General features: G+C 31.8%; 57 protein-coding genes (1 of these 57 only partly in view). 42 read left to right on the top strand and 15 right to left on the bottom strand.

The window, feature by feature from the left end; all coding sequences use genetic code 11:
- From GBO31_RS09825 to GBO31_RS09775, 11 genes are all read left to right on the top strand, one after another.
- On the top strand, nucleotides 1-2,292 hold the 3' portion of the coding sequence (locus GBO31_RS09825) for a polysaccharide lyase 6 family protein (RefSeq protein WP_219008162.1). 123 nt of this gene lie to the left of the window's left edge; 2,292 of the gene's 2,415 nt are visible here — the last part of the coding sequence; its start codon lies beyond the left edge, outside the window; its stop codon occupies nucleotides 2,290-2,292.
- Between the two features lie 18 nt (nucleotides 2,293-2,310).
- The gene (locus GBO31_RS09820; protein WP_219008161.1) at nucleotides 2,311-3,858 is read left to right on the top strand and encodes a hypothetical protein; all 1,548 of its coding nucleotides are present in this window, start codon (nucleotides 2,311-2,313) and stop codon (nucleotides 3,856-3,858) included.
- Nucleotides 3,859-3,895: 37 nt separating this feature from the next.
- On the top strand, nucleotides 3,896-6,169 hold the full coding sequence (locus tag GBO31_RS09815; protein ID WP_219008160.1) for a heparinase II/III domain-containing protein: 2,274 nt from the start codon (nucleotides 3,896-3,898) through the stop codon (nucleotides 6,167-6,169).
- 2 nt (nucleotides 6,170-6,171) lie between these two features.
- Nucleotides 6,172-6,540: a cupin domain-containing protein gene (locus GBO31_RS09810; protein WP_219008159.1), complete on the top strand. Its 369-nt coding sequence runs from the start codon at nucleotides 6,172-6,174 to the stop codon at nucleotides 6,538-6,540.
- Between the two features lie 4 nt (nucleotides 6,541-6,544).
- Complete coding sequence (locus tag GBO31_RS09805) at nucleotides 6,545-7,855, top strand: MFS transporter (protein ID WP_219008158.1); 1,311 nt, start codon at nucleotides 6,545-6,547, stop codon at nucleotides 7,853-7,855.
- A 45-nt stretch (nucleotides 7,856-7,900) separates the two neighbouring features.
- Nucleotides 7,901-8,662: an SDR family NAD(P)-dependent oxidoreductase gene (locus tag GBO31_RS09800; RefSeq protein ID WP_219008157.1), complete on the top strand. Its 762-nt coding sequence runs from the start codon at nucleotides 7,901-7,903 to the stop codon at nucleotides 8,660-8,662.
- A 20-nt stretch (nucleotides 8,663-8,682) separates the two neighbouring features.
- Complete coding sequence (locus tag GBO31_RS09795; RefSeq protein ID WP_219008156.1) at nucleotides 8,683-9,687, top strand: sugar kinase; 1,005 nt, start codon at nucleotides 8,683-8,685, stop codon at nucleotides 9,685-9,687.
- 1 nt (nucleotide 9,688) lies between these two features.
- Nucleotides 9,689-10,369: a bifunctional 4-hydroxy-2-oxoglutarate aldolase/2-dehydro-3-deoxy-phosphogluconate aldolase gene (locus GBO31_RS09790; protein ID WP_219008155.1), complete on the top strand. Its 681-nt coding sequence runs from the start codon at nucleotides 9,689-9,691 to the stop codon at nucleotides 10,367-10,369.
- Nucleotides 10,370-10,544: 175 nt separating this feature from the next.
- Nucleotides 10,545-11,738, top strand: a complete 1,194-nt coding sequence (locus GBO31_RS09785) for a T9SS type A sorting domain-containing protein (protein ID WP_219008154.1) — start codon at nucleotides 10,545-10,547, stop codon at nucleotides 11,736-11,738.
- Between the two features lie 109 nt (nucleotides 11,739-11,847).
- Nucleotides 11,848-12,969, top strand: a complete 1,122-nt coding sequence (locus GBO31_RS09780; protein WP_219008153.1) for a T9SS type A sorting domain-containing protein — start codon at nucleotides 11,848-11,850, stop codon at nucleotides 12,967-12,969.
- Between the two features lie 14 nt (nucleotides 12,970-12,983).
- Nucleotides 12,984-13,805: a polysaccharide lyase gene (locus tag GBO31_RS09775; protein ID WP_219008152.1), complete on the top strand. Its 822-nt coding sequence runs from the start codon at nucleotides 12,984-12,986 to the stop codon at nucleotides 13,803-13,805.
- 24 nt (nucleotides 13,806-13,829) lie between these two features.
- Here the strand turns inward: GBO31_RS09775 and GBO31_RS09770 are convergent, their stop codons facing one another.
- Nucleotides 13,830-14,684: a DUF5777 family beta-barrel protein gene (locus GBO31_RS09770; RefSeq protein ID WP_219008151.1), complete on the bottom strand. Its 855-nt coding sequence runs from the start codon at nucleotides 14,682-14,684 to the stop codon at nucleotides 13,830-13,832.
- Between the two features lie 37 nt (nucleotides 14,685-14,721).
- Nucleotides 14,722-15,105: an OB-fold protein gene (locus tag GBO31_RS09765; protein WP_219008150.1), complete on the bottom strand. Its 384-nt coding sequence runs from the start codon at nucleotides 15,103-15,105 to the stop codon at nucleotides 14,722-14,724.
- 126 nt (nucleotides 15,106-15,231) lie between these two features.
- Here GBO31_RS09765 and GBO31_RS09760 point away from each other — a divergent pair, with 126 nt between their 5' ends.
- The 13 genes from GBO31_RS09760 (at nucleotide 15,232) to GBO31_RS09700 (ending at nucleotide 29,993) form a co-directional block, all read left to right on the top strand.
- On the top strand, nucleotides 15,232-15,600 hold the full coding sequence (locus GBO31_RS09760) for a hypothetical protein (RefSeq protein WP_219008149.1): 369 nt from the start codon (nucleotides 15,232-15,234) through the stop codon (nucleotides 15,598-15,600).
- A gap of 105 nt (nucleotides 15,601-15,705) precedes the next feature.
- Nucleotides 15,706-16,242, top strand: a complete 537-nt coding sequence (locus tag GBO31_RS09755; protein ID WP_219008148.1) for a YceI family protein — start codon at nucleotides 15,706-15,708, stop codon at nucleotides 16,240-16,242.
- A gap of 107 nt (nucleotides 16,243-16,349) precedes the next feature.
- On the top strand, nucleotides 16,350-17,249 hold the full coding sequence (locus tag GBO31_RS09750) for a nucleotidyltransferase domain-containing protein (RefSeq protein WP_219008147.1): 900 nt from the start codon (nucleotides 16,350-16,352) through the stop codon (nucleotides 17,247-17,249).
- Complete coding sequence (locus tag GBO31_RS09745) at nucleotides 17,242-18,705, top strand: B12-binding domain-containing radical SAM protein (RefSeq protein WP_219008146.1); 1,464 nt, start codon at nucleotides 17,242-17,244, stop codon at nucleotides 18,703-18,705. The genes GBO31_RS09750 and GBO31_RS09745 overlap by 8 nt, the downstream gene beginning before the upstream one ends.
- A complete protein-coding gene (locus GBO31_RS09740; protein WP_219008145.1) occupies nucleotides 18,698-19,489 on the top strand; it encodes a class I SAM-dependent methyltransferase in 792 nt (263 codons plus the stop codon). The genes GBO31_RS09745 and GBO31_RS09740 overlap by 8 nt, the downstream gene beginning before the upstream one ends.
- On the top strand, nucleotides 19,486-20,862 hold the full coding sequence (locus tag GBO31_RS09735) for a B12-binding domain-containing radical SAM protein (RefSeq protein ID WP_219008144.1): 1,377 nt from the start codon (nucleotides 19,486-19,488) through the stop codon (nucleotides 20,860-20,862). The genes GBO31_RS09740 and GBO31_RS09735 overlap by 4 nt, the downstream gene beginning before the upstream one ends.
- Nucleotides 20,863-20,868: 6 nt before the next feature.
- Nucleotides 20,869-22,395, top strand: a complete 1,527-nt coding sequence (locus GBO31_RS09730; RefSeq protein ID WP_219008143.1) for a hypothetical protein — start codon at nucleotides 20,869-20,871, stop codon at nucleotides 22,393-22,395.
- The gene (locus GBO31_RS09725) at nucleotides 22,376-23,512 is read left to right on the top strand and encodes a hypothetical protein (protein WP_219008142.1); all 1,137 of its coding nucleotides are present in this window, start codon (nucleotides 22,376-22,378) and stop codon (nucleotides 23,510-23,512) included. Before GBO31_RS09730 ends, GBO31_RS09725 begins: the two co-directional genes overlap by 20 nt.
- A 51-nt stretch (nucleotides 23,513-23,563) precedes the next feature.
- Nucleotides 23,564-25,156: a glycosyltransferase family 87 protein gene (locus GBO31_RS09720; RefSeq protein ID WP_219008141.1), complete on the top strand. Its 1,593-nt coding sequence runs from the start codon at nucleotides 23,564-23,566 to the stop codon at nucleotides 25,154-25,156.
- 89 nt (nucleotides 25,157-25,245) lie between these two features.
- On the top strand, nucleotides 25,246-26,847 hold the full coding sequence (locus GBO31_RS09715) for an ATP-binding cassette domain-containing protein (RefSeq protein WP_219008140.1): 1,602 nt from the start codon (nucleotides 25,246-25,248) through the stop codon (nucleotides 26,845-26,847).
- On the top strand, nucleotides 26,837-27,730 hold the full coding sequence (locus tag GBO31_RS09710; protein ID WP_219008139.1) for a glycosyltransferase: 894 nt from the start codon (nucleotides 26,837-26,839) through the stop codon (nucleotides 27,728-27,730). Before GBO31_RS09715 ends, GBO31_RS09710 begins: the two co-directional genes overlap by 11 nt.
- Nucleotides 27,731-27,792: 62 nt before the next feature.
- The gene (locus tag GBO31_RS09705) at nucleotides 27,793-29,316 is read left to right on the top strand and encodes a B12-binding domain-containing radical SAM protein (RefSeq protein ID WP_219008138.1); all 1,524 of its coding nucleotides are present in this window, start codon (nucleotides 27,793-27,795) and stop codon (nucleotides 29,314-29,316) included.
- Nucleotides 29,316-29,993, top strand: a complete 678-nt coding sequence (locus GBO31_RS09700; RefSeq protein WP_343211299.1) for a methyltransferase — start codon at nucleotides 29,316-29,318, stop codon at nucleotides 29,991-29,993. The genes GBO31_RS09705 and GBO31_RS09700 overlap by 1 nt, the downstream gene beginning before the upstream one ends.
- Before the next feature lie 14 nt (nucleotides 29,994-30,007).
- Here the strand turns inward: GBO31_RS09700 and GBO31_RS09695 are convergent, their stop codons facing one another.
- From GBO31_RS09695 to rpmH, 3 genes are all read right to left on the bottom strand, one after another.
- A complete protein-coding gene (locus tag GBO31_RS09695; RefSeq protein ID WP_219008137.1) occupies nucleotides 30,008-30,523 on the bottom strand; it encodes a YybH family protein in 516 nt (171 codons plus the stop codon).
- 107 nt (nucleotides 30,524-30,630) lie between these two features.
- A complete protein-coding gene (carB, locus tag GBO31_RS09690) occupies nucleotides 30,631-33,483 on the bottom strand; it encodes a carbamoyl-phosphate synthase large subunit (RefSeq protein ID WP_219008136.1) in 2,853 nt (950 codons plus the stop codon).
- A 109-nt stretch (nucleotides 33,484-33,592) separates the two neighbouring features.
- On the bottom strand, nucleotides 33,593-33,751 hold the full coding sequence (rpmH, locus tag GBO31_RS09685; RefSeq protein ID WP_081414554.1) for a 50S ribosomal protein L34: 159 nt from the start codon (nucleotides 33,749-33,751) through the stop codon (nucleotides 33,593-33,595).
- Nucleotides 33,752-33,922: 171 nt separating this feature from the next.
- Between rpmH and GBO31_RS09680 the strand changes: the two genes are divergently transcribed.
- From GBO31_RS09680 to GBO31_RS09670, 3 genes are all read left to right on the top strand, one after another.
- On the top strand, nucleotides 33,923-34,438 hold the full coding sequence (locus GBO31_RS09680) for a DUF2892 domain-containing protein (RefSeq protein WP_219008135.1): 516 nt from the start codon (nucleotides 33,923-33,925) through the stop codon (nucleotides 34,436-34,438).
- A 149-nt stretch (nucleotides 34,439-34,587) separates the two neighbouring features.
- On the top strand, nucleotides 34,588-35,424 hold the full coding sequence (locus tag GBO31_RS09675; protein WP_219008134.1) for a TlpA family protein disulfide reductase: 837 nt from the start codon (nucleotides 34,588-34,590) through the stop codon (nucleotides 35,422-35,424).
- 227 nt (nucleotides 35,425-35,651) lie between these two features.
- Nucleotides 35,652-36,794: a glycerophosphodiester phosphodiesterase gene (locus GBO31_RS09670; protein WP_219008133.1), complete on the top strand. Its 1,143-nt coding sequence runs from the start codon at nucleotides 35,652-35,654 to the stop codon at nucleotides 36,792-36,794.
- A 119-nt stretch (nucleotides 36,795-36,913) separates the two neighbouring features.
- On the opposite strand, the gene GBO31_RS09665 is transcribed toward GBO31_RS09670, so the two are convergent.
- From GBO31_RS09665 to GBO31_RS09655, 3 genes are all read right to left on the bottom strand, one after another.
- Nucleotides 36,914-37,282 carry a sulfite exporter TauE/SafE family protein gene (locus GBO31_RS09665; protein WP_219008132.1) on the bottom strand — a complete coding sequence of 123 codons (369 nt, stop codon included), beginning with the start codon at nucleotides 37,280-37,282 and terminating at the stop codon, nucleotides 36,914-36,916.
- Between the two features lie 69 nt (nucleotides 37,283-37,351).
- Complete coding sequence (locus GBO31_RS09660; RefSeq protein WP_219008131.1) at nucleotides 37,352-38,299, bottom strand: lytic transglycosylase domain-containing protein; 948 nt, start codon at nucleotides 38,297-38,299, stop codon at nucleotides 37,352-37,354.
- 72 nt (nucleotides 38,300-38,371) lie between these two features.
- Nucleotides 38,372-39,031 carry an alpha/beta hydrolase gene (locus tag GBO31_RS09655; RefSeq protein ID WP_219008130.1) on the bottom strand — a complete coding sequence of 220 codons (660 nt, stop codon included), beginning with the start codon at nucleotides 39,029-39,031 and terminating at the stop codon, nucleotides 38,372-38,374.
- A 277-nt stretch (nucleotides 39,032-39,308) separates the two neighbouring features.
- Between GBO31_RS09655 and GBO31_RS09650 the strand changes: the two genes are divergently transcribed.
- The gene (locus tag GBO31_RS09650) at nucleotides 39,309-39,611 is read left to right on the top strand and encodes a GNAT family N-acetyltransferase (protein ID WP_219008129.1); all 303 of its coding nucleotides are present in this window, start codon (nucleotides 39,309-39,311) and stop codon (nucleotides 39,609-39,611) included.
- A 73-nt stretch (nucleotides 39,612-39,684) separates the two neighbouring features.
- Here GBO31_RS09650 and mtaB read toward each other — a convergent pair whose 3' ends face one another.
- Complete coding sequence (gene mtaB / locus GBO31_RS09645; RefSeq protein ID WP_429725728.1) at nucleotides 39,685-41,001, bottom strand: tRNA (N(6)-L-threonylcarbamoyladenosine(37)-C(2))-methylthiotransferase MtaB; 1,317 nt, start codon at nucleotides 40,999-41,001, stop codon at nucleotides 39,685-39,687.
- 138 nt (nucleotides 41,002-41,139) lie between these two features.
- Between mtaB and GBO31_RS09640 the strand changes: the two genes are divergently transcribed.
- A complete protein-coding gene (locus GBO31_RS09640) occupies nucleotides 41,140-42,765 on the top strand; it encodes an ABC transporter substrate-binding protein (protein WP_219008127.1) in 1,626 nt (541 codons plus the stop codon).
- 119 nt (nucleotides 42,766-42,884) lie between these two features.
- Here the strand turns inward: GBO31_RS09640 and GBO31_RS09635 are convergent, their stop codons facing one another.
- Nucleotides 42,885-43,172 (bottom strand): type II toxin-antitoxin system RelE/ParE family toxin, encoded by a 288-nt coding sequence (locus GBO31_RS09635; RefSeq protein ID WP_219008126.1) that lies wholly within the window; start codon nucleotides 43,170-43,172, stop codon nucleotides 42,885-42,887.
- Nucleotides 43,165-43,404, bottom strand: coding sequence for a ribbon-helix-helix domain-containing protein (locus tag GBO31_RS09630; protein ID WP_219008125.1), 240 nt, complete (start codon nucleotides 43,402-43,404; stop codon nucleotides 43,165-43,167). Before GBO31_RS09630 ends, GBO31_RS09635 begins: the two co-directional genes overlap by 8 nt.
- Nucleotides 43,405-43,611: 207 nt before the next feature.
- Between GBO31_RS09630 and GBO31_RS09625 the strand changes: the two genes are divergently transcribed.
- A complete protein-coding gene (locus tag GBO31_RS09625; RefSeq protein ID WP_219008124.1) occupies nucleotides 43,612-44,019 on the top strand; it encodes a carboxypeptidase-like regulatory domain-containing protein in 408 nt (135 codons plus the stop codon).
- A gap of 297 nt (nucleotides 44,020-44,316) precedes the next feature.
- Nucleotides 44,317-45,384: a hypothetical protein gene (locus GBO31_RS09620; RefSeq protein WP_219008123.1), complete on the top strand. Its 1,068-nt coding sequence runs from the start codon at nucleotides 44,317-44,319 to the stop codon at nucleotides 45,382-45,384.
- A gap of 78 nt (nucleotides 45,385-45,462) precedes the next feature.
- On the opposite strand, the gene GBO31_RS09615 is transcribed toward GBO31_RS09620, so the two are convergent.
- The 3 genes from GBO31_RS09615 to GBO31_RS09605 form a co-directional block, all read right to left on the bottom strand.
- Nucleotides 45,463-46,641: a GlmU family protein gene (locus GBO31_RS09615; RefSeq protein WP_219008122.1), complete on the bottom strand. Its 1,179-nt coding sequence runs from the start codon at nucleotides 46,639-46,641 to the stop codon at nucleotides 45,463-45,465.
- Nucleotides 46,642-46,992: 351 nt separating this feature from the next.
- A complete protein-coding gene (locus tag GBO31_RS09610) occupies nucleotides 46,993-47,244 on the bottom strand; it encodes a type B 50S ribosomal protein L31 (RefSeq protein ID WP_219008121.1) in 252 nt (83 codons plus the stop codon).
- Between the two features lie 104 nt (nucleotides 47,245-47,348).
- Nucleotides 47,349-47,828 carry a hypothetical protein gene (locus tag GBO31_RS09605; protein ID WP_219008120.1) on the bottom strand — a complete coding sequence of 160 codons (480 nt, stop codon included), beginning with the start codon at nucleotides 47,826-47,828 and terminating at the stop codon, nucleotides 47,349-47,351.
- 233 nt (nucleotides 47,829-48,061) lie between these two features.
- On the opposite strand from GBO31_RS09605, the gene GBO31_RS09600 reads away from it, so the two are divergent.
- Nucleotides 48,062-48,592, top strand: coding sequence for a DUF4199 domain-containing protein (locus tag GBO31_RS09600; protein ID WP_219008119.1), 531 nt, complete (start codon nucleotides 48,062-48,064; stop codon nucleotides 48,590-48,592).
- A gap of 9 nt (nucleotides 48,593-48,601) precedes the next feature.
- Here the strand turns inward: GBO31_RS09600 and GBO31_RS09595 are convergent, their stop codons facing one another.
- Nucleotides 48,602-50,296 carry a helix-turn-helix domain-containing protein gene (locus GBO31_RS09595; RefSeq protein ID WP_219008118.1) on the bottom strand — a complete coding sequence of 565 codons (1,695 nt, stop codon included), beginning with the start codon at nucleotides 50,294-50,296 and terminating at the stop codon, nucleotides 48,602-48,604.
- A 345-nt stretch (nucleotides 50,297-50,641) separates the two neighbouring features.
- Here GBO31_RS09595 and GBO31_RS09590 point away from each other — a divergent pair, with 345 nt between their 5' ends.
- The 10 genes from GBO31_RS09590 (at nucleotide 50,642) to GBO31_RS09545 (ending at nucleotide 57,577) form a co-directional block, all read left to right on the top strand.
- The gene (locus GBO31_RS09590) at nucleotides 50,642-51,211 is read left to right on the top strand and encodes an RNA polymerase sigma factor (protein WP_219008117.1); all 570 of its coding nucleotides are present in this window, start codon (nucleotides 50,642-50,644) and stop codon (nucleotides 51,209-51,211) included.
- 64 nt (nucleotides 51,212-51,275) lie between these two features.
- Nucleotides 51,276-51,797 (top strand): DUF4199 domain-containing protein, encoded by a 522-nt coding sequence (locus GBO31_RS09585; RefSeq protein ID WP_219008116.1) that lies wholly within the window; start codon nucleotides 51,276-51,278, stop codon nucleotides 51,795-51,797.
- 10 nt (nucleotides 51,798-51,807) lie between these two features.
- Nucleotides 51,808-52,338: a DUF4199 domain-containing protein gene (locus GBO31_RS09580; protein ID WP_219008115.1), complete on the top strand. Its 531-nt coding sequence runs from the start codon at nucleotides 51,808-51,810 to the stop codon at nucleotides 52,336-52,338.
- 58 nt (nucleotides 52,339-52,396) lie between these two features.
- On the top strand, nucleotides 52,397-53,077 hold the full coding sequence (locus tag GBO31_RS09575) for a DUF4199 domain-containing protein (RefSeq protein ID WP_219008114.1): 681 nt from the start codon (nucleotides 52,397-52,399) through the stop codon (nucleotides 53,075-53,077).
- A 36-nt stretch (nucleotides 53,078-53,113) separates the two neighbouring features.
- On the top strand, nucleotides 53,114-53,836 hold the full coding sequence (locus GBO31_RS09570; RefSeq protein WP_219008113.1) for a DUF4199 domain-containing protein: 723 nt from the start codon (nucleotides 53,114-53,116) through the stop codon (nucleotides 53,834-53,836).
- A gap of 58 nt (nucleotides 53,837-53,894) precedes the next feature.
- Nucleotides 53,895-54,575 carry a DUF4199 family protein gene (locus GBO31_RS09565; RefSeq protein ID WP_219008112.1) on the top strand — a complete coding sequence of 227 codons (681 nt, stop codon included), beginning with the start codon at nucleotides 53,895-53,897 and terminating at the stop codon, nucleotides 54,573-54,575.
- A 36-nt stretch (nucleotides 54,576-54,611) separates the two neighbouring features.
- Nucleotides 54,612-55,331, top strand: a complete 720-nt coding sequence (locus tag GBO31_RS09560) for a DUF4199 domain-containing protein (protein ID WP_219008111.1) — start codon at nucleotides 54,612-54,614, stop codon at nucleotides 55,329-55,331.
- Between the two features lie 144 nt (nucleotides 55,332-55,475).
- A complete protein-coding gene (locus GBO31_RS09555) occupies nucleotides 55,476-56,003 on the top strand; it encodes a DUF4199 domain-containing protein (RefSeq protein WP_219008110.1) in 528 nt (175 codons plus the stop codon).
- 56 nt (nucleotides 56,004-56,059) lie between these two features.
- Entirely contained in the window at nucleotides 56,060-56,629 is a 570-nt protein-coding gene (locus tag GBO31_RS09550; RefSeq protein WP_219008109.1) for a DUF4199 domain-containing protein, read from the top strand.
- Nucleotides 56,630-57,577: a glycosyltransferase family 2 protein gene (locus GBO31_RS09545; RefSeq protein WP_219008108.1), complete on the top strand. Its 948-nt coding sequence runs from the start codon at nucleotides 56,630-56,632 to the stop codon at nucleotides 57,575-57,577.
- The last annotated feature ends 94 nt before the right edge of the window (nucleotides 57,578-57,671 follow it).

Below are 57,671 nucleotides of genomic sequence, written 5' to 3'. Positions count from 1 at the left end.
TCCGTACAAGCTGGAGACCGAATTATTCTCAAAAATGGAGAGTGGAAAGATGTAAAATTGGTAGTAAAAGGCATAGGAACATCTCAAAATCCAATAACAATCCAAGCGGAAGAATCTGGCAAAGTTGTTATAACTGGTGATTCAAGTTTAAAAATAGCTGGAGAATATATAACCATTAAAGGCTTATGGTTTAAAAATGGATATTCATCAGGTAAATCAGTAATTTCTTTCAGAATAAATTCAAAAGAATTTGCGAACCACTCTAGGTTAACTGATTGTGCAATTACATATTTTAATCCCAAATCCAAGTCTACCGATTACAAATGGATAAGCGTTTGGGGTAAAAACAATAGAGTTGATCACAATTATTTTGCAGGTAAAACTCATTCAGGCACTACCCTAGTTGTTTGGCTAAAAGGTGAAAAACATATAGATAATAATCACAGAATCGATCATAATTATTTTGGAGAAAGGCCTCCACTAGGTTTTAATGGTGGTGAAACTATCAGAATTGGAACCAGTAAAAACTCACTTTTATCATCGAGAACGATTGTAGAAGATAATGTCTTCGAAAAGTGCAATGGAGAGGTAGAAATTATATCCAATAAATCTTGTGATAATGTATATAGAAATAATCTCTTTTTAGAAAGTGAAGGAGTACTAACACTAAGACATGGAAATAGATGCTTGATCGAAAGCAATGTTTTTATTGGAAATCAAAAACCACATACAGGAGGAATCAGGGTTATCAATGCCGGTCATATGATCAGAAATAACCTAATGATGAATCTAACCGGTGATGGCTTCAGAGGTCCTATTGTAGTGATGAATGGAGTACCTAATAGTCCAGCAAATCGTTATCATCAAGTTAAAGATGTTAACATCCAAAATAATACAATCATAAATTGTTCTCCAATTCAATTTTGTGCAGGTAAAGATGAAGAAAGATCATTAGCTCCAGAAAATACGGTGTTTGCGAATAATATAATTTTCAATACGAACGATGGAAAAGTTGCTTCTGTTTATGATACCTTGGATGGATTTAAATTTTATGGAAATATTTTAGATACTAAAAGCAATTTCGATAAAAAGGGCTTTACTAAAGCAACTGTGAATTGGGATACTTTAGATGACATTCTTTATATTCCAAAAGCGGAAAACGAAGCACTTATAAAGAATTCCAAAATTGAAGGTAAACCAACTAGATTGGATATTACTGGCACTAAAAGAACAACATTTGTTGCTGGTGCATTTAATCTTGGGAATAAAAAATATCCCAAAGCACTTCTATTAAAAAGTGGAACTTCATGGAACTCTAAAGTAACTCCTCCAAAAACGGAAGTCATTGCAGAAGTTATTGAAGTAGAACCTGGTATTGGAACATTACGTAAAGCTCTAAAAAAAACACCTGACGGAAGTATCCTGAAGTTAAAATCAGGAACATATACTCTGGAAAAAGGTATAAAAATTACCAATAGTGTTAGCATACAAGGAAATACTGAAGGAACAAAACCTGTGCTAAAAATAAAAGAAGGATTAGAAAAACAACCGACCTATTTCTTTAGAGTTGAAGGTGGAAAAACTTTGAGACTGAATCATCTCGATATAAATGCCACCTCAACTCCCCCCATAAAATATGCGGTAGTATCACCTAGCAAAGGAATCTCTGAAACCTATTCTGTTTTCATCAACAACTGTTATTTAAAAGGTTTTAAAAACAAAAATGGTGGTAGTGTATTTAAAGGATACAAGGGAACTTTTGCAGATACTTTAAGTATCATCAATTCTAGAATTGAAAACGCCTATAGAGGAATTAACCTTTCTGAAGAGAAAGATAATTTAGGAAGATACAGTGCACAAGTTGTGATTATCGACAATACAATCTTTAAAGATATAGATCAATGGGCAATTAATTATTTCCGTGGAGGTAATGATGAATCTACCTTAGGAGGAAAACTTGTAGTTGATAATTCGATATTCAGTAATGTTGGAAATAGAGAAAAAGGMACTGTTTTAAGAACTAAAGGAATTGTAACGGTAAACATTAAAAATTCTGTATTTGAAAAAAGCTATAAAGTTATAAATCCAGTAAACTTAAAAGGAAATAAAAATACAATTACGAACTGTGTCATTTTTGACTGCGGTACGGTAAAAGCGACTAAAGGAGCATCTGCAAAAGATGTATTCTATAAAAATCCAAAATGGGATGATAAAGAAAACTTCATTCCAGGTAAAAAGTCTCCATTAAACAGAGAACACGCTATTGGATTAAAATGGGAAATAAAAAAATAAAATTAACACCATAGAATTATGAAAAATTATGAAGCATCTTTTAAGAGAATTTTAGCAGGTCTGCTAGTTTTCTGTTTAATGTTGATATTTGTAATATCCTCGTCTTGCGATGCGGATGTAGAAGTAGATCAAACTGTGGAGGAAATTGAATCTGCTACTCCAATAATTACAAGCTTTTCTCCATCAAATGTTGAAATCCTTCAGGATGTATTAGTAGATGGTGAATTTCTACAGTTTGTTGATCGTGCAACTATTGGAGGAATTCCTACTGAGATCAAAAGTAAAATAAGTGATACTCAAATCTTATTAAGAGTAGATCCAGCAGTAGTATCAGGACCTATTGTATTGATTAATGATGTAAGTAGACAAGGAGCAGAGAATTTAGAATTTACTGCTACATCTACAGAAGATGTTAGTGTATCCTATCCAGTACCATCTGTAACGAGTGATATTCCAGATGAAGCTACCGCAAACGATCTCTTGATTATTGAAGGAGCTAATCTTGGCGTGGTGTCTAGTGTAACTTTCGGTGATGTGCCAGGTGTAATATCATTTCAAGAAACAGGTGTGATCGTAGTTACAGTTCCAAATCCAGGAACTTTAGACCCAGTAGCTATAAATTTAAACTATAACAGCAATACTGGTGAAGTAGCTCAAGAGTTAAGCTCTTCTTTTTTAGTAAATATTCCAACACCAGAACCAGATAATGTACCTAGAATAATGACTCGTGATAATATGGTAACCATTACTGGGGCAAATATCAATTTTACCACATCAGTAACAGTAGATGGTATTGAAGCTACAATTACTACTTCTCCTACAGATTTAACTTTTATGGTACCATCTGGAGTTGTAACAGGTATTGCAGAGGTAATCATTACAGATACAGAAATGCGTCAAACAGTATTTAATATTCCATATATCAATGGACCTTACTATGAGTATTATGATTTTGATACCAAAGCATTAGAAACCGTACGAGATAACAAGAATGATCCTACTCAAGTAGTTTTATCATTAGGTGAAGAGGCTTCCGAACAACCTATGTTTAACGGAATGACAGAACCTTTTGGAAGCAGGTATTTACATTTAGATTATCCTACGGCCACTACAAGTACGTTGGCGTCTATCTATGGATATGATTTCAGCGATGCTTTCGGAACCGAAGAAATGGGAGAAGAATCAGCAGCTTTAGTAGATCCTGATGGTAGATTTGGAGGGAATCCGGTATTACACTTTTGGTTAAGAATAAATGGTGCCAATTGTAGAACGAAAATATATTTAGGAACTTCAAGTGCACAACGAAGAGAGTCTAATGGAGAATTATTAGATACCGGTGGAGAATGGGTACTCGTAGCGGTTCGACTAAATGGATTTATGGATAGTGCAGCTGATTTTTCTCGATTCCATTTCCGTCTTACTGCAGGTAGTTCTTCAGATAATATACCAAGATCGGCAGATTACGACTGGATCATTGTTACTGATAGAGTTCTAACAGAATTCGGAGCGGTCGATTACTCTGCATCATCTGTTACCGATGAAACTTTTTGGAAAGATCAAGGATAAAAAAACAACATAAATAACAAACATCATAATTGCTTAAATGATCCTACCACCTTCACATATAATACGGTTAAGGTTAGACATCCTTTGTCTAACCCTAACCCTATGTATTCTAAGCTTTAGCTGTAAAGAAAAAGCAATAACAGATACAAAGGATGAAGTAAAGACAGAAGTAACAAGTCAAAACCCTACGCTTTCTTTATCAATTTCTGAAGCCAGTGAAATAAAAAAATTATTAAACACAAATGAAGTTTTAAAAGCTTCATTTGAAGAACAAAAAACAAAAGCAGACAAGGCAATAGCTAATGGAATAGAAGTTCCTATCCCTCAGGATCCTGGCGGTGGATATTCTCATGAAAAACATAAAAGAAATTATGGAGAAATGTACGCAGCAGGAATTGCTTATATGATTACCGGTGATGTTAAGTATTCTGAGTTTGTAACCAACATGCTCCTTGCTTATGCAACGCTATACCCAACACTACCTCTTCATCCAAAAAGAAAAGAAAATCATCCTGCAGGAAAGCTGTTTTGGCAAGGGTTAAATGAAAGTGTTTGGTTGGTAAATTCCATACAAGCTTACAGTATGGTGAATAGTAGCATTTCAGCAGAAAACAAAAAAATCATAGAAGATAATGTCTTCAAAAAAGTTGTGGAATTTATAAGCGTAGATTCTAAAAAAACTTTTAATAAAATTCATAATCATGGAACCTGGGCAGTAGCGGGCGTAGGTATGACGGGATATGTTCTCAAAGATCAGGATATGGTAGACCGTGCTTTATACGGTAGTAATAAGGATAAGAAAACCGGTTTTCTTAAACAAATAGACATGCTTTTTTCTCCGGAAGGGTATTATTCTGAAGGACCTTATTATCAGCGATATGCTATGATGCCTTTTATGCTTTTCGGGCAAGCTATCCAACGTAACCAACCTGATCTTAAAATCTTCGAATACCGAGATCAATTATTAGGCAAAGCGGTAACCACAGTATTGCAACTTACTGACGAAAATGGAGCTTTTTTCCCTTTTAACGATGCGTTAAAAGAAAAAAACTATTTAACCAGTGAATTGATATTCGCCAGCAATATTGCTTTCGCCTATTATAAAGATAGTTCGCTACTACCCATTACCTATGAACATCACAAAGTAAGTATATCTGGAGCAGGACTTTCTGTTGCGAAAGCACTTCAGAATTTCGATGCTAAAGAATATGAAAAAAAGCCATTACTAATTACAGATGGTAAGGATGGAAATGATGGCGGATTAGCTTTACTAAGAATGCCTAATCTCCAAAATAATGAAAAGCTTACATCAGTATTTAAATTTGCATCTCAAGGAATGGGACATGGACATTTTGATCGACTTTCTTTATTTCTTTATGATGGGAAGCAAGAAATTCTTCAAGATTATGGCGCGGCAAGATTTTTAAATGTGGAATCCAAACAAGGAGGTCGATATTTACCTGAAAATAAAACTTGGGCAAAACAAACTATAGCTCACAATACAGTTACAGTAGATGAAACATCACAATTTAATGCCAATGTAAAAGCATCTAGTAAAATAAGTCCTCAATTATTATTTTCTAATCTTAGAGATGAGAAAATACAAATTGTTAGTGCCAAAGAAGAAAATGCCTATGAAGATGTTGCTATGCAAAGAACCATTGCTTTAATAAAAGGTAATAATTCAGAACAACCACCTTTCGTATTAGATGTATATCGAATTGCTTCTGATAAAAAACATCAGTACGACCTCAACTTCATGTATCAAGGCCATTTAATGGAAACCAATTTTGGGTATACAAAAGAAAGTATACTATCTCCACTTGGTACAAAAAATGGATATCAGCATTTATGGAAACTTGCTGAAGGTAAAAGTGATACTAATCTAGCTACCTTCACTTGGCTTAACAAGAACCGCTTTTACTCTATCTCAAGCCTTATTTCTAAAGATAGCAAAATGGTGTTTTCACTGTTAGGAGCAAATGATCCTGAATTCAATCTTAGAAATGATGCTTCGTATATGTTAAGAGAAAATGATAAAAAAGATCATGTATTTGTAAACGTGGTTGAACCTCATGGAAACTTCGATCCCAAACTGGAATCCGTCCAAAATCCACATTCGAGTGTAAAACATATTCAACTACTATTTTCAGATGAATTTTATACTGTAGTAAAAGTGATGTTCGCTAATGGCGAAAACTATACACTAACAATCGTCAATCAAGAGCACGATCCACACAAAAAACATACAATAACCATTGATGATCAGGAATTTCAATGGACAGGAAATTATAATCTAAAAACCAACTAAAAATGAGCTATTCAAAAATAAAAAGCGAAGTATTTTTTGTAACAAAAGACAAACCCTGGGAGCAAGCTGCAGAAGGCATTACCCGTCAAATGATAGGATATGATGTAAATATCATGATGGTAAAAGTAGCTTTTGAAAAGGGAGCAATTGGATATATCCATGATCATTTTCATTCACAAACCACCTATGTAGAATCAGGAAGTTTTGAGGTTACTATTGGAGATGAGAAAAAGATCTTAAATGCAGGAGATGGATTTTTTATTCCTCCTAATGTATCACACGGAGCCGTTTGCCTGGAAGCAGGAGTACTGATAGATGTTTTCAGTCCAATACGTGAAGACTTTTTAGAAATTGATTTCAAAAAGAAATAATTAAATGAAAAAGATTAAAGGATTACGTTGGTGGGTAATAGGACTGATTGCATTAGCTACCGTAATTAATTATATAGATAGGCAATCACTTAGTGTATTATGGCCAGATATCGCCGAAGAACTATATCCAGATAAATCCACAGATGAACGAAAAGATATTTATGGATGGATCTCTTCAATTTTCCTATTTTCATATGCCTTTGGTCAAGCTATTTTTGGAAAGATTTTTGACAAAGTAGGGACACGATTAGGTTTTGCACTTTCTATAGGTTTTTGGTCTTTAGCCACTGCTTTACATGCATTTGCAAAAGGTTTTCTTAGCTTTTCAATTTTCAGATCTATTCTCGGTGTTGCAGAAGCCGGAAATTGGCCTGGCGCAGCCAAAGGAAACGCAGAATGGTTTCCTGCTAAGGAGCGTGCTTTTGCACAAGGAATCTTTAACTCAGGAGCTGCCATTGGAGGTATCATATCCATTCCTGTTATTGCTTTTATGACTATTAATTTTAGTTGGCAAATGATATTCGTAATCATTGGACTTATGGGATTATTATGGTTAATTCCATGGATGTTAATTATGAAAGCGCCTCCAGGAAAACACCCATGGTTAACAGAAAAAGAGAGAAATTATATCCTTGAAAAATCTAAATCTACTACTGAAGACCAAGCAGAAAAGGAAAATCAACTAGATGAATATAACCCGGAAACTGGTAAAATGCTTTCTCATAAAGAAAGTTGGGGAGTCATTTTTGCTTCAGCGGCGATCGATCCAATTTGGTGGTTATTCGTATTCTGGATTCCAATTTATCTATCAGAAGTTTATGGAATGGATGTTAAAGCAGTTGGTATTTATGGATGGGTACCTTATGTAGGAGCTATGATTGGTGCCTGGTTTGGAGGTCTTCTAGCGCAAAACCGTATTAAATCAGGTTGGAATATTAATAAAACTAGAAAGTTTGTTATCACTTTAGGGTGTATTATTATGCTCCCTTGCTTCTACCTCTTAACTGATCCTGGAAGTCCTGTAAATGCAGTAATTATAATGGCTGTAATTCTTTTTGGTTTCCAAACAGCGATCGGTAACATACAAACATTACCTAGCGATTTATTCGGTAAAAAGACCGTTGGAACCCTAGCTGGTTTATCAGGAATGTCGGCAAAGTTTGCTGGAGTAGGTCTTACTGCATTAGTATCTACACTAACGGCAGGAGGAAATTACACACCTGCTTTTATAGTTGGAGCAGTTTTGACACTCATTGTATTAGGCAGTGTTTGGGGGTTATGCCCAAAAATCCAACCTCTAAGAGCTAAAAATTAAAAAAATCAGAATTAAAAATTAATCAACATTAATAAAATTTAAAAAATGAGTTTAAAAGAAAAAGTTGCTGTAGTAACAGGCGCAACTGGTGGAATAGGTTTTGCAGTTGCAGAAAGACTAGGTAAGGATGGATATACCGTGATTTTAAATGGTATTGAAGATGAAAAAGGAGCTGAAAGAGTTAAAGAACTTACAGCACAAGGAATTACCGCAGAATATTATGGATTTGATGTGACTAATGAAGAAGCTGTTACATCAAATATCACAGCAATCGGTGAGAAATATGGCAAAATAGACGTACTAGTAAATAACGCTGGTGGATTAGGTGGTAGATCTAGATTTGAAGAAATGACAACAGAGTTTTATAGGTTTGTAATGGCACTAAATCTTGATTCTACTTTTTTTGCATCAAGAGCTGCCATCCCATTTCTTAAAAAAGCAGAAGGATCTTCAATCATCAATTATACATCCAATGCTGGATGGACTGCTGGAGGACCAGGAGCAGGAATCTATGGAACTTCTAAAGCTGCGGTTCACGCCATTACAAGAGGATTGGCAAAAGATTTAGCTGAGTATGGAATTAGAGTTAATGCCGTATCTCCTGGTACAATTGACACTGATTTCCATAAACAAATTAAATCTACTAAACCTGAAGTTTTTAAATCTTGGGCAAACAATATCATGCTAGGAAGGTTAGGACAGCCAGAAGATGTAGCTTCAGTTGTTTCTTTCTTAGCAAGTGATAGTGCTGGATTTATAACTGCTGAGACTATTCAAATTGGAGGTGGACAAGCACTAGGTATTTAATAATAATAGAAAAATATAAAATGAAAAAAGTAGTAACCTTTGGAGAGATTTTAATGCGTATAGCTCCTTTAGGGAACAAAAAATTAAAGCAATCCAATCAATTAGAATACTACTTTGGTGGAACTGAAGCTAATGTCGCTATTTCTTTAGCACAATTAGGAAGTATTACCCAACATATTACCGCAGTATCCAACGATTTTGTTGGTGATGCAACAAAGAGCTACTTGCAGAAACTGGGAGTAGATACTGGTTTGATTATTGACTCGTGTCATCCTCTAGGAATTTATTTTCTGGAGGTTGGTGCGGTCATGAGATCAAGTACCATTGCTTACAACCGTTCTAATTCTGCTTTTTGTCATATTGAACCTAATACTATCAATTGGGAACAAGCATTTGAAAACTGTAACTGGTTTCATTGGACAGGTATTACTCCTGCCCTATCCTTAAATGCATTTACCGCATTAAAACAGGGAATAGAAATTGCTCATAGCAAGGGAATTACTATATCCGCAGATCCTGCATATCGAAGTGGTTTATGGAATTACGGTCATGACGCAAAAGATACTTTAAATCAATTAGTATCGCTATCCAATATTTTTATTGGAGGACCAAATGAGATTAATGAATTATTAGATACTGATTTCTCTTTTGAAAATGATGATTTTATTGAAGCTAGTAAACTTCTCATTCAAAATTATCCAAACATCAAAGGTGTATTCGATAAAACAAGAGTTTCGGTAAATGCAAGTTGGCATAAAATTAAGGCGCGGATGTGGAATGGTACAGAGTTTTATGAAACTAATGAATTAGAAATTACTCATGTTATTGATAGAATTGGAACAGGTGATGCTTATGCCGCAGGATTAATTCACGGACTTCTATACTATGACAATAAAAAAGCTTTACAGTTTGCTAATGCAGCTTGTGCTTTAAAACATACAATTGAAGGAGATGCAAATTTGGTCACTGAAGCTGAAGTTTTACACATAATTGAAGGAAATTTATCAGGACGTATAAAAAGATAATATGGCAATTTATACAAGAATCGAAGTAGCGCAAGAAATGAAAAATACGGGCATAGTGCCTCTATTTTATCATAAAAATATTGAGATCGTAAAAAAAGTAATTAAAGCATGTTATGATGGAGGTGCCCGAGTTTTTGAATTTACAAACAGAGGCGATCATGCTCAGGATATTTTTGCAGAAGTTTCAAAATGGATAGAAGAAGAACTTTCTGGAATGATTTTAGGAGTTGGATCTATTGTTGATCCTGGTACTGCTTCATTATTTATACAAAAAGGAGCAAACTTTATCGTTTCACCAATTTTAAATCCTGAAATAGCAAAAGTCTGTAATAGAAGAAAAATTGCCTGGTTACCAGGTTGCGCAACACTTACTGAAATAAACTATGCAGAAGAATTAGGAGCTGAAATTGTTAAAATATTCCCAGCAGCTCAAATTGGAGGTGCTGATTTTGTAAAGAGTATTAAAGCACCATGTCCTTGGACAAGTATTATGCCTAGTGGTGGAGTAACTCCAGAAAAGCAAAATTTAACAGACTGGTTCAATGCAGGAGTGCATTGCGTAGGCATGGGATCTAAACTAATTGTAAAAGACAAGGATGGAAATCTTGATTACACAAAAATCACTGAGCTTACCAAAAACTCTATAAACATCGTGGAGAGCTTAAGAAATAACAACCACTAACCACTATTTTGATATTGTAATAAAAACATCTTATCAAATATCAAATTATCACAAAAACAAATAAATAAAATAATTTTTCACAAAAATTGTCTTAAATAAAAATATTCTATATATTTGGTTAACCAATTTGGTTGACCAAATAAAATGTCTCACCAATTATATAAATGAAATAATTATGAAAAATTCATTACTTATCTGTATGATGCTAACCTTTACCCTTGGATTTTCTCAAATTCCATCAGGCTCTGGCATATACATCAATAAACTTATCTTAAGTCCAAATGGTCCAGATCTAACCAATGAATATATTGAACTTAGAGGTACACCAAATGCTGTAATACCAACTGATCTATATCTTATTAATGTAGAAGGTGATGGTGAAGCATCTAGAGATGACTATGGAGAAGTTGGTGAAGTTATTCAATTAGGAGATGGTACAAGAACTTTTGGTTCCAATGGTTTTTTATCAATTGTCGCTAATTATACGGATGAAAATACAAGTGTGGTTACTACCAATCCATACTCAAGCGTAATTGCAGCAGGAACTACAATTGTAACTATCGAACTTGTAGGAAATGACGTTACGGGATCATCTAGCAGCAATGTTTCTTCTTTCGCACCGGATATTGGTTACGATGGAAATTTTGAAGACTGGAGTGCTACTTATATGCTAATCCAAGCTCCAAGTGATCCAAGCGGTATCGATATCGATGCCAACAATGATGGTATCATAGATGCAACAGGTGACCATACTATGTGGACACGTTATGATTCAGTGAGTTTCTTAGATGAAGACGATTTAATTGATTCTGGTGATAATGGTGAATTCGGATATGGTCAAATTATCGTTGTTAGAGATTTAGCTGAAAACTCTGCTAGTATCTTTACGGATACTGGAGCTACAGTACTAGAAAACACAGGTAGTAATGTACATTTTTGGGGTAGACAAGGATCATCTACAGGTTTTGCAGCATCTGATTGGATAGCAGCTTCTTTTGACGGAACAGGACCTAATTGGGAATTCTCTGGTAACACAGCTCGCGTATCGCCAGCTGAATTTGCTGGCTATATTATCCCTAGTGAAATATATGGAGCTTTAAATCCAACAGCTGCAACATTATCGGTAACAGAACAAGAATTAACGAATGATATCTCTTTTTATCCAAATCCTACAAACAACATTATTAACATAAATTCTAAAAACGATATTGTTCAGTCGTTAGAAGTTATTGATGTAACAGGGAAAATTTTATTAGATAAAAAAGAAAATTTAGACGTCGTAGACTTAACACAATTTACTACGGGATTATACTATCTGAATATCTATGGAGATGGTGCCAAAATCACTAAGGCAATTGTGAAAAAGTAACATACGATCATCAAAGTTTGATTTTAATTTGAGTTTATTACTTTTTGATATCCTTGCATATTCTTGCAAGGATATCTTATTAAAAGCCATAATTTAAACATTGTAACTTATGCACCGCTTAGCTATTTTTTTTGTTCTAATTATATGTTTTAATACAGCAGCTCAAGTAACATTAGATGCTAATGGGCCAGGAAACACTTATGAACTTATTAATAGCGTTTTTGCTCCCACAAGCGGAAACGTTATAGAGGCTCCTGGAGTTACCGGTAGTACATGCGATAATCATTCCACATATAATGGTACAGATGGGAATCGTCATATCGACGAAATATTTGATGCGGACTTAGGTATTAATGTTTTTAGATTTATTCTTCATGTAGATGAAGATATTGATCGAGACAAATGCAACACAACAGATAGACAACGTAATGAAATAAAAACATATGCTCCTTCTCCAGATAATCTAAAAGGAGTATTGGGAGAAACCGTGCAGTACAAATGGAAATTCAAAATAGACGCAAATTTTCAACCATCTGGAAGTTTTACGCATTTTCATCAATTAAAATCTGTTGGTGCAGATTCAGCAGAAGAGAGTCAACCGTTAATTACTTTAACTGCCAGAAAAGGAAGTGAAGATAGATTAGAATTAAGATATGCTCCTACTACCTCACAATCTACGCTTACCACAATAAATCTTTCATTATTAAAAGGAAATTGGGTTGAAGTTGTTGAAACTGTAACATATGGCGAAATTGGAAATGCGATGTATCATATCATTATGACCAACGTAAATACTGGCACCGAAATATTAAATTATGCTTCATCCAACCTAAGAATGTGGAAAACAAACGCAGATTTTATAAGACCAAAATGGGGAATTTATAGAAGTTTAAATTCACCTTCTGATTTAAGAGATGAAGAAGTGCTATACGCCAACTTCTCTGTAACTGAAAACCCCACTTTATCAACACCTTCTATATCAGGAATAAAACTATTTGATGTATTTCCGAATCCTGTAAATGCATCCCTGAACATTAATTTTTTAGAAAACATAGAAGATTATGAAGTACTAATTATTGATGAATCAGGCAAAGTAATCCAAAAAGTACGTACGTTAAAAGCAGATAACAAATTAGCTACAGCTAATCTTTCTAACGGATTGTATTTTATCAAATTAGTCAATAAACAGACGAATTCCTTTTCAATAAAAAAAATTGTTAAAATGAATTAACAAAATAGAATTCTATGAAACTGTTGATACTATTATTTTCCTTTTTGATATCTAGCTTTTCTTATACACAAGTCTCTCTTAGCGCAGATGGTCCGGGAAATACATACGAGCTCATTACCTCTAAGCTTGCACCTGGTTATAATCCTATTGAGGCACCAGGGCAAAAGAAAGGTGATTGTGATAACCATTCTAGTTTTCCTGATACTCATATAAGCGAAGTTTTTAGTCAAGAATTACAAAAACATGTATTCAAGTTTGTTATTCATGTCAAAGAAGATAATGATCGTTGTAAAAAATTTGATAGACAACGTAATGAAATTAAAAGCTACAAATCCTCACCTGATAATCTTAAAGGTGTATTAGGAGAAACTGTAGAATATAAATGGAAATTTAAATTGGATAAGAATTTTCAACCTTCTAAAAAATTCACGCATCTACATCAGTTAAAAGCCGTTGGTGGCCTTGACAAGGATATGCCACTTGTAACACTTACTGCTCGAAAAGCAAGTTTAGATCGTTTAGAGTTAAGGTATTCTTCTGGTTTAGATCAAAATACACTAACAACTGTAGCATTGGATAAATTTAGAGGTCACTGGGTAGATGTTACAGAAACTGTTACCTATGAAGAAAAAGGAAAAGCCAAATTTTCTATAGTAATTAAAAACTTAAAAACCGGCGCTAAAATACTAGAGTATACCAGTAATACTTTAAGAATGTGGAAAACAAACGCAGATTTCATTAGACCTAAATGGGGAATCTACAGAAGTCTTAAGCATTCACATGATCTTAGAGACGAAGAACTACTATTCGCTGATTTTGTAATCACAGAAATCTAAATCATCAATTACGCTTTTCAATAATTAAAGATCAAAAACTCTACTTAAGTTAAATCCAAAAAAGAAATCTCCATCACCCCAATCTCCAGAAGCCTGCCCCAAAAAACCATTTTCAAACATTGGTTGTGCATTAGTGAAATGCAGTTGAAATACATGACCTCCAGTTTCTATATCCACACCTATTGATAACGGATTTTTAAATGCTGAAGTGCTACTTCTGTTTACATGATATCCATAATCTACATTTAAACTAAATCGTTTTGTTAATTTATATCGACCTCCAATACCCATAATAAACTGAGAATTATCTTGATCATCAAATCTTACAAAATTTTCATGAAGATAAGAAGGTGCTAATTCTAATGATAATCTTTTTCCAAATTTTCTAGCTACTAAAACCTGTGAAACATATGATAATCGATTATTAAACTCAAGTTTAGGTAATTGATCCTTTTCTAATCCGGTATTTATGGTCAACAAATTATATCCAACTATTGTAACCGGAAAACCATTTTTCTTTTGTCGAAACAATCTATATTTTATATGACCTCCATATGTTTTTTGAAATGAACTACGGGCAATTCCAATATTTACAGCATCTGATATACCGTAAATAAATTTAAGTTGAGTAACCGCTTGATCTAATCCAAAAAAGTCATCAATTCCATTCTCTACACTACCAAAACGATGCGCTACTATAAAAAACAAGTTTCGTTTATTGACTAATTTGGTAGATTCAAAATTAACAATTTTTAGTCCCTTAAATGTTGAAGTAACATTATTATCTTCCTGAACATCCGATTCTAGTTCATTCAAAAGATCATCTTGTGCTATTAATAGATAAGGAAATATGAGTAAAATTAAAATGAGTTTTTTCATTAAAATGATTTTTAAGATAAGAATACGTAGTTTTTTACTATTTAATTATGGATGCTTGATCCAATTTTACAACTTCTAAGAGTTCATCATAACCAATACATCTACCTTTTATAGCGTATTCAGAATTTAGATCAGCATCAGAAATGTTATGATTTACATCAAAAGTGCAATAGGCTGCATCTGCTAGCATTAAAGAATTAGCTTCAATCTCTGTAAGTTTTCCTTTAACAATAATGGTTTTATTTAAATATTTTTTTGAGGCCAGATCGGCATCTTCCGAAAATTCTTTAACCAAACTAGTAGCTTCTATATTAAATGCAGCTTCCTCTTCCTGGATATTTCTATGAGATTGGTAGATATATTTGTATCCTACAACTCCTCCAATGATTAAAATGACGATAACTATTATGAGCTTTTTCATTTCCAATTCTCGAGTTTAAGTTGTTTTAAAAGTATGAAAATTATCCACCTAATGAAACTTATTTTTGCATATGAATGAAATTTGATCTAATTTCTACCGTCTAAAGTCAAACGTAAAAAGTCATATATGAAAATACATTTTCTTAAACTCTTCGCTATTGGTACACTATTTTTCCTTGTAAGTTGTGAAAATGATAGTGAAGATGATTTGGTAGATGTAACGCCTCCAGTTACTTTAGTTACTTATGATGCCAATGTAAAATCCATTATTGATAGTAATTGTATTGCCTGTCATAATGATCCTCCTGTTAATTTTGCTCCAATGCCATTATTAACTTTTGCTCAAGTAAAAGAAGCTGTGGATAACAGAGGATTATTAGATAGAGTATCTTCTGAAGATATTAGTTTTCTAATGCCAGCAGGAGGCCCTAGATTACCTCAAACTACTATTGATGTTATTTTACAATGGAATACAGATGGTTTGTTAGAGGAATAAAGGTGAATTCATACTACTGATATGAAAAGTTAGAGAGCCCAGTAGCCCATACCTTTTCTATTTTATAATTAATTTATTACTAATCAATTACTAAAATTTATACGTATGAAAAAGATATTATTTCTTTTACTTTTTTTAATTTCCGGTATTGTTTTTTCTCAAGGGAAATACATAACTAAAAAAGGTACTATCAGTTTCGAAGCTTCCGTTCCCTCTTTTGAAGAAGTAAAAGCAAAAAATTCCACAGTAACTGCAATTTTAAATACTGATAATGGTGAAATTGCTGCATTAGCCTTGATAAAAGGTTTTAGATTCAAAAATGCCCTGATGGAAGAGCATTTTAATGAAAATTACATTGAATCTGATGACTACCCCAAAGCAACTTTTAAAGGTGTCTTAGTAAACTTTGATAAAGATAATATTCAAAAAGAATATACTATAAAAGGCACACTTTCATTACATGGAAAATCAAAAGAAATCCAAACAAAAGGTGAACTAACCCAAGAAGGTAATACTATTTCTATTTCGTCAACATTTATTACAAAACCTGAAGATTTCGACATCAAAATCCCAAGCATTGTTAGTAAAAAAATTGCAGATGATATCTCGGTATCACTGAATTTCATTTTAACAAAGAAATAGTTAATATTTTCTTATTTATTTACAAAACAAAAACTCTCCCCTATATTTATCTTTTTATTTTAACACAAAATCTTTACATTTAAAAAAGGCTAATTCTAATATTCCTAATGAACTCACTTAAAACGCTGTTATACTTTTCTATTTTCAAGTATCCCCTTTCAGCAAAGGAAGTTTACCGTTTTTCGGCGGCAACGGATCAAAATGAAATAAATAATGAGTTAGCTTATTTAGAGCAAAAAGGGGTTGTTTCTACCGATAATAACTTTTACTTTTTGGAAGACAATCTATCTTCGGTTTCAAGAAGAATTGAAGGAAATAAGATGGCCAATTCAGTAATGGACAAGGCAATTCGCAAAGGAGTTTTTATTTCTAAATTCCCTTATGTAAAAGCAGTTGGAATTTCAGGTGCCTTATCCAAAAATTATCATCATAAAGATGGAGATGTTGATTATTTTGTAATTACCGAATCAGGAAGACTTTGGGTCGCCAGAACTTTATTAATGCTTTACAAAAAGGTATTTTTACTGAATTCTAGAAAGTTTTTCTGTATCAATTATTTCGTATCGGATGATTCTTTAGAAATATCCGAAAAAAATATTTTTACAGCTACTGAGCTTTTGACTCTAATTCCGATTACTGGTAATTTTACTGATTTCTATAATCAAAATCAATGGGCTTCTAATTTTCTTCCTAATTTGGAAGTTAACAAAACATCAATGGCATCATTAAAGAAAAAGCCTATAATTTCCAGGTTTATAGAATCTATATTGCAAACAAAAATTGGAAGCTTTTTAGAGTCTTTATTCCTAAAACTTACTTTAAGAAAATGGAATAGTAAATTTCAAACTTTGAGCAAAGAAGATTTTCAAGTAGCTATGAAATCTACTAATGGAGTGTCGAAACATCATCCACAAAACTTTCAAAAACAAGTAATTGATAAACTGAATAAAAAATATCAGGAATTTAGATTAAAACATAATATAGAATTAGAAAAAGAACATGCTTGATATTTTATTTTCACATTCTTATTATTATCCATTAGATCAAAAACAATGGAATAACCAAACTCCTTATCCTCCATTAGGAACCATCTATGCTGCTTCTTTAATGAGAGAAAATGGTTTTTCTGTAGATCTTTTTGACACCAATTTAAGAGATAACCMTTATGAAATAGAAAAGGAAATTATTGCTAAAAAACCAAAATTTCTAGTATTATACGATGATGGTTTTAACTATTTGACCAAAATGTGCTTAACCACAATGCGTGAGGCTGCTTTTGAAATGATGAGAATAGGAAAAGCTCACAACTGCATCATTATTGTTAATAGTTCTGATGCTACCGATCATTACCTAAAATATTTATATAATGGTGCAGATTATATTATTCAAGGAGAAGGTGAAATTACTTTATTAGAACTTATTAAGACGCTAAAAGAAGGAGAGCCCGTTGAAAAAATTAAGGGGCTGGTTTTTTCGAAAGACGAAGAAACGATCACTAATCCGAAAAGAGAAGTGCTTAAAAATTTAGACGATCTCCCCTTGCCTGCCTGGGATTTAGTGGATATTGATTCGTACAAAAACATTTGGACAAATAGTGGTAAAGAATTTACATTAAATCTTGCTACTACCAGAGGATGCCCTTTTAAATGTAATTGGTGTGCAAAACCAATTTATGGTAATAGATATAACAATCATTCTCCAGAATACGTAGTTAAACACATACAGTTATTACAAGAAAAATACCAGGTGTATCGTTTCTGGATGTGTGATGATATTTTTGGACTTACTCCTGGATGGGTGCAAAATTTTAATAAAGAACTTAAGGAAACTAATACTAAACTCAGTTATTACATTCAAAGTAGAGTAGATTTATTACTAAAGGAAGATACCATAGAAGCATTATCAGAATCAGGTTTAGAAGAGGTTTGGGTAGGCGCAGAAAGTGGATCTCAGTCGATTCTAGATGCTATGGACAAAGGCACCAAAGTTGAAGAAATATATACAGCGACAACGCTATTGAAAGAAAAAAATATCCGAGTAGCATTTTTTATACAGTTTGGATATCTAGGAGAAACTAAAAAAGACATTTCTGAAACTATAAAGATGATAAAAGAGCTTATTCCTGATGATTTAGGGATTTCTGTTTCCTACCCACTTCCGGGAACTAAATTTTATGAGAAGGTTAAGGATGATCTAAGGTTTAAAGCTAATTGGACAGATTCTGATGATTTAGCTATGATGTTTAAAGGAACCTATAATTCTAAGTATTATAAAAAGCTACATCGTTATGTACATAAAGAATATAGAAAAAGTCAAGGATTACAATTTTTAAAAAAGATCATGAAAAGTCCCGGCAATATCTCTTCGACTGCGATTAAAAGAGTGGCTTACCTTTTATATTATTTCCCAAGTGCTTTTATGGATGCACAAGTTTTAAAAAGAATGGAGCATTTAAATGAATGAAAGTTTTGACATATCCGCAGCTTCCTACGACGATGTTTTTACAAACAGTCATATTGGCAAATTCCAAAGAAAGCGAGTGCATGATTTTTTGACTTCAGTATTTCCAAAAAATCAAAGTTTAGAAATATTAGAAATTAATTGTGGAACTGGTCATGATGCTATTTGGCTTTCCAATCAGGGACATCGCATCATAGCAACAGACATATCTGAAAAAATGATAGCTGTAGCAAACTCTAAACATATAACTCATGATAATAAGCCTGAATTTAGGCAATTAGACATCAACAGATTGAAGGAAACTAATTTCAGTAATTCTTTTGATCTTATCTTTTCGGATTTTGGTGGTTTAAACTGTCTTTCTCCAACAGAATTGGAAAACTTTTTTGAAGCTGCAGCAAAAAAATTGAAACCAAACGGTAAAATCATTGGTGTTCTTATGCCGAAGCATTGCCTTATGGAAAACCTCTATTTTATACTAAGAGGTGATTTTAATAAAGCATTTAGGAGAAATACAAAAGAGCCAATTCTCGCAAATGTCGAAAACACTTTGGTAAAAACTTGGTATTATAATCCTAAGGATGTAAAGAAAAACTCATATAGTTATTTTAGAGCCGACAAAACAAAACCTATAGGTTTTTTAATTCCTCCATCATATCTCGAAAACTTTTTTAAGAATAAATTAAGTATACTAAAAGTTTTAAATCGTTTAGATGCTTTCTTAAAAAATAGTGCTTTTCTATCTAGTTACAGTGATCATTATATAATCTCATTATCCAAAAAATGAGCATAGTACTGACCCATGCATATTATCTAAGTACAGATCCTAAAGAACATAGGATTATGAAACCTTATCCTCCTTTAGGTCAATTATATATTTCCTCTTATTTAAAGGAACGTGATGTTGAAAATTATGTGTTCGACACCACTTTTAGTTCCAAAGAAGATCAATTAGATTTCATTGCTGACAAAAAACCTGATATCGTAGCTATCTATGCAAATCTTATGACTAAAGTAGAAGTCATAGAGTTGATTAAAACACTTAGTACAGATGCAATCTATGGGTTTCCAAAACTAGTTTTAGGTGGCCCTGACGTAACCTATAATACCAAAAATTATTTAAAATCAGGTGCGCAATACATTGTGATTGGTGAAGGTGAAGAAACACTGCACGAATTATATGTAGCTATAAAAAACAAAACTGATATTAATAAAGTATCAGGAATTGCATATTTGGATAATGACCAAGTAATTAAAACTGCTGCTAGAGTCAAAATGAAAGATTTATCCATGCTTCCTTTACCAAATAGAGAAGCTATCGATATGCAGCAATATTTAAACACCTGGAAAAACAATCATGGACAAAGTTCGATGACTGTAAGTACGCAACGTGGTTGTCCATATACCTGTAAATGGTGTAGTACAGCTGTCTATGGACAAAGTTACAGAAGAAGACCTGCAAACTTAGTTGCCCAAGAACTTCTTATGCTAAAACAAGAATATAATCCAGACACCATATGGTTTGTAGATGATGTATTTACTGTAAGTCATAAATGGTTATCAGAATTTCATAAGGAAGTAATTAAACAAGATGCTATCATACCGTTTGAATGTATTACCAGAGCCGAAAGGCTTAATGATAAAGTATTACAGCAACTTAAAGAAGCAGGCTGTTATCGTATTTGGATTGGTGCTGAAAGTGGTTCTCAAAAAATTGTGGATGCTATGGATCGCCGTGTAAAAGTGGAAACTGTTAGAGAAGCCATTCAAAAAACCAATAAACTAGGCATAGAAACAGGTACTTTCATTATGGTAGGATATCCTGGAGAAGACGAAAAAGATATTGCGGAGACAATTCATCATCTCAAAGTTGCCAACCCTACTCATTTTACTATCACAGTAGCCTACCCTATTAAAGGAACATCGCTTTATAATGAAATAGAAAATGATATTACAGTTCAACCTGATTGGAATACCTCAACAGATAGAGATATAGACTTTAAACGAACCTATCATCGTAAATTTTATGACTATGCTGTAAGAAGGATTGTGAATGAGGTAAATTACTTCAAAAAGAGTAATGGATTTATCGAAAAATATAAATTAAAACTTAAATCTATAGCAGCTTTGGTTCTAATGAAATATTATAAGTTTAGATAATAGATCATGAGCAGCTTTTTTATTTTATTTTCAGAAAAATATGCTCCTTACTTTTTAGCATTCGTTTTTTTTGTTCTAAGCTTTATTGGTATAACACATCATGAACTTTGGTTGGATGAATCGCATCATTGGTTATTGGCTAGAGATAGTATTTCCATTACTGACCTTATAACAAATACTAAATATGAAGGGCATCCAATTCTATGGAATATTGCACTCTTTTATATTACCAGATTTTCCGCAAATCCATTTTGGATGCAGTTTCTACATATTATCCTTTCTACTATTGTTGTATTTGTTTTCCTTAAAAAGGCTCCTTTTTCTCAAGTTTTTAAAATCCTATTTATTTTCGGGTATTTTATATTTTTTGAGTACAATATTATCAGTAGAAATTACGGATTCGGAGTTTTATTAATATTCTGCGCTTTAGGAATATTCCAATCCAGATATGAAAAATTCATCCTTTTTGCTACTCTTCTTGCTTTTGCAAATCATGCACATGCAATTTTCATTATACTAACATGTTCACTGCTTGGTATCATTTTTCTTGAAATGATACAGCAAAAACAAACATTTTTAAAAAGAAAATTCCTAATTGGAATTTCTATTTTCACAGGTATTACATTGCTATCGATAATTCAAATCATTCCTCCTTCTGATACCATATTTTTTGAAAGAGTGAATGAATTTTCCATAGTTGAAAAACTCTCAAAAAGCGGTATTACATTTTTCAAAGGAATATTCTTAGTTCCTGATTTTAGAATACTTCATTTCTGGAACACCCATTTTATGGTAAATCTAAGCAAACCATTAGCAATGGTTTTAGGAGTGATAAGTATTAGTATCCCATGTTTTCTATTTTTCAAAAACAAATTAGTTTTAGTGTATGTATATCTAGGGATTTTAGGATCCATTATATTTTTCTTTGTCACTCAACTATCAGCACCTAGATATTTTGGAATACATTTTTTATTCATTATTACAGGATTATGGATTGATAATTATTACCCACTGAATGCGAACATTCTAAATACTAAATTTCCTTTATCGCTTCTTAAAAAAATTAAACAAAACCTTGTATACGGTATACTCATCATTCAAATGATTGCTGGAATTACCGCATTTAGCTTTGATATTTTCTTACCTTTTTCCAACTCAAAACAAACAGTTGCATACCTCAATGCATCAAATCTCACACATAAAACGATCGTTGTTCAAGGATGTGGAGGAACTCCATTGAGTAGTTACTTAGAAAAATCCATTTTTTTCTTAGACTCTAACAGTTATCAAAGTTATTGCGTATGGAATCGGAAAGTGCCTTTGGAGCAAAACCCTAAAGCTGCCTTAAATGATTCTTTAGAGAGAATGCTTAAGAGTGTAGATCAAAGTGTTATTTTTATATCAACTCACTTCTTAAATATTGAAGAGTATCAAACTATTACAAATTCTTTAGAATATAAATTCCTAAACAGTTTTGATAGTAGTATTGTCCAACAAGAAAGTTATTATATCTATGAAATATCAAAAATATAAATATATTATTCCGGTAATTTTAATTACAATCATAGTATTGATCTTTTCTTTTGACACTTCTAAGAAAAAGAATACAATTAATTTAAAGTGGAATAAATCATATCCTGAAGATACGTTTACTAAAAATGTAATAGCTTTAAAATGGTGTCTATCTTTCCTTGGTTCAGATCTGGTTGCAGACACATCAACCGTAGGAATGTCTATTAGTAACGAACCTATGATTACACTGAATATTAATCAACTAAAATTCAATAAAAATGCTACTAAATACCTCCAGAAACTCAATTCTAAATTAAAAAAAACCGAAGAATACAAAAAAAACAATGCTATTGATCTTGGACGATATATTGCGCTTACTATTGGAAGTTCGTATCACTATTACAAGATTGTAGATATCCCTGATAAACTCCAAGAGTATTATGCGCTGTATTCCTTTGACACCATCAATGGATATATCGACGATTCTAGTGTATCGCTTATAGATAGAATTATTTCTATATCCAAAAACAACACCGAAAAAAGACAAGCATATATATCCACAGAAGTAGATTCGATAACAAAAAAAATATATGAATATGAGACTTTAGAAATCATGAATAATGGACAACTAAAGTTTGGGATATATGATCATAATGGAAATATTAAAGATGTTGCTGATCGTTCAGTTACAAATGCAGGGAAACCAGCAAAATGTATTTGGTGTCATGAAACAGGTGTACAACCTTTATTGAGTAAACAAAATGATCATAAAGGATATTTGACGTATCTCGCCTTGCAGGATTCATTAGATGATAATAATAAACTATTGCGATCGTATCAAGATAAACATTGGAAAGACAAAGAGATTACAAATAAAAGATTACATACGGAAATGGAAATATCGTATATCTCATTTATGGAACCTTCTGCAGAACATCTCTCTAATGAATGGGGTATATCTATTGAAGAGGTAAAAACTAAATTAAAACATTTAAGTACGCATAAACATCATGAATTTGGATTTATAGGGGACTTATATCACCGAAAAGATGTAGATGTACTAGCACCTTGGAAATCTATGGAAGTGCCCGAAAGTATTCGTGAAAAATCAACTAATGAGGTGAATTATCTAAACTAGTATGCTAAATTCAAAAAGCATCTTGGCAGTTCCTAAAATTATGTGTATTGAATGATACGTACCGTAGAAAAACAACCAAAGTGGATTTTATATATACTACCGCTACTTGTAGTAGGTATTATATTCCTAATTAAATCGTTCTCATTCCTACCCCACGATTTCGCCAATTATTATTATGGTGCCTATTTTTTAGAAAATGGAAGTTTCCCTAAGATTATTTATGATCCTACCTGGTTTAATCAACGAATCTTTGAAATTCAAGAAAAGGTTTTTGCTAGTTATGCTCCGAATACTCCATTTCTAGCGTTATTCTTTGTTCCTTTTACATTAGTAAGTTTTTCTACTGCAAAAATTATTTTTAATGCAATAAGCCTGATTCTTTTTCTATATGCATTAAAGAATTTATTTACTACATATAAAATTTCAAATATTCATTATGTAACCGTTCTTTTTGCGCTCTTAATTCCTATCAAAAATAACATCTTATTTGGTCAAGTATACTTACTTCTTTTCTTTTTAATTTCTGAAGGTTACTTAGCTTATAAACAAGAGAAAAAAATAAAAATGGGTATCCTATGGTCAATAGCGATACTACTAAAGGTCTTTCCTGTAATTCTCTTTGGATTCTTACTTTTTCAGAAGAAGTTTAAAAGCTTTTTTATGCTTTCTCTTTGTACTGGAGTTTTATTAATTATATCCATTTACATTAATGGCTTCAGTTCTTGGCTTTATTTTGTGGAAAATATATTACCAAAAGCAAATAGAGGTGAAATATCAGGAGAGTTCTTTAAAGGATATCAATCTTTCTTAATGTTGTTCAAGCATTTATTCATCTATAATGATATTAAGAATCAAAATGCTATCATTCACAGTCCAAATCTGTACTATGTATTCCTAATGGTATCCAAATTAGTAATTATTGGATATGGTTTTTTGATTACTTGGCATCAAAAATCAAGACTTCTAAAGTTTTCATATTGGATACTCGCATCTTATTTGCTTTCTCCATATGGAAGTAGTTATAGTAATATTTTACTTATTATCCCTTTGGTTCAATTACTTAAAGAAGAACCTCAAAACTATATAAGTATATTGGGAGTGTTTACAATATTCCTTATTTGTAATTTCCCATTCCACTATACGTACAGTTTTCCTCTTCCATTTTCGTTTTTAAAACTATTCCTATATTTATTGTTATGGTGGTTTCTTTTCTATAGAAAAGTAAATGTAACAAAATGGCATGTTGGTGTTTTATCTCTTAGTCTATGTATTTCTATACTATTCTTATTACCAAAAACAGAGAAAGATATAAATCCAGCAACCAATTTTCTTTTCAAAAATGATCAACATCAAGCACTTATTTATGATTATGATATAGAGAAAGGTGTTTTATCTTATAAATTTTGGACTTTAGAAGGAAGCCAAACAAAGAAGGCCAATATTGATATAGAAAATGTTGACTATGATGTGAATTTGCATAATAACCAGATCTATTATAATGATATTAAAATAACAGATAACCCTTCTAAAAAACGTAAGCCTGCAATCATTAATAAAGATACTTTGATTTACCTTTCGGATACGCAAAGAGGTTATGGTTTTTATACCTTGAGAAAGATTATCTTGAAAACAAATACATATTGATACGTTTTGTGAACATATTAAATCGAATACAGGAAGTCATTCCGAATAAGTACAGAAAGACTTCGAGGTTATTTTTATTGCTTTCATTTTTGCAATTACTTCTTGATGGGTTTTCTATCTTTTTACTAATTCCTGTGGTAATATCTATTTTGGATCAAGCAAATTCCTTTGATTTCTTAACGATAACCATAGAAGCAAGTAATAAATATATTTTAATCTGTGTTGTTCTATTGTTTTTTGTACTCAAGAATTATTTAGGGATTAAAATCAACAAATATCAAGCTAAAAAAGCATATGAATTAGGTTCTGAATATTCTTCATTATTATCTAAATACTATCTCTTAGAGAATTATATTTCATTCAAACAAGAAAAAAAATCTGCTATAGTAAAGGATATTATTTTCGTACCTAATGATTTTGTGAGTAACGTATTATTATCAATAAACACAATCATTTCAGAATTTTTCCTATTGTTACTATTATGTTTTATAGGAGTTTTCTTCAACTATATGACTACGCTACTCATCATCATGATTATGGTGGTTATTTTCCTTGTACATAAGAGATATAATAAGTCTGATTTAGAAAAAATAAACAAAACCCGAGTTAATGATTACAATAAGAATATTAGCAATCTTAATAACTTGCTAAACGGTTACCTATCTATAAAATCATCTAATATGTCTGCTCATTTTCTAGATGTTTTTTATAATTCGAACAAAACCCTGAACGAAAGCTATGCTGTGCTACATGCTAAAAGAATTAATAGTTCTAAGCAGACAGAAATTATTTTGATTTTAGTGCTGTGTGCAATCTTTGTGGTAACAAATGTTTTGATAACCAACAAAACGAACTCTACAGTTTTTCTATCAGTTTTTGCCGCATTATTATTTAAAGCTATTCCTTCAGTAAATAAACTAAACATTGCGTTTACTAATTTCAAGGCACATCTTTATACATTAGATATTATTGAAAAGAAAACCAATATTCCTCAAAACCAAACAGCATCTGATGCTACAATCTCATTTAATAATCAGATTTTATTAAAGGATATTTCTTTTTATTATGATGAGGAGAAAAAGATTCTAAATAATGTGAATTTAAAATTCCCGAAAGGAAAGTTTATTGCGATCTCCGGAGAATCAGGAATTGGAAAAACTACATTATTAAATATCATTTCAAAACTTATCAAACCTACTTCGGGAACTATCTATATTGATGATATTAAAATTACTGATGAAAACAAGTATGAATATTTTAATCTTTTTACCTATCTAACGCAAAAACCTTTTATCTATGAAGGAACCATTTTAGAAAACATTGTTCTAAATAACACGACATACAACAAAGAAGAGCTCCATAAATTAATTTCTGACTTAAGACTTGATAAAATAATAGATCAATTTCCTGATGGATTAGATACATATATTGGGTCGGATGCTGGCAACTTATCTGCTGGGCAACTACAACTCATTTGTATTGCAAGAGCAATTATGAATAATCCAAAAATCTTAATTCTAGATGAAGCAACAAACAATTTAGACAAAGAAGCAGAGATTAGGACACTCAATTTTTTAAAGACTTACATCACAAAAAATAACACGACCATTATTACCGTATCCCATCATATAAAGGAAACTAAAGATGTATATGACACTATAGTTGAATTAAAAGGCCACAATGAAATTTAGTATCATTACCATCACATATAATAGAGCTCAAATAATTGGAGAAACCATAGAAAGTGTAAGGAATCAATCCTACAAAAATTATGAGCATATCGTTATTGATGATGGTTCTAATGATAATACTAAAGAGGTTATTGAGAACTATAAGGATCCAAAAATTATATATCACAAAATCAAAAAGGTTGGAAAGTTGAGTGTTTTAAGAAATACAGGACTTAAGAAAGCGACAGGAGATCTTATTACCTTTTTAGATTCTGACGATATATTATATCCTAATAAACTTGAACATACACTAAAGGTATTTCTAGAACATAAACATATAGAAATCATCGTACATAATCTAGCTTTGTTTAATGAACATGGAATCTATAAAGATAAAGTCTATCAATACAACAAAGACTTTCAAAAGAACATTTTGATTGATCTGTTATACAACAAATTTCAACCATATTCTTCATATACATTTACCCAAAATGTTCTAAAAAACATTGGTGTATTAGATGAGAGTTTAAGTGATGGACAACATGATTTTTTTGCAAGAATCGTCAGTGATTATGAAGCCTATTTTATTCATAATAGCCTTATAAAACTAAGAAAGCATATAGGCAATATGTCTTTAAAGGAAAGCGAAGAGCCTTTTATTGAATATTTAAAAACACTGCAACATTTGTATGAAAGTAAAAAAATATCCAGAGGTCATTATCTAAATAGAAAAAGTTATATTTATAGTGAAATGGCTAGAATAAATGCAGGTAATGATCAGTTCAAGACATTTCTAAAAAAATCAAATGCTCATATCAAATTAAATATTGAAGGAATTAAAATAATTCTAAAGAATGTTAAACTTTATGTTTTGAGAAAATCTTATATCAACTTTTACTTATAGATTATGTTGAGTAGGAAATTGAGATAACAACTATTTCTTTGATCAAAAAGTATCCTCAAATTATGACTAACAATAAAATAATCATATTCAATCCGAGAAGTGCTAACGCCAAACATCGAATCCCTAATTCGATTTTACAAGTGGGTGCCTCTATTTATGGAAAATATGATTTCGTTTTTATAGATGGAAATTTAGAAAGGGATCCTTGGAAAAGGATACAAAGTTATTTTGCTACCGGAGAATTTAAATATTTCTGTTCTACCGTTATGCCAGGACCTCAGCTCAAAGAAGCAATTCCTTTTACCAAAAGGATAAAAGAGCAATTTCCTGACTGTATCACTATTTGGGGTGGATACTTTGCTTCTAATCAGTATAAAGTTTGCATCGAAGCAGATTATGTAGATTATATTGTTAGTGGTCCCGGAGATGTTGCTTTCCCTTCATTATTAGATGCTTTGGAGCGAAAGGAGTATTCTAAAATAAACGATATCAAAAATCTTATTTTTCTTGATTCAGAAGGAACCATAGTACAAACACAAAAAGAAAAATTATTAGATCAGGATACCTTACCACCGCTACCCTATCAGCATCTAAATACCTTTTATGATTTAAAACATTATCTGAGTAAAACCTTTTTAGGAAAAAAGACTTTTTCTTATCACTCTAGTTTGGGATGCCCATTCACTTGTTCATTTTGCGCTGTCGTTCCTATTTATGATGGACGCTGGAAGGCAAAATCAGCACAAACAGTATATGAAGATGTAAAGTATTTTAAAAACACTTATGGAATTGATGCCATAGAATTTCATGATAACAACTTCTTTACTTCAAGAAAGAGAGTTATTGAGTTTTCGAAATTAATAATGAATGATGGAATCACATGGTGGGGAGAAGGAAGAATCGATACGATCAATAAATATAGTGATGAAGATCTAATCACAATGAAAAAAGCGGGATGTAAAATGATCTTTCTTGGTGCTGAAACTGGAAATGATGATATTCTAAAACAAATGAATAAAGGAGGTACTCAAACAGGTCAAACGATTAAAGATTTTGCTAAAAGGCTGGCTCCCATTGGTATTATTCCCGAATTTTCTTTTGTATTAGGCATGCCTGCTGATTCCCCTAAAAAAGTAATGGATCAGATTAATTGGGATATTCAATTTATCAGAGAAATCAAAGAAATCAATCCCAATGCTGAAATTATTATTTATCTCTACAGTCCAGTTGCTACCGAAGGATCTGAACTATATGAACAAATCCAGGAAGCTGGATTTAGTTTTCCTAAAAAACTAGAAGATTGGCTAGATCCTTCATGGGAAAAATTTGATCTAAGAAAAAATCCTTTAACTCCTTGGCTTACTCCTGAAATGGTGGATAAGATTAAAGATTTTGAAACTGTTCTAAATGGATATTACCCTACAGCTTCAGATTTTAGAATCAAAGGCGTAAAGAAAAAAATATTACAAACTTTAGCACGTATTAGATATCAAAATCAAATTTATAAATATCCGTACGAAATAAAGGCACTACACAAGATTTGGAAATATCGTCAACCAGAAATACAAGGATTCTACTCTGAATAGTGAGACTTTTTTTAAAGAAAATAACACATCCATTTTTAAAACTAGGTTTAAAATTATTTTATTTCAAACCAAGAAAATACAGTTATAGTGGAATTAAAGTACTTGTCCATCCAGAGGTATTTCCTCCTCATCTTACATTAAGTACCAAAATTTTACTTGATTTTATTGAATCAATATATATAAAAAACAAAACCTTTCTCGAACTTGGGTGCGGATCTGGTATCATTTCGTTATATGCATCTAAAAAACAAGCTATTGTAACGGCTACGGATATCAATAAAATTGCATTGCAATATTTAGAAAAAGCATCACAAAAGAACAATCTAGATCTAGAAATAATACAATCAGATTTGTTTGATAATTTACAAAATAGAACGTTTGATTATATCGTTATCAACCCTCCATATTATCCTAATAAACCAAAAAACATAAAAGAACAAGCTTGGTTTTGTGGAGAGAATTTCGAGTATTTCGAAAAATTATTTAAGCAAATTCCGAATCATATTACTGAAGACACTAAAGTATATATGATTCTTTCTAACGATTGTGATATCGAGCGTATAAAGAGTATAGCCTCGAAATTTGATCTTAACTTAACGATCTCCTTTGAAAAAAAGATCTTAGGGGAAATAAATTACATTTTCAGCATTTATTCCCAAATACCTCGACCTACGTAATAGTTTCAAAAAACTTATTCTAAAAACGTTATTGGTTCTTTTTTACTAAATTCCTCTTCAGATATTGTATGTCCATTTATTGTAGTAGTATCCCAGTCTTGCGTAATTTTCCAGACTCCTTCAATCTTTTGTAATACAATATGGAATTGACCGTATATGTGTTGTGTTTTTCCATTAGTAGTGAGTCCAATTTTATAAAACCCAACTTCGTATGATGTATCTTCATTAGTATGCCTAGAATCGAACCAAAAGTCTAATTTGATTTGAGTTTTACTTTCTTTAGATGCTTTAAAATTCTCAATATTTTTACGCTTAAACTCATCCTTCGTATCAATACCATTTGGTGTTACTCGTATGACATTAGTAGCATAAATTGCGTTTAGAGCATCGGCATCTCTTTCTTCATATGCTTTATGAAAAGGAGCCCAAACAGTTTTATCGATATGTTGTTGTATTACTTCAACATTGGTTTGCGCAGTAATACTCATACCTGAGAATATGAATCCAAAAAGAAAAAGTATACGAATCATAAAATAGCTAATTAGTTATCTAAAGGTATACTAATATTCTAAAATAAGTATATCACAACAAAAAAATCCCGTTAAAAAACGGGATTTTGATTATATATAGCATAAAATTATTTACTAAGATACATCTTACGTCTTGAATATAAATCATAGAACTGGTCATCCTTAAGATCATCTATAAATAGAATACTCTCTCCAGTACTCTTCATTTCTGGCCCCAGTTTCTTATTTACATTTGGAAATTTATTAAATGAAAATACTGGTTGTTTGATTGCATATCCGTCTAAATGAGGTTTGAAATCAAAATCTGTAACTTTCTTTTCTCCCAGCATTACCTTAGTTGCATAATTCACGTAAGGCTCTCCGTATGCTTTTGCAATAAAAGGAACGGTTCTAGACGCTCTTGGGTTCGCTTCGATGATATAAACCGTATCATCTTTTATAGCAAACTGAATATTGATCAAACCAACTGTATTTAATGCTAAAGCAATTTTATGTGTATGATCCTTGATTTGCTGCATCACGAACTCTCCAAGATTAAATGGTGGTAATGTTGCATTGGAATCTCCTGAGTGGATACCACAAGGTTCTATATGCTCCATAATTCCGATGATGTATACATTTTCTCCATCGCAAATTGCATCTGCTTCAGCTTCTATGGCTCCATCTAAATAGTGATCTAATAATAGTTTATTATTAGGAATCTTACGAAGTAAATCAACTACATGCTCTTCTAACTCCTGTTTGTTGATCACAATTTTCATCCCTTGACCACCTAATACATAAGATGGACGCACCAATATTGGGAAATCTAAACGATCTGCTACTGCTAACGCTTCATCAGCCGTTTCAGCAGTATCAAATTCTGGATAAGGAATATTATTTTCTTTTAATAAAGTTGAAAAACTTCCTCTATCTTCGGCTAAATCCAGGGATTTATAACTAGTTCCGATGATATTGATTCCATATCGATCTAATTTTTCGGCTAACTTCAATGCCGTTTGTCCACCAAGCTGAACGATTACACCTTCTGGTTTTTCGTGTCTTATGATGTCATAAATATGTTCCCAAAAAACAGGTTCGAAATATAATTTATCAGCTGTATCGAAGTCTGTAGAAACAGTTTCCGGATTACAGTTAATCATAATAGTTTCATATCCACATTCTGCTGATGCTAAAACTCCATGAACACAACAGTAATCAAATTCAATTCCCTGACCAATACGGTTAGGACCAGAACCTAATACTACAATTTTCTTTCTATCAGTAACTACACTTTCGTTAGCTACGATCACCTCTCCTTCTGGAGTTTGCGTTTCCGCTTCGAATGTAGAATAGAAATAAGGTGTTTGCGCTTTAAACTCTGCAGCACAAGTATCCACCAATTTATAAACTCTATTAATTCCTAGTTCATCTCTTTTATTATATACTTCACTTTCGTAACAACCAACCATATGTGCGATTTGTCTATCCGCAAATCCTTTTTGTTTTGCTTCTAGAATCAAATCCTTTGTTAACGACTGAATAGTATAGGTAGAAATCTCTTTTTCTAATAGATGTAATTCTTCATATTGTTTTAAGAACCACATATCAATTTTAGTAATCTCGTGGATCCTACTTAATGGAATTCCCATTTGGATAGCATCATAGATCACAAAAACACGATCCCAACTTGCATAGGTAAGTTTCTCAATGATCTGATCGTAATTCTTATATCCTTTTCCATCGGCACCAAGACCATTTCTTTTGATTTCTAAAGATTGTGTAGCCTTATGTAAAGCCTCCTGGAAAGAACGACCAATTCCCATCACCTCTCCCACGGCTTTCATCTGTAGACCTAGTGTACGATCAGAACCTTCGAATTTATCAAAGTTCCAACGAGGAATTTTCACAATTACATAATCTAATGTCGGCTCAAATAACGCAGAAGTTGATTTTGTAATTTGGTTATCTAACTCATCTAATGTATACCCAATAGCTAATTTTGCAGCAATTTTTGCGATCGGATATCCCGTTGCTTTAGATGCTAAGGCAGAAGAACGAGATACACGAGGATTGATCTCAATAGCAATAATATCTTCATTCTCATCTGGACTTACTGCAAATTGCACATTACATCCTCCAGCAAACTCCCCAATACTACGCATCATATGGATTGCCATATCACGCATTTTTTGGTATGTTTTATCACTAAGTGTCATTGCTGGTGCTACAGTTATAGAATCTCCAGTATGAATACCCATTGGATCCATATTTTCAATAGCACAAATAATAACTACATTATCATTGGCATCTCTTAACAGCTCTAATTCATATTCTTTCCAACCGATCAATGCTTTATCAATCATTACCTCATGAATCGGAGATGTCTCTAATCCACGAGTTAACAATTCATCAAAATCTTCTTCTTTATATACAAAAGATGCTCCTGCTCCTCCTAAGGTATATGAGGCTCTAATTACTAATGGGAATCCAAATTCTTGAGCAATTTCTTTACCTTTTAGATAAGATCCTGCAGTTGCTTGAGGTGCCATTCCAACACCAATCTTCAACATTAATTCTCTAAATTTTTCGCGGTCTTCGGTAATATTTATTGCATCGATATCAACACCAATAATCTCTACATCAAAATCTTCCCAAATTCCTTTTTCATCAGCTTCAATACATAAGTTCAAAGCAGTTTGTCCACCCATTGTTGGTAAAACCGCATCAATATTAGGGTGTTTTTTAAGAATTTCGATAATAGACTTCGTATTCAAAGGTCTCAAATATACGTGATCTGCCATCGAAGGATCTGTCATTATCGTAGCTGGATTAGAATTTATCAATATAGTCTCTATTCCGTCTTCTCTTAATGAACGTAAGGCTTGCGATCCTGAGTAGTCAAACTCACAAGCTTGTCCAATAATAATTGGACCTGATCCGATGATTAATATACTTTTTAGTTTTTGATCTTTTGGCATTTTGGTGTTGGTATTGAAAATTTAAAAATAATTTTTGGAATCTATTAGATATAAAAAAAGGCGTTACTCCTAAAAGTAACACCTTTATATTTTCACTGCACAATAATCATTAGTGCTTGTGTCTTAATTCAGAAGAAACAGATAGCTTTTTTCTACCCTTAGCTCTTCTTCGAGCAAGGACCTTTCTACCATTAGCAGAAGCCATACGCTCTCTAAAACCGTGTTTGTTTTTTCTCTTTCTCTTCGATGGTTGAAACGTTCTTTTCATTGCTATCTCTCTTTATATATCTTCTTGAAATATCTTTTTATATATCTAGTGGGCATCTCATCCCAAAACTGCGGGCAAATATACGAAGAGTTTTTACTTTCGCAAACCTAAATATCAAAATTTTTTAATTGTTTTTATTACCTTTGCCGCGATTAAAAAATAACTCATTTCATGTATAACAAAAATATTAAACTATTAATAGCTGCATTAATTGTTGGAACTGCCGTTTGGCAAATGATAGAAGGATATATTGGTAATGGGATTATGCTGATTTTACTAGCTGCATTTTTTGTATTCCTATATTTTAAAAACGAATTTATTCTATTAGCTTTCCTTAGATTACGTAAACAAGATTTTCCGGGAGCTAAAAAATGGTTAGATAAAATTAAAAATCCTGAAAGTGCTCTTACTACAAAACAACAAGGGTATTATAACTACCTTTTAGGTATTATGCTATCACAAACCAATATCACACAAGCGGAAAAATATTTAAAAAAAGCTATCAAACTCGGTTTATCAATGAACCAAGATCTTGCAGTTGCTAAACTAAACTTAGCTGGAATTGCAATGACTAAGAGAAGAAAACGGGAAGCTCAGAACTTACTTACCGAAGCTAAAAAATTGGATAAGCACGGTATGCTGAAAGAGCAAATCACGATGATGAAGCAACAAATGAAAAAAATTTAGGCACACTAATTGTACCTATAATTACGTTATCTATTAGTTTTAGGGGTGAAATAAATAGCGTACTAAAATCAAAGAAATAACGTTTTGAAGTATTAAAACTGTTATTTCTAAAGACTTTATAGTACTTTAGCTATCGTAATAAGGTTGTAATGAAGAAAATAATAATTCTAGGAATACTCTTTTTATCTATTGGAAATACTTTTGGACAAGTAGGGCAAGTAGAAAGAAAAGTTCCTTTTTCCATCGCTGTTGCGGCGCATATCAAGAAATATAATCTTAAAAGTAATGAGGCATACAAAGATCAAGATCTAGAGTATGCAAAATTTTTATTTGATTCCTTGGTTCAAAATCATTTAGTAGGAACCTATATGGATGATTTTAAAATGAGTCCTTTAAAAGGAGAACCTATTTCATTTAAAGAAATTGAAAAACCTATTTTCCTTATTACATATGCTACTTGGTGCGTGCCAGGAATTGGTGAAATCCCAGCGCTAAATGACTTAGCCGATAAATTTCATGATCAGATAGACTTTATTGTACTGTTTTGGGATACCAAAGAACGATTAAAAGAAAAAGTAGATGAGTACAGTGAAAATGTACAATTGCTATACGTGAATGAGCTTACGAATCAAAATTCCTACATTATCAATAACCTAAAACACTCATTAGGTTTTCCTATGATGTATTTTATGGATAGTGATAAGAAGCTTCTAGATATTCGAAAAATTGTAACTCATCACTCTAGTGAAACCTTAAGTAATTCTTATACCATACATTATAATTCTTTATCCAAAGGAGTTTCATTGTTAATTACAGATTTAGATGCTAAAGGAGAATTGGTTCCTGAAGCAGAAGTAGAAACAAAAAAATCGAAAAAACGTGGAGACAACAGAACTCAAGAAGAACGTGATATCGATGAAGAATACGAACGCTATCGTAGAGAAAAGGATTCTATAGAAAATCAAGGAAGAAGCGGAAATAAGTAATTCTTCCTTATATTTCTTTCTTTACTTACCAAAAATCATTTTCAGCGCTTCTCACAAAAGAAGTTTATTACTATCAGTTATACCCTATTGATATAACAAAATAATTACCTTATATCGATCTCTCAAAAATTTAACCTAGTTATTAGTAAGGTGATCGTAGTGTAACCTTAGTTTTACATTTAGCTAATTTAAGTTTCATTTCTTGCTCGAAATTTAAAATCGAAAAAATGAAAACTCTTAAACGTATTACACTATTATCATTGATTCTTACTACCGTTATTTCTTGTGACTTTGTAGATGATTCCAGCGGAGATCCAGGAACGGGTAATGATCAGCTGCCTTTAATAATTGCTCACAGAGGAGCACAATCCGTACTACCAGAACATACTCTAGAAGGGTATGCTAAAGCTGCTGAATTGGATGCAGATTTTATCGAACCTGATTTAGTACTTACTAAAGATGGTCACTTAATTGCTCGTCATGAACCTTTTCTTTCAGGTACTACTAATGTTTCTGAACTTCCAGAGTTTGCTAACCTAAAAACTACTAAAAATCTAGATGGTAAAATGGTTACGGATTGGTTTGCATCAGATTTTACTTTAGCGCAAATTAAAACATTAAAAGCAAAGCAGCCTTTTAGCGGAAGACCTACTGATTTTGATAATCTATTTGACATTCCTACTTTCGAAGAAGTTATCATACTGGCAAAAAAAGAATCCATTAAAAGAGGGAGAACAGTAGGTATCTATCCTGAAATTAAACATCCATACTTTCACAATGAAATTTTTGGGACACATTTTATGGAAAATGAATTATTGAAAGTACTATCTAAATATCATATAAATCGAAAAAGTGCTCCAGTATTTGTTCAGTGTTTTGAGGTAGAGCCTTTACAATATATCAATAACAAATCTTCAGTAAAACTAGTTCAGTTAATTTCCACTTATAACATCAATACTGATGGATCTTTAGATTATAATGTGCCAGCTGGTGATTTTATATCGTATGGCTCTCCTTTCGATTTTTATGTTAATGGTGATCAACGAACTTATGAATTTTTTACTACCAGAGAAGGAATGGAGTTCACTGCAAGTTATGCAGATGGAATTGGTCCATGGAAGCCTTTCATTATTTCTTATAGAACAGAAGATTCTGGAGAGCTTACTTTATTACCACCAACAGATTTTGTAACCTTAGCACATGAAAATAATCTTTTGGTACATCCATATACTTTTAGAAATGAAAATACACAATGGAGTGCTGGTAATCCAGAAGCAGAATATCATTTGTTCTTTGATGCAGGAGTAGATGGTCTATTTACCGATTATACAGATGAAGCGGTAAACGCATTAGCAACTTGGCAAGATTAATACAATCTTGTTAAAGTACTCTCTATTATAAGATATCAAGCCTCTTTTTACTTACAAAAAGGGGCTTTAGTACTTTATAACTTGAAAATTTAGTAGTGCATGGAAGACATATCTTTTTATCACTTACCAAAAATCATTTTCAGTGCTACTATTAAAAGGACTCCACCAAATATCTTTTTAAGTGTAGATTGATTTACAGAAATTGCTAGCTTACTACCTAAATAACCTCCTATAATAAAAGTAATAGCGATAATCGCAGCGAATTTCCAATTCACATGACCTTCTTTATAATAATTAAAGGCAGCTAATAAGGTAACCGGAACTGATAACACGGCAAGACTAGTACCTTGCGCTTGATGTTGCGTAAAACCAACCCATAAGATCAGTAAAGGGATCATCACTACGCTTCCTCCGATTCCCATAGTACCACTAAGAAAACCAGCTAATAAGCCGATAACCACCAAAGAAATAATAGTCATTGTATCCATACCACAATTTTACAACAAATGTGGTAATCGTACCAATAAAAATGTAATTATTGAACCAAAAAAATGGAGCTACTGCCCCATTCCTGTTTTATAATATCCTTCTCTTGGTATTTTAATCAAGTACTCTTTGCCTGTACTATTATTAAGATGTGTTTCTCTTAACCAAGGATTATGAAGTTTCAGAATTTTATAATTGATATTATATTTTGCCGCAAATTCATTAAAATCTGTAATAGGCTCATCCACCAAAACATTAAAGGTAGGAATATACTCGTATAAGTCTTTTTGATTAAAGTTGAATCCATACTTCTTAGGATTACTTAGGATTTCTTTTACTGCAGCAATTCTAAACACATATCTTCCTGTTTCTTGTCCTAATAAAAGATCATAATAGGTAGTAGCTTTTTGTCTCGTTAATTGCTTATTGATTCCAGCAGGACCCGCATTATAGGCAGCAGCAGCTAGTGTCCAACTTCCAAAACGGTTTTTAGCATTCTTTAAATACTTACAAGCAACTCTCGTAGATTTTTCGATATGATATCGTTCATCGACATTGTTATTAACTTCTAATCCGTATTCTCTTCCTGTATTTTTAAGAATCTGCCAAAAACCAGTAGCTCTAGCAGGAGATACAGCTTGCGTTAAACTACTTTCAATAACCGCAAGATATTTGAAATCATCAGGAACACCTTCTTCTTTCAAAATTGGTTCTATAATTGGAAAGTATTTGTTGGCTCTTTTAAAAAGCAATAATCCATTAGATTGCCAATAGGTATTTACCAAAAGTTCTCTATCCATTCGTTCACGGATATCTGGATTTTCTACAGGAACTAATTCTCCAGCAAAATTTATATTTTCTGGCATTGGCACTGCATAGACATTATAGTCATTAATCAACTTTTCTTCTAAAAGTTCTTGCGCAATTGGTTTTTGAGGTTCCTCTTGAGTAGCGTTTACTAAAATACTAAAGGTAAATAGCACGCCTAGGAAAACTAGCATTTTTCTTATCAACTTCATCTTTAAGTAGGTTTTATAGGGGAAATATATTCTAAGTTTCCAAAATAACGTAAATTATTGGAATATCGGCAATTAATTCTCAATTATTTCTGGTAAATGCTTGTTAAACCATCTTGCGCGGTTAATAATCATCACGTGAGTACCTTTTTCTACCGTTATACAACTATCAATGTAAGAAATTGGAAAAACAATATCCTTAGTTCCATGGATATGCACAATTCCTTCAATAGTTTCTTCCTGATCCCAACATACTATTTTTTCGATTGCCCAATCCAAATATGTTTTATCATTGACAGACAAGTATTTTTGATATAAGGCAGCTCGTTTTTTAGCAAAGTCACCAAAAGCTAATTTCTCCCAATTATCGATTTTAGACACCAAGGAGGTAGGCATCAACTTATACGCTTTGGTCTTACGAACAATATGCATTCTTTTAGGCAACTCATGCTTATTTTTAACACTGGAAATTATTATCAACTTTTTGACATTCAAATACTTACTCATTTCCTGAACCATAATCCCTCCAAAAGACACTCCAATAAGCACACACTGTTTATGTTCGATTTCTTCACACATTCGCCGTGCATAATCTTTTATAGATTCATCTTTACTTGGAATCTTCCAAGGGAGCATATGTTTCTTATATGATGCTTCCGGTAATTTTATAAACTCAAAAATGGAAACATCTGCAGCCATACCAGGAACAAAATAAACATGGGTAACTTCCTTCATACTAGGTATTTTAACAGTGGTTTATCAGTTTAAAGTTCTAATTTTCTTATCTTTGCAGCTCAAAACTATAGTAATACTTTATCAGAAAAAAGTAAACAGGGCATTAAATTATTGTAAAAGGGAAAATTTTAACTAACAAATCTTAGTTAGGCATATTGCAAAATAGTAAAATTTCATACAACTTTTACCCACCTGTATTTTTCGAAAAAGCATCATTATAACGTTTGAAAACCCTTTTAATTATTATTAAATAGTAAATTAAAAAAATATGGAGAACATGAGCGATGTCGAATTAGAGATAGTAGACAACGAATTCTTAAGACAATTTGAAACTACTATCGATGGTCAGAAATCAAAGATCGAGTATGCTCAACAAGAGAGAAAAATATTCCTAACGAAGCTTGTAATGAGCGAAGAACAAATAGAAAAGGGATATTCTGAAGATTTTATAGTAGCTGTTTTTAATATTATCGAAGAGCGTAATATTAGACTTGTTCCTACGAGCCCTATCATCGCTAAGTTTATGCGAAAGAATAGAAGAAAATACAAAGATTTACTTCCTGTTGGCATCAACATATAGTCACTGTCAGTAAATTAAAAAAAGTAAAGCCTGCATTGAGCAGGCTTTTTTATTTTTGATAAATCGTGATATATTACTTTTCTAACAGATCAAATCGTACCATTCCATCTTCATCGATATGCGTAAGTTTTATTGGATGTAGTGTATTTACAAACGATGGATCCCAAGGCATTTTCACTTTTACATAATTCTCTGTAAAACCATGAATGTATCCTTCTTTATTTTCAGATTCGAACAATACGGTTCTTTCTGTTCCTAGCTGACTTTCATAAAAAGCTCTTCTTTTCTTTACAGAAAGTCCTCTAAGCATTTTACTCCTCTTTTTTCGCACATCTTGAGGCACAACTCCATCTAAAGAAGCTGCAACTGTATTTTCCCTTTCAGAATACGTAAATACATGTAAGTAGGAAATATCTAATTCAGACAAAAAGTTATAGGTATCCAAAAAGTGATCATCTGTTTCTCCTGGAAAACCAACAATTACATCTACTCCAATACATGCATGTGGCATCACCTCTTTGATCTTTTTTACGCGGTCCACATACAAATCACTCAAATATCGACGACGCATCATTTTTAAGATCTCATCACTCCCAGACTGTAAAGGAATATGAAAGTGTGGTACAAATGTTCTTGATTTAGAAACAAATTCTATGGTCTCATTTTTCAATAAATTCGGTTCTATTGAAGAAATGCGCAATCGCTCAATTCCTTCCACTTCATCTAATGCTTGTACCAGTTCATAAAAAGTATGCTCGTGTTTTTTATTACCAAACTCTCCTTTTCCGTAATCACCTATATTAACTCCAGTAAGTACAATCTCCTTAATTCCCTGTTCGGAAATCTCCTTAGCATTCTTTAATACATTTTCTAAAGTATCACTTCTAGAAATTCCTCTAGCCAACGGAATGGTACAATAGGTACACTTATAATCACATCCATCTTGTACTTTCAAAAAAGCTCTTGTACGATCACCAATAGAATAACTTCCCACATAGAAATCAGCTTCTTCTATTTCGCAAGAATGAATTTCTCCAAACTCATTCTTAGACAAATCATTAATGTAATCTGTGATTTTAAATTTTTCTGTAGCACCTAATACCAAGTCCACACCATCCACAGCAACTAACTCTWCAGGTTTTAACTGGGCATAGCAACCCACAGCAGCAACAAAAGCATCAGGATTTGATTTTTGCGCTTGCTTTACGATGGTTTTAAATCTCTTATCAGCATTTTCTGTTACAGAACAGGTATTAATTACGTAAATATCTGCATTCTCCGAAAAGTCCACTCGATCAAAGCCTTCATCTGTAAAGTTTCTAGCAATAGTAGAGGTTTCCGAAAAATTCAGTTTACAACCTAAGGTATAAAAAGCAACTTTTTTTCTCATCAACATTCAAACAGTCATTTCCGCAAGGACAGAAATCTATTTATATTTACACTAGTTTTTAATTCAAAGATTCCAACCTTATGTTAGTATCTTCGTTAAAAGCCGTCAAAGATACCAACAATAATCCGTTTACTAAAATTGAAAATCAACCAATTAACTACTTTAACTTCCTATTTTGCAATAGTTTACTTTTGCATCCTTTGTATTTCTTGTAAAGATGCTACCAAAGAGAATCGTGAGCATTTGATATTCAGATATAATGAATACTCTAATGTTCTTACTTTAGATCCTGCATTTGCCAGGAATCCATCCATCATTTGGCCCACAAATCAATTATTTAATAGTTTGGTACAATTGGATGATTCATTGCATGTACAACCAGATATTGCAAAATACTGGACTATTTCTGATGACAATTTAACCTATACATTCACATTAAGAAATGATGTGAAATTTCATAAGCATAGTGAATTTAAATCTAAAGATAGCACCAGAATTGTAGTTGCTAAAGATTTTGAATATAGCTTTAATCGGCTTATTGATCCCAAAGTGGCTTCTCCTGGAAATTGGGTATTAAAGAATGTTGAAAAATATCAGGCTGTTAATGACACTACCTTCCTAATTCAATTAAAGAAACCTTTCCCCGCTTTTTTAGGACTAATGAGTATGCGTTATTGCTCTGTAGTGCCAAAGGAAATTGTAGAATTTTATGGTAGTGATTTTAGAGCAAATCCTATTGGAACCGGTCCTTTTAAGTTCAAATTATGGGAAGAAAATATCAAATTAGTGCTTCGTAAAAACGAGTTATATTTTGAGAAAGATGCAAACGGGAAACAACTACCTTATCTGGAAGCTATTACCGTGACTTTTTTACCAGACAAACAAACGGAATTTTTACAGTTTGCTAAAGGAAATATTGATTTCTTAAACAGCTTAGATGCTTCTTATAAGGACGAACTCTTAACACCAAGTGGCGAGTTACGGGCAAAATTCAAAGATAAAATCACCTTTACTAAAAGTCCGTATTTGAATTCTGAATACCTAGGATTCTATCTGGAAGGAGATACGGACGAGGTAAAATCTGAATTGATTCGGAAAGCGATAAATTATGGTTTTGACCGTCAAAAAATGATTACCTACTTGAAAAATGGAGTGGGAACACCTGCCAATAGCGGTTTTATTCCTTGTGGATTACCAGGATACAATAAACAAAAAGGATATACTTACAATCCTATGAAGGCAGAAAAATTAATTAAAGAGTATATCAAAATTAGTGGAAATAAAACTCCAACGATCAGAATCGCGACGGATAATAATTATCAAAGTTTATTTGAATTCATTCAGCGTGAATTAGAGAAAGTAGGGCTTACTGTGATTGTAGATGTCATGACACCTTCTACCATTAGAAAAAAGAAATGGAGTGGCGAATTAGATGCGTTTAGAGCTAGTTGGATCGCAGATTATCCAGATGCAGAAAATTTCTTATCTCCGTATTATAGCAAAAACTTTACACCAAACGGTCCTAACTATACGCACTTTAAAAATGAAACTTTTGATCAATTGTATGAACAAAGTTTTTCCATTACAGATCCCAAACTGAGAGAACAATTATATATCAAAATGGATTCTATCGTAATTGCACACGCTCCTATCGTTCCTCTGTATTATGATCAGGCTACCAGATTTGTGCAAAAAAATGTAAAAGGACTTACCAACAATCCACAAAACTTCTTAGTATTAAAAAGAGTTTGGAAGGAAAAATAGATACTTAGAAATCATCAAAACAAGAAATCTGGTACTCATAAATAAAAATTAAGTAGATATATCAGTTTTTATGGAATGTATTTCTATACTTTGCTGTGGTAATTTTATTTTTTACCAATTCATAAAATTTCATCCAAATCCTGCCTTCCGACAATTGCCATTATATCTACAGTATTTTCGTTTACCTTGAAATAAATACTATCAACTCCACAAACACATCGCCTATACCCTGTTTTTATATAATCCACAGACTCGAAGGAAAAAGGTCTATTAGCAATCATATCGAAATATTCAAAAAACGAATTGAGATATTTGTCTGCTTGGGCCATTCCATATTTTTTTACTCCATAATGATGAATCCTAATCAAGTCATTTTTAGCCTCATTACTTAATCGGTATTTAGTCATTCAATAAAGACTTTGAATGCGCTAGAATATCCTCTTTACTATCACTTGAAAACCCACTATTTTCAGCCTTTTCTAGTTTAGCACGAATCCAATCAACTTGGATTTGTTGTTTTCGCGCTTGTCGAATCAAGTCATTCACCAATTCACTTTTGCTAGAATACTCTTTATTGTCCACTTGGGCTTTTAGCCATTCATCATTTGGTTTTGTAAATGATATACTTTGTCTCGCCATAACTTTATCTTTGATGTAAAATTACACCAAATAAGAATCATTTCAAAATTTCATCAACTAAGCATTATAAAATATGTATACGTCATAATTAAAAGAGTTTGGAAGGAAAAATAGATACTTAAACTATAATAGTTTTCGTGAATTTCGTAAAAAAGTCTGTAGATATCCCTAGATATTGGATACTTTTAAAACAAAACATCCGCATCAATGAGACGATTCTTTCTACTAGTATTTATCACAACTTTCTTACTAACTTCTTGTGAAGAAGAGGAAGACACTTTAATCATAAATGTAGAAGGAAGAGCAATAGACGACTACACCAATGAAGGTATTATGGGTGTCGAAATATATGTTTACGATTCGGGAACTCCAATACTTGCCGAAACAAAATTAGGTACAAATGATTGTCCTGGCTTTATTTGCACAACAACAGATGAAAACGGGAATTACACTATATCTTTTCCAGATCAACGATCATATGGAATACTACGTGTAAGTAGTACCATACCAGAAAATTATTCGATTTCTGGAATTAACGGAGATATTATTGGCCAAGTTCAAAATGGTGCTAGTAATTCTAGAGTACATTTTAGATTTACAAAAATTTCTAATTAGTCTGTTTTTAACATTACATCCCTAAATAGATCATTTATTTAGATCGCTACTATTTCATAGCAATAGACCAAGCTTGAAAGGGAAATAGATGCTACAGAATCATCTACAAAACAAGAAAATAAACTTTTCATCGATCAAAAATGCGTTTTGTCGATAAATTTTCCCTATATTCGGGATCGATTAATTTTAACAAACCCAAATCTTTTAAAATTAACCAACACAATCGAGGCATAAAAACTCCTTTCTGACTTGGTGAATTTTATCTGATACTTAACCATCTTAAAAAGAAAAAAACAGATGAAAAAAACGTATTTATTTGCAATGGCATCATTATTTTTTGCTGCAGTTTCTTGTAGTGATGATGATTCTAACAACGGACCTGGAGTGGTAACCGTAACTCCAGATCCAACTGAAGAAGTTGCTTTAAACCCAGATGATGTTTCTTCTGGAATTATTATTCAAAACGGTACACAGATCACTGGAAATGCTCCCTCACCTACAGGAACACTTCCTTTTAGTTTAGACAAAACTACACTATCTGGTTTCCAAAAAAATGGTTTCGATATTACTTTTAATGCACCTACAAATTATGCAGGGTCGTATATTCAAGTACAATCATCAGACGGAACCATGGCAGATGAATATTGGGACATCGTACAACCTACTAAATCTCATAAAAAACAAAACCGCTTATTCGGTAAATCAAAAAACAACAGTAAATCCAACGATCAAGAAATCAATATTGATGTAGATTTTGAAGATACTGTGTCTCCAGGAACTTTCTGTTACCTAATTTGTATTTATGATACCGATGGAAATATCAGCCAACCTGTAGAAGTATGTGTAGAAGTAGAAGCTTGGGGAGGAAATCCAAACTTAGTAGGTACTTGGAATCTTACAAAAGAAGAAATTACTTATGATGGAGAAACAGATACAGACATTGTAGGTCAAGAAACCTGCGAATCTTTTACTGTAAACTGTAATAACGATACTGAGTTAACAATAGACGATGCATATTGCTATACCATTAACTTAGCTAAGGTTACCTTTAATGCAGATGGAACCTTATCAGAAACATTTGATGAGTCTAGCAGAAATTTTGATTATTCTGCAACTGTAGAAAACTGTCAAGCTGCTTATGGCGATGTTGAAGAATATAATTACGCTGCTACTGGATATTGGGCATATGACGAAGAAGAATCAAGTCTTACCTTAGTTATTTTTAACGAAACCACTAATGGAGATCCAGCTACATATGAAAACGGTGATGCTTATTCTGTTACTTTAGAAGAAGTTACAGGTACTACATTTATCGTAAACGATCCAGGAGAAGAAGCTATCAAATCTTTCTTTACCAGAGAATAATACGATTACAATTTTTAATGAACAAAAAAAGGTAGTAAGCTTTCTTACTACCTTTTTGTTTTATAACTTACTAAGATGTTACTCATAACTCTTTCTCCATGTTTTTGTTTCTTCAAAAACATGTTCTAAAATCTTTTGATCTTCTTCTGTAAAATCTACTTTACGTCTAGCCATGACCACTTTAGCAACTTCAAAAGCTTTTTTGGTTAAATAAGTAGAAAAACCATTACTTCCACCCCAACTATAACTAGGCACAAAATTACGTGGAAATCCACTTCCAAAAATATTAGCATTTACACCAACGACAGTTCCGGTATTAAACATGGTATTGATACCACATTTAGAATGATCTCCCATCATCAAACCGCAAAATTGCAATCCTGTTTTGGCAAATCCTTCAGTTTCATAACTCCATAAACGTACTGGTGCATAATTATTCTTCAAATTTGAAGTATTGGTATCAGCGCCTAGATTACACCATTCTCCTAACACCGTATTTCCTATAAAACCATCATGTCCTTTATTAGAATATCCAAATATTACGGAATTACTTACCTCTCCTCCTATTTTAGAAAACGGACCAACGGTAGTTCCTCCATATATTTTGGCTCCCATTTTGATAGTTCCATGATCACACAAAGCAAAAGGTCCTCTAATCAAACTACCCTCCATAATTTCGGCATCTTTCCCAATATAAATCGGTCCAGCAGAAGCGTTTAATGTTACAAACGCAAGCTTCGCTCCTTCTTCGATAAATACATTTTCAGGTGCGATCACCTGAACACTCCCTGGAATCGGTTCACTCGTTCGGTCTTCAGTGAGTAATTCAAAATCTTCTTTGATCGCTCGTTCATTCTTAGAAAATATATCCCAAGTATTTTGCACCGTTAATACATCATAACTGTATTGTATGACATCATAGGCATCAAAATCTACTTCCTGATCCTCTTTGGTATAAAAAGCAATCGGTTCATCTTCATAAAAAATAGCCTGCTCTGGTTGCAAGTTTTGAATCATAACCACCAGATTTTTTGTAGGCAAAAAAGAAGCATTGATCATTACATTTTCTGCTACTTCTACCATTGGATATTTATCACTCAGATAATCTTCGGTTACAGTAGAAGTGGTAAAGCCTAAATACTTTTCCCATTTTTCTCGAATGGTTAAAATTCCTATTCTAATATCTGCCACAGGTCTGGTATAGGTAAATGGTAGCAATGCATTTCTGGAAGCCCCATCAAAAAGAATATAGTTCATAGTTGTTTAGATGATATGTTTTCTAATTGGTTTTTTAATCTTTAGATATTTACAAATGCTTCTCGATACCTTCCAGCCATTCTTTAAACTCCTTCCCTTGAGGACGACACAACCTTAGTTATATTCAAGTTGGAGCGATGGACAAGGAAGAGGGTGTTTTGTAACATCCTTTTTTTCCTACCTGAAAGCTCGCCCATCGCTATCGCGATATTGTTTCAAAGGAGGAAGTTATCTTAAGTAAAAGCTTTAATTGCTATCCATTTTCATAATTCGGAATCAAAAATACGGTAACGTATAAAAACAAAAAAGCCTTTCGGTGAAGAAAGGCTTTCTGTTAGTTGTACTACTAAATTACTTTTTGAATTTAGCGTATTTGTTTTTGAACTTGTCGATACGTCCTGCAGTATCGATAAGTTTAGACTTACCTGTATAGAAAGGATGAGAAGTTCTTGAAATTTCTAATTTCACTAACGGATACTCAACACCATCTACTTCTAGTGTTTCTTTAGTATTCGCAGTAGATTTTGTTATAAAAACCTCATCATTCGACATGTCCTTAAAGGCAACTAGTCTATAATTTTCTGGGTGAATATCTTTTCTCATGGTTATATCTTATCATTTTCGAGGTGCAAATGTAAGGATTTTTTATAAAACAGCAAGGTTATTAAGAACTATTTTTATGATTTTTAAAATATCATTTTATGAAATTAATTTCCAATAACTTCACAAACAATTTTAGCTAAAAAATTCCATAAAAGGTCTGTATTATTACCTTCAGCGGAAGCTTCACAATCTTCAGTATCTTCATCTGATTTATTAATATCAATCTGCTTAATACTATCAAAATACAATACTACCATTGCCCTAAGTTCATCCTCTTTCAAATTCAGACTATCTACAAAATAGTATAATTCTACAAATTCAGGTGATTGTTGGCTCAAAAAATCTTGCTCCAATTGGTCTAACTCTTCTTGAGATAATCCGGAAGAATTTTTGGATTTAAATTTCACATCTTCTATAAACTTCTTGTAATTAGAAGTTGGTCTTACGTCTTCAACAAAAGTTTTTACTAAACTTTTAATTTTAAGGTCTTTTTCTTGTTCAGATAATTCATTGTTCTCTTCTACTGAACAAGCTGTAAATAATACAAGCATAAAACTTGCTACATAGAGTAATTTTGTTTTCATATTACAATATTTTGGGAGTTAAAGAGCTAAAAAAACGGCTAAAGTGCATCTAAGCTTTTATTATGTTTGACTTGTAAAAAACAATAAAAATGATGGTTTACCCGTAATTCTATAACGTAAATATAGTCATTTTTAATCAATTATCCGCTTAAAATCCAGAAAATAACTATCTTGTAACTAACATTTTACTATATTTGAAAAGAACAAATAGTACAAAAACCCAAAATAACACAATGAAAAGTAAGAGTATTCCTATAAAAAAGTATGTAATACAATATGGTTTTCTTTTAGGACTTTCTATTATTATATATAGTTTGGTAAATTATTCTACTGGGAATTACACAACCAAAAGTGTATTTCATTATAGTATTCTTTTTTTAATTACTCTTTTTAGTATTGTTATTGGTCTAATTTCTTTTAAAAGAAAAAACAATTACTTTATTAGTCTCAGCGAAGCCTTAAAAATTGGAATTGGGATAACTGTATTAGGCGGGTTTATGGTTACCTTTTGGGAAATAATAGTACTTAAGGTTATTGATCCGGAAATCATAACCCAATTTGAGGATAGACAAATAAAAAAAATAGCAGAAACTTCAAAAGATTTTTCACAAGAAAATATTGAGAGAAAGATAGCAATAATTCAAAAGTTCACTTCTCCATGGATAATGATAATTAAAGGTTTAGTTGAAGATATAATAGTAGGGTTTTTCTTATCTTTTATTACCGGCCTTATCATCCGCAAAAAAAGAGATCCTTTCAGTTAGTAGCATACCCTAGGCATTTTTCAGTTTTTTGATAAAAGCAGAAGGATAGATTCCTGTTTTTTTATGGAAGGCTTTAGAAAATGATTCACTATTCTTAAAACCTACCTCTTCTGAGATTCCTTTAATGGAGTACAAACGAAATTGCCTATCATCTCTAAGTCTATCTATAGCATATCCAATACGTAAATCGTGTAAATAATTAGAGAAACTCTTCCCCATATAGATATTAATCACCTTAGACAAATAGGTAGAGTTCGTATTGATTTCTTTCGCTAGTAAACTAAGACTATACTTTTTATTCAGGTATTTTTTATTATTCTCAAAAGTCGTAATTCCTTTTAATATCGCATCAATGGTTTCTTTGGATATATTTAACTCCTTTACTTTGGTACCTTCTTCGTTCTCAATTGTTTTTTTAGATTCTTCAGACAAGGTATTGTTATAAGCTACTACTGCATTAAAACTCTTTTTATATTGATTACGATCTTTATATACATAAACTAAGAGCCCTATCAACAAAGCAAATCCAACAACAGTTCCTATTATTAGTATAACATATTTCAATTTGTAATCCACTAAATCTGAAATTCTCTCATCGTCATCAGATACGATTTTCGGTGTTTTATAAGAAGCTATGACAGATTTCACGGAATCTGTATACACTTGCTTTGCGATGCTGTCCAATTCAGATAATCGATCGGCATAAAATTTTGTTTTTATTGGATTCTCTTTCTTTTGATATTGATTCATTAAGATCTTGTAAGTATCAAAAATAGCTGGTTTTACTTTTCTTGAAATCTTTAATAAAGAGTCCGTTTTTTCTAGACAAGCAATACTCTTTGAAGCATTATTAATTTGATCATAAGATTTTCCCAGATAATAATAAGCATTTACCAAATCAAGTTTCAAATCATTTTTTTCAATATAGGACACACCTTTGAGTAAACTATCAATGGCTAGTTTATATTCTTTTCCATGGTACAGTATAATCCCTGAATTTATGACAAACGAATGATATAAGTCTTTTTTATCAATATTAAAAGTTTCTTTAATCCCTTTATCATTGTAATACATTGCCGAATCCAGTATCTGTAAGTTAATAAACTCTTTAGATACAAGATCTAGATCAATTAAAGAACTTGCTAATTCCTCATTTTCTGCATATACATATGAATCTTTAAAAAGCTTCAATGCATGTTCATGGAATCCTAAATCACTATTGAGTACTCCTACTGCCCTGTTACTTTCATAAATCATTCTTGGATTCGTTTTTTGCATTGCTACTTGATTTGCCAATCCATAATTACGAAGTGCTTTAGCAAACAACTGCTTTCTATAAAAATATTCTCCCTTTAATATATATGCACGCGCAGGAAACTCTTTGCTATAATTCTTTTCGGTTAATTGAATAATACTATCCGTATAGGTTAAATAAACTGAGGTTTCTTTATAATACTCTGCCAACAATATCCATCCATGTGCAATAAAATAGGTATTCTCTTCATTCTTTGCCTTTTTTAAATAAGCATCCGCATATATATGAGCTTTTAAGGGTTCTTGATCTTTGTACTTTATAAAAGATTGATACAGCTCGAAATACTTTAGGGACTGAATAGAATCTAAAAACTTTTGATCAAAATTAGTTTCTTGAGCTAGTATGATGCTACTTAAAAAAATAAAAAAAAGAAACGTTAATTTTTTCATGCAAAATTTTAATCATTAACTCTGTAAAACTGTCAATCTTGTATCTAAACAGCTTACAAAGCTACTATTAATTCCCGAAATATCGCGAATACACACAAAACGCATTAAACAGCTGAATACAAGATAAATAACCACAAAAAAAGGAGTCTTATTTTATAAAAACCGACCTGTTTTACTTGTTTTTAGCCCTTTTATCCTAATACATTTGTGCTATACAAGCAACTAAATTCTATCAACATATACTGCTAAAATATAGAGCTATTTATCTGTTAAAATATTCTCAATTAGCAATCAACTAAAAACAAAACAGCACATAGTATTGAATCATAAGGGAACTAAAATAGTATGGAAACAACAAATGAAAAAGAAATCATAAAGGGAATTATTGATGGAGATGAAACTATTTTAAAATCATTCTATCAGTACAACCTTCCCCTTGTAAAAAACTACATTTTAAAACAAGGAGGTAGCACACAGGACACTGAGGATATTTTTCAGGATGCATTAGTACTGTTATACCTGAAACTACGATCTGATAACACAATTATTAAAACTACAGTAAACGGTTTTTTCTACGGTATTTGTAAAAATCTATGGTTTAACCATGCTCGAAAAGAACGTAAATGGGGAATGGCTGAAATTCTGGATGATCAGTATCAGGACGATACCCCTACTATTTCTGAAGAACTATTTCAAAAAGATCGACAAAATTTGTTCAACACCTATTTTGTAACATTAAAAGATACTACAAAACAGTTATGGCAGTACTTTTTTGAGGAAAAGAGTTCAAAAGAAATTGCTTTTACTATGGGATATTCAGAAACCTATGTACGTAAAAAGAAATACGATACTAAAAAAAGGATGATACAAAAGATATCCAAAGATCCAGTTTTTAAGGAACTAGTAGAAATATAGGGTTTACATTAGGAAAGTATTTATATTTATGTTTTATAAATAATATATGAGCCCTAATACATCTATGATAAAGCACATCCTAAAATATGGAGTTATTTTTGGAATTCTTTGTGCAACTTCCGGCTTTTCATTTTATATTTCTGGTAATTATGGAAAATACAGAACGCTTCATTTCTTCATTCTCTTGACTTTAACTATTTCTTCTATATTTTATGCATTAAACTCTTTTAAAAACAAGAATAAAGAAAACTTAAACCTAACGCAAGCATTAATAGTTGGTATTGGCATATCAATATTTGGTGGATTAATTCCTACAATCTGGGAAATTGTTTTAATTAAAATAATTGAACCAGAAATAATAACACAAATTATCGATGATCAGTTTAAACGTCTCACTGAAAGCTCATCAGATCTGAATGAAGCAGCTATAAACAGGAAGATAGTAATTACAAAAAATGTAAAGTCGCCAATTGGAATGTTAACTATTGGTATAATTGAAGATCTAATAGTTGGATTCTTTATTTCATTAATAATAGGACTTATTTTAAGAAAAAAACAAATCACATTAAATAACATATCAGAATAAGCTGGATTTCATGATAAACTTTAAAAAACCAATAATAAGTAACATTCTTAAATATGGGGTTATTTTTGGAATTATTTTATCACTTTTTATTTTTCTAATTTATTTAAATGGTGATTATACCAATCAAAACTTATTCCATCTAACAGTCCTTATTTTGATTACTTCATGTTCTATAATAGCAGGTTTACTATCTTATAAAAAAGATAACAATAAGGCTCTTACTATTATGGAAGCTATCATATTAGGCACTGGAATTTCACTTTTAGGAGGTTTTATATCCGTTATAATTGAAGTCTTGATCGCTAATCTTGATGCCGATATCATTAATAATCTTAAAGAATATCAATACGAAAAAATCACTAAGAATAATACAAACATTTCTAAAGAAAAAATTGATCAATTAATAAGAAAAACAAATGAACAAACTACACCAATTTCTTGGATTATTAAAGGTTTAGCAGAAGATCTAATCGTAGGAATCGTATTCTCATTAATTGGTGGCTTAATTATTAGAAAGAAAAAGAAAGAATCGCTTACGTAACTTATATCCTAAGTACTAATCAACTATAATACAAACTATGAAAAATTATAATGCATTTATGAAAAAGCTAATTGAAAAACATGGATTTACTTTTGGTATCATAAGCATGTTAATYTTTAGCATTTTAACATCTTATATGGGACTTACTGTTAGAAATCATTTATTTCAGATTTCTATACTCATATTAACAATCGTCTTTGTTTTTATGCTTAGATTGATACAATTCAAAAAACACATACTTAAATATGGTGTCATTTTAGGGGTAGCGACTGTTATTTATACTCTTTCCTTTAAGTTGTTGGACGAATCAGGGATTAAATTTACTAGAACTCGTTTATTTGTTTTACTTTTTATTACTATTGGAAGCATATTGTTAGGGTTACAAGTCTTTAAAAAAAATAACGATGGCTATATCAGTCTTAAAGAAGTATTAAAAATTAGTATAGGAATATCATTAATGGGAGGGCTTGTTGCGGTATTATGGAGAATACTACGAATTCATGTTATAGATACAGAGTTTATAGATCAAGTCAATGAGAATAATTTTAAAAGAATGTTAGAAAACTCTATTGAATTTACACAAAAAGATATTGATAGAAGAATGGCTATAATTAAAAGAATGAACTCACCATTAAGAATGATTTCTAGACGTATGGCAGAACATTTAGGTCATGGCATTGTAATTGGCTATGTTCTTGGGCTTTTTATAAGAAAGAAAAAGAAAGAATCACTTACATAATTCATCTCTCAACCACTAATCACTAAAAATCTAACCATGAAATCTTCCAACTTATCTGTGAAAAAACTTATCCAAAAACATGGATTTACCTTTTGTATGATAAGTATGATGTTTTTTAGTTTATTTACATTTTATAAAGGGCTTACTGCTAAGAATCATTTATTTCATATTTCTACACTAATACTAATAATCGTCTTTGTTTTTATTCTTAGGTTGATACAATTCAAAAAGTACATAATTAAATATGGTATTATTTTAGGGGTAGCAACTATTATTCATGTTCTTTCTTTTAATTTTTTGAAAGAACTTGAGAACAAATTAACAATAACTCATTTGTTTGTCCTAACAATTGGTTTTTTAATTCTACTTTTCATTACCATTGTAAGCATATTATTAGGGTTAAAAGCTTTTAAAAAAAATAACGATGGATATATCAGCCTCAAAGAAGCATTAAAAATTAGTATAGGAATAGCATTAATAGGAGGGCTTATAGCCATGTTATGTGACATACTAAGAATTCATGTTATAGATTCAGGCTTTATAGATCAGATGAATGAGAATAATTTTAAAAAATTAGTAGAAAACTCTACTGAAATTACGCAAAAAGATATTGATCGAAGAATGGCTATTACTAAAAGAGTGAACTCTCCATTAATAATGATTTCTAGATCTATGGCGGCACACTTATGTAGCGGTATTCTATTTGGGTTGATTTTTGGCTTAATTATCAGAAAGAAAAAGAAAGAATCACTTACATAATGTGTCGCTCAGCTACTAATCAACTATAATACAAACTATAAAAAATTATAATGTAACTGTGAAAAAGCTTATTACAAAACATGGATTTACCTTTGGCATCATAAGTATGTTGCTTTTTAGTTTCCTTACATTTTATAAAGGACTTACTGTTAGAAATCATTTATATCATGTTTCTATACTCATATTAACAATCGTCTTTGTTTTTATGCTTAGGTTGATACAATTCAAAAAACACATACTTAAATATGGTGCCATTTTAGGGATAGCGACTATTATTTATAATTTTCCTTTCAAATTGTTAGAAGAATCTGGAGACTATTTAACTAGACCTCGTTTATTTGTTTTACTTTTTATTACCGTTGGAAGCATATTCTTAGGTCTAAAAGCCTTAAAAAAAAATAACGATGGTTATATCAGTCTTAAAGAAGCATTACAAGTTAGTATAGGAATATCAATAATAGGAGGGCTTATTGCTGTATTATGGAGAATACTACTAATGCATGTTATAGATACAGGGATTATAGATCAGATCAATGAAAATCATTTTAAACAAGTAGTAGAAAACTCTACTGAATTTACACAAAAAGATGTTGAGCGAAGAATGGCTATCGCTAAAACGCGTAACTCTCCATTAATAATGATTTCTAGACGTATGATAGAACAATTAGGTAATGGTATTATTTTCGGTTTGATTATTGGCTTGATCATCAGAAAAAAAAAGAAAAAATCGTTAACATAATTCATCTCTCAACCACTAATCACTAAAAATCTAACCATGAAAACTTCTAACATGTCTGCGAAAAAGTTTATCCAAAAACATGGATTTACTTTTGGTATCATTAGTATGTTGCTTTTTAGTTTCTTTACATTGTATAAAGGAGGTACTATTAGAAATCATTTATTTCATGTTTCTGTAATCATATTCATAACATTCTTTGTTTTTATGCTAAGATTGATTCAATTCAAAAAACACATACTTAAATATGGTGCCATTTTAGGAGTAGTAACTATTATTCATATTTTTTCTTTTAATTTTTTGAAAGAACTTGAGAACAAATTATCAATAACTCATTTGTTTTTCCTAATAACTGGTTTGTTTACTCTACTTTCTATTACCGTTGGAAGCATATTATTAGGGTTAAAGACCTTTAAAAAAAATAACAATGGGTATATCAGTCTTAAAGAAGCATTAAAAATTAGTATAGGAATAGCATTAATAGGAGGGCTTGTAGCCATGTTATGTGACATACTAAGAATTCATGTTATAGATCCAGAGTTTATAGATCAGATCAATGAGAATAATTTTAAAAGATTGGTAGAAAACTCTACTGAATTTACACAAAAAGATGTTGATCGAAGAATGGCTATTGCTAAAAGAGCGCACTCTCCATTAATAATTATTTCTAGACATATGGCGTCACACTTATGTAGCGGTATTATATTTGGTTTGATTCTAGGGCTATTTATCCGCAAAAAAAGAGATCCTATTAACTAAACAAACGCCTACCCTATTATTCATTACCACTTCATTTACTAAACCCTAATACCCTACATCACATCTTTTTCCTTTCAAACTGTAACAAATTCATAAATTTGTATACCTATTGTGTTATATCTAAATAACCAAAACTTTATACATATGGAAAAAGCTGTTAAATCAAGTGGTGTATCTCAAGGGATTACATTAGGTGTTATACTTTCACTAATTACTGTTATTGGCTATGCCGTTTATCAAGACTTATTCACTAAATGGTGGATGATTTTTATACAAATTGGAATTCCTGTTACACTTGGTATCATAGCAGGTGTAAAAGCAAAAAAATTACTCGGTGGATTTATATCTTTTAAATCTGCTTTTACCGCATACTTTATAGCAATCGCATTGGGTACCTTAATTTCTATGCTCGTAAGCGTTGTTATTTTTAATTTTGTTGATCCTGATGCTGCCATAGCTATAAAAGAAAAGTCAATTGAAGTATCTGTTGCCATGATGGAACGATTTGGTACTCCTCAAGAAGCGATCGATCAAACCATTACCGAATTAGAGAAACAAGATACTTTTGGTATCGGAACTCAAATCAAAGGATGGTTTATTTGGATGGTAGTCTACATCATTATCGGCCTTTTAGCATCACTTGCCGTTAAAAAGAAAGAACCAGAATACTAGAAAATATAGAATTCTTCAGAAAAATGGATTACAGTATCAAGTAATCCATTTTTTTTATGCAATTTTCTTACGAAGGAATACCTATATTTGTCAACCAAATCATTTTACTATTGTACATGGAGATTTCTCAGAAAAATTTTATCTCATACATTCTTAAAGTTGCCATCATATCAGGAATTGCAAGAGTAACATTAGATTATTTATTCAGAATACTAGAGCTCTCTCCTATTGCATACTACCTTACTTTTGTATTAGCATTTATCTTAGAGGTATATATTATTGTATTTGTAATCAAAAAATACAAACAGCATAAAACTCCCCTAACCATTATCGATGCCCTAAAAACAGGAATCATTATTATGGGAGTTATTGGATTGTTTTACTGTACGATGGCATATATATATGATATGTATATCGATCCGGATTTTCAAACCAATATGACATTGCGATTTACAGAACAATTTACACCTGATCAAGTGGAGCAAACTAAGCAAAATCTGGCAAATCAGGATCATAGTAAATCGTATTTTGGAGTGATTATGTATACGATTTGGTTTGTGTTTTTGGGAGCAGTAATATCCCTACTGGTAGGATCAATTTATAAAACGAAAGAAGCATCAAAATAAATGGATATTTCTGTAGTAATACCTTTATTAAACGAAAAAGAATCTCTTACAGAATTGTATCAGTGGATTATCAAAGTGATGCAAACGCATCAATATAGCTACGAAATTCTATTTATTGATGACGGAAGTACTGATGGTTCTTGGGAAACGATCACTACTTTATCTCAGCAAGATGCCAATGTAAAAGGGATACAGTTTTTAAAAAATTATGGTAAATCTCAGGCGCTACATGCAGGTTTTGAAGCCGCTACTGGAGAGGTTATTATTACCATGGATGCAGATTTACAAGACAATCCTGAGGAAATTCCGGAGTTGTATGATCTCATTACCAAAGAAGGATATGATTTGATCTCTGGTTGGAAAAAGAAACGCTATGATTCTGTCATTGCTAAAAACTTGCCTTCGAAACTTTTTAATGCTGCCGCTCGAAAAACATCAGGTTTAAAACTCCACGATTTTAATTGTGGCCTAAAAGCCTATAAAAACGAAGTAGTAAAACATATAGATGTACATGGTGAAATGCATCGATATATTCCTGTATTGGCAAAGAATGCAGGTTTTGGTAAAATTGGCGAAAAAGTAGTATTACACCAAGCCAGAAAATATGGTAAAACCAAATTTGGAATGAACCGCTTTGTCAATGGATTCCTAGATTTGATAACCATTTGGTTTATGTCGCGTTTTGGTAAAAGACCCATGCATTTCTTTGGACTGATAGGAACCATATTATTTATTATTGGTTTTTGTTTTTCATTATACTTAGGAATTGATAAATTGTTTATTGCCAAAAAAGGAAGATTAATAGCGCAACGCCCGGAATTTTATATTGCCTTAACTGCTATGATTTTAGGAACGCAATTTTTCCTGGCTGGCTTTCTAGGAGAAATCATGCTAACCAGCAAAAGGACTAAAGAACGATATCATATTTCCGAAAAAATTCACCTGTAAAACCCTATTGAAATAAGGGTATTGTTAAAATTACAGGCGACAAATTGAGGATTTTTTAATAGACGAATATATAACCAAAGTTTAACCAAATACG

It is taken from the genome of Aquimarina litoralis (genome assembly GCF_019295435.1).
GTDB classification, from domain to species: Bacteria; Bacteroidota; Bacteroidia; order Flavobacteriales; family Flavobacteriaceae; genus Aquimarina; species Aquimarina litoralis_A.
The sequence above is the reverse complement of the archived record's forward strand: the minus strand, read 5'-3'. Positions and strand labels throughout refer to the sequence as shown.

What these genes read in the sequence shown, in the direction of transcription:
- GBO31_RS09820 (WP_219008161.1), top strand. Translation starts at nt 2,311, where the DNA reads ATGAAAAATTATGAAGCATCTTTTAAGAGAATTTTAGCAGGTCTGCTA.
- GBO31_RS09815 (WP_219008160.1), top strand. Translation starts at nt 3,896, where the DNA reads ATGATCCTACCACCTTCACATATAATACGGTTAAGGTTAGACATCCTT.
- GBO31_RS09810 (WP_219008159.1), top strand. Translation starts at nt 6,172, where the DNA reads ATGAGCTATTCAAAAATAAAAAGCGAAGTATTTTTTGTAACAAAAGAC.
- GBO31_RS09805 (WP_219008158.1), top strand. Translation starts at nt 6,545, where the DNA reads ATGAAAAAGATTAAAGGATTACGTTGGTGGGTAATAGGACTGATTGCA.
- GBO31_RS09800 (WP_219008157.1), top strand. Translation starts at nt 7,901, where the DNA reads ATGAGTTTAAAAGAAAAAGTTGCTGTAGTAACAGGCGCAACTGGTGGA.
- GBO31_RS09795 (WP_219008156.1), top strand. Translation starts at nt 8,683, where the DNA reads ATGAAAAAAGTAGTAACCTTTGGAGAGATTTTAATGCGTATAGCTCCT.
- GBO31_RS09790 (WP_219008155.1), top strand. Translation starts at nt 9,689, where the DNA reads ATGGCAATTTATACAAGAATCGAAGTAGCGCAAGAAATGAAAAATACG.
- GBO31_RS09785 (WP_219008154.1), top strand. Translation starts at nt 10,545, where the DNA reads ATGAAAAATTCATTACTTATCTGTATGATGCTAACCTTTACCCTTGGA.
- GBO31_RS09780 (WP_219008153.1), top strand. Translation starts at nt 11,848, where the DNA reads ATGCACCGCTTAGCTATTTTTTTTGTTCTAATTATATGTTTTAATACA.
- GBO31_RS09775 (WP_219008152.1), top strand. Translation starts at nt 12,984, where the DNA reads ATGAAACTGTTGATACTATTATTTTCCTTTTTGATATCTAGCTTTTCT.
- GBO31_RS09770 (WP_219008151.1), bottom strand. Translation starts at nt 14,684, where the DNA reads ATGAAAAAACTCATTTTAATTTTACTCATATTTCCTTATCTATTAATA.
- GBO31_RS09765 (WP_219008150.1), bottom strand. Translation starts at nt 15,105, where the DNA reads ATGAAAAAGCTCATAATAGTTATCGTCATTTTAATCATTGGAGGAGTT.
- GBO31_RS09760 (WP_219008149.1), top strand. Translation starts at nt 15,232, where the DNA reads ATGAAAATACATTTTCTTAAACTCTTCGCTATTGGTACACTATTTTTC.
- GBO31_RS09755 (WP_219008148.1), top strand. Translation starts at nt 15,706, where the DNA reads ATGAAAAAGATATTATTTCTTTTACTTTTTTTAATTTCCGGTATTGTT.
- GBO31_RS09750 (WP_219008147.1), top strand. Translation starts at nt 16,350, where the DNA reads ATGAACTCACTTAAAACGCTGTTATACTTTTCTATTTTCAAGTATCCC.
- GBO31_RS09740 (WP_219008145.1), top strand. Translation starts at nt 18,698, where the DNA reads ATGAATGAAAGTTTTGACATATCCGCAGCTTCCTACGACGATGTTTTT.
- GBO31_RS09735 (WP_219008144.1), top strand. Translation starts at nt 19,486, where the DNA reads ATGAGCATAGTACTGACCCATGCATATTATCTAAGTACAGATCCTAAA.
- GBO31_RS09730 (WP_219008143.1), top strand. Translation starts at nt 20,869, where the DNA reads ATGAGCAGCTTTTTTATTTTATTTTCAGAAAAATATGCTCCTTACTTT.
- GBO31_RS09725 (WP_219008142.1), top strand. Translation starts at nt 22,376, where the DNA reads ATGAAATATCAAAAATATAAATATATTATTCCGGTAATTTTAATTACA.
- GBO31_RS09720 (WP_219008141.1), top strand. Translation starts at nt 23,564, where the DNA reads ATGATACGTACCGTAGAAAAACAACCAAAGTGGATTTTATATATACTA.
- GBO31_RS09710 (WP_219008139.1), top strand. Translation starts at nt 26,837, where the DNA reads ATGAAATTTAGTATCATTACCATCACATATAATAGAGCTCAAATAATT.
- GBO31_RS09705 (WP_219008138.1), top strand. Translation starts at nt 27,793, where the DNA reads ATGACTAACAATAAAATAATCATATTCAATCCGAGAAGTGCTAACGCC.
- GBO31_RS09695 (WP_219008137.1), bottom strand. Translation starts at nt 30,523, where the DNA reads ATGATTCGTATACTTTTTCTTTTTGGATTCATATTCTCAGGTATGAGT.
- carB (WP_219008136.1), bottom strand. Translation starts at nt 33,483, where the DNA reads ATGCCAAAAGATCAAAAACTAAAAAGTATATTAATCATCGGATCAGGT.
- rpmH (WP_081414554.1), bottom strand. Translation starts at nt 33,751, where the DNA reads ATGAAAAGAACGTTTCAACCATCGAAGAGAAAGAGAAAAAACAAACAC.
- GBO31_RS09680 (WP_219008135.1), top strand. Translation starts at nt 33,923, where the DNA reads ATGTATAACAAAAATATTAAACTATTAATAGCTGCATTAATTGTTGGA.
- GBO31_RS09675 (WP_219008134.1), top strand. Translation starts at nt 34,588, where the DNA reads ATGAAGAAAATAATAATTCTAGGAATACTCTTTTTATCTATTGGAAAT.
- GBO31_RS09670 (WP_219008133.1), top strand. Translation starts at nt 35,652, where the DNA reads ATGAAAACTCTTAAACGTATTACACTATTATCATTGATTCTTACTACC.
- GBO31_RS09665 (WP_219008132.1), bottom strand. Translation starts at nt 37,282, where the DNA reads ATGGATACAATGACTATTATTTCTTTGGTGGTTATCGGCTTATTAGCT.
- GBO31_RS09660 (WP_219008131.1), bottom strand. Translation starts at nt 38,299, where the DNA reads ATGAAGTTGATAAGAAAAATGCTAGTTTTCCTAGGCGTGCTATTTACC.
- GBO31_RS09655 (WP_219008130.1), bottom strand. Translation starts at nt 39,031, where the DNA reads ATGAAGGAAGTTACCCATGTTTATTTTGTTCCTGGTATGGCTGCAGAT.
- GBO31_RS09650 (WP_219008129.1), top strand. Translation starts at nt 39,309, where the DNA reads ATGAGCGATGTCGAATTAGAGATAGTAGACAACGAATTCTTAAGACAA.
- GBO31_RS09635 (WP_219008126.1), bottom strand. Translation starts at nt 43,172, where the DNA reads ATGACTAAATACCGATTAAGTAATGAGGCTAAAAATGACTTGATTAGG.
- GBO31_RS09630 (WP_219008125.1), bottom strand. Translation starts at nt 43,404, where the DNA reads ATGGCGAGACAAAGTATATCATTTACAAAACCAAATGATGAATGGCTA.
- GBO31_RS09625 (WP_219008124.1), top strand. Translation starts at nt 43,612, where the DNA reads ATGAGACGATTCTTTCTACTAGTATTTATCACAACTTTCTTACTAACT.
- GBO31_RS09620 (WP_219008123.1), top strand. Translation starts at nt 44,317, where the DNA reads ATGAAAAAAACGTATTTATTTGCAATGGCATCATTATTTTTTGCTGCA.
- GBO31_RS09615 (WP_219008122.1), bottom strand. Translation starts at nt 46,641, where the DNA reads ATGAACTATATTCTTTTTGATGGGGCTTCCAGAAATGCATTGCTACCA.
- GBO31_RS09610 (WP_219008121.1), bottom strand. Translation starts at nt 47,244, where the DNA reads ATGAGAAAAGATATTCACCCAGAAAATTATAGACTAGTTGCCTTTAAG.
- GBO31_RS09605 (WP_219008120.1), bottom strand. Translation starts at nt 47,828, where the DNA reads ATGAAAACAAAATTACTCTATGTAGCAAGTTTTATGCTTGTATTATTT.
- GBO31_RS09600 (WP_219008119.1), top strand. Translation starts at nt 48,062, where the DNA reads ATGAAAAGTAAGAGTATTCCTATAAAAAAGTATGTAATACAATATGGT.
- GBO31_RS09595 (WP_219008118.1), bottom strand. Translation starts at nt 50,296, where the DNA reads ATGAAAAAATTAACGTTTCTTTTTTTTATTTTTTTAAGTAGCATCATA.
- GBO31_RS09590 (WP_219008117.1), top strand. Translation starts at nt 50,642, where the DNA reads ATGGAAACAACAAATGAAAAAGAAATCATAAAGGGAATTATTGATGGA.
- GBO31_RS09585 (WP_219008116.1), top strand. Translation starts at nt 51,276, where the DNA reads ATGATAAAGCACATCCTAAAATATGGAGTTATTTTTGGAATTCTTTGT.
- GBO31_RS09580 (WP_219008115.1), top strand. Translation starts at nt 51,808, where the DNA reads ATGATAAACTTTAAAAAACCAATAATAAGTAACATTCTTAAATATGGG.
- GBO31_RS09570 (WP_219008113.1), top strand. Translation starts at nt 53,114, where the DNA reads ATGAAATCTTCCAACTTATCTGTGAAAAAACTTATCCAAAAACATGGA.
- GBO31_RS09560 (WP_219008111.1), top strand. Translation starts at nt 54,612, where the DNA reads ATGAAAACTTCTAACATGTCTGCGAAAAAGTTTATCCAAAAACATGGA.
- GBO31_RS09555 (WP_219008110.1), top strand. Translation starts at nt 55,476, where the DNA reads ATGGAAAAAGCTGTTAAATCAAGTGGTGTATCTCAAGGGATTACATTA.
- GBO31_RS09550 (WP_219008109.1), top strand. Translation starts at nt 56,060, where the DNA reads ATGCAATTTTCTTACGAAGGAATACCTATATTTGTCAACCAAATCATT.
- GBO31_RS09545 (WP_219008108.1), top strand. Translation starts at nt 56,630, where the DNA reads ATGGATATTTCTGTAGTAATACCTTTATTAAACGAAAAAGAATCTCTT.